Origin of the sequence: Thiocapsa bogorovii, from assembly GCF_021228795.1 — a bacterium.
Lineage (GTDB): Bacteria > Pseudomonadota > Gammaproteobacteria > Chromatiales > Chromatiaceae > Thiocapsa > Thiocapsa bogorovii.
In genome coordinates, this window is the sequence record NZ_CP089309.1 from 1383576 (window position 1) to 1441246 (window position 57671).

The 57671-nt window shown below is 65.3% G+C and carries 47 protein-coding genes and 1 pseudogene (2 of these 48 cut by a window edge); 24 read left to right on the forward strand and 24 right to left on the reverse strand.

Annotation, left to right across the window (positions count from 1 at the left end; genetic code table 11):
- Together LT988_RS06225 and LT988_RS06230 are read left to right on the forward strand one after the other, a co-directional pair.
- A protein-coding gene (locus LT988_RS06225) for an MBL fold metallo-hydrolase (RefSeq protein ID WP_232409346.1) crosses the window boundary here: on the forward strand, window positions 1-186 show its 3' end. Its footprint begins 798 nt before the window's first position; only the last 186 of its 984 coding nucleotides appear in the window; its start codon lies off the left edge, out of view; its stop codon occupies window positions 184-186.
- 55 nt (window positions 187-241) lie between these two features.
- Window positions 242-2605: an ABC transporter permease gene (locus LT988_RS06230; RefSeq protein WP_232409347.1), complete on the forward strand. Its 2364-nt coding sequence runs from the start codon at window positions 242-244 to the stop codon at window positions 2603-2605.
- 216 nt (window positions 2606-2821) lie between these two features.
- On the opposite strand, the gene LT988_RS06235 is transcribed toward LT988_RS06230, so the two are convergent.
- Window positions 2822-3187, reverse strand: a complete 366-nt coding sequence (locus LT988_RS06235; RefSeq protein ID WP_232409348.1) for an HVO_A0114 family putative DNA-binding protein — start codon at window positions 3185-3187, stop codon at window positions 2822-2824.
- Window positions 3169-3441 carry a toxin-antitoxin system TumE family protein gene (locus tag LT988_RS06240; protein WP_232409349.1) on the reverse strand — a complete coding sequence of 91 codons (273 nt, stop codon included), beginning with the start codon at window positions 3439-3441 and terminating at the stop codon, window positions 3169-3171. The genes LT988_RS06235 and LT988_RS06240 overlap by 19 nt, the downstream gene beginning before the upstream one ends.
- Window positions 3442-3579: 138 nt before the next feature.
- Here LT988_RS06240 and LT988_RS06245 point away from each other — a divergent pair, with 138 nt between their 5' ends.
- From LT988_RS06245 to LT988_RS06255, 3 genes are all read left to right on the forward strand, one after another.
- A complete protein-coding gene (locus LT988_RS06245) occupies window positions 3580-4788 on the forward strand; it encodes an efflux RND transporter periplasmic adaptor subunit (protein WP_232409350.1) in 1209 nt (402 codons plus the stop codon).
- A 44-nt stretch (window positions 4789-4832) separates the two neighbouring features.
- Window positions 4833-5066 carry a phospholipase D-like domain-containing protein gene (locus LT988_RS06250; protein WP_232409351.1) on the forward strand — a complete coding sequence of 78 codons (234 nt, stop codon included), beginning with the start codon at window positions 4833-4835 and terminating at the stop codon, window positions 5064-5066.
- A 174-nt stretch (window positions 5067-5240) separates the two neighbouring features.
- Window positions 5241-5381 carry a hypothetical protein gene (locus tag LT988_RS06255; RefSeq protein ID WP_232409352.1) on the forward strand — a complete coding sequence of 47 codons (141 nt, stop codon included), beginning with the start codon at window positions 5241-5243 and terminating at the stop codon, window positions 5379-5381.
- Between the two features lie 63 nt (window positions 5382-5444).
- On the opposite strand, the gene LT988_RS06260 is transcribed toward LT988_RS06255, so the two are convergent.
- The 5 genes from LT988_RS06260 to LT988_RS06280 form a co-directional block, all read right to left on the reverse strand.
- Window positions 5445-5768 (reverse strand): type II toxin-antitoxin system RelE/ParE family toxin, encoded by a 324-nt coding sequence (locus tag LT988_RS06260; RefSeq protein ID WP_232409353.1) that lies wholly within the window; start codon window positions 5766-5768, stop codon window positions 5445-5447.
- Window positions 5765-6058: a type II toxin-antitoxin system Phd/YefM family antitoxin gene (locus LT988_RS06265; RefSeq protein WP_232409354.1), complete on the reverse strand. Its 294-nt coding sequence runs from the start codon at window positions 6056-6058 to the stop codon at window positions 5765-5767. The genes LT988_RS06260 and LT988_RS06265 overlap by 4 nt, the downstream gene beginning before the upstream one ends.
- Window positions 6059-6127: 69 nt before the next feature.
- Complete coding sequence (locus LT988_RS06270) at window positions 6128-7075, reverse strand: phosphate acetyltransferase (protein ID WP_269752107.1); 948 nt, start codon at window positions 7073-7075, stop codon at window positions 6128-6130.
- Window positions 7076-7175: 100 nt separating this feature from the next.
- On the reverse strand, window positions 7176-7901 hold the full coding sequence (locus LT988_RS06275) for an FAD-dependent oxidoreductase (RefSeq protein ID WP_232409355.1): 726 nt from the start codon (window positions 7899-7901) through the stop codon (window positions 7176-7178).
- The gene (locus tag LT988_RS06280) at window positions 7870-8202 is read right to left on the reverse strand and encodes an FAD-dependent oxidoreductase (RefSeq protein WP_232409356.1); all 333 of its coding nucleotides are present in this window, start codon (window positions 8200-8202) and stop codon (window positions 7870-7872) included. The genes LT988_RS06275 and LT988_RS06280 overlap by 32 nt, the downstream gene beginning before the upstream one ends.
- Window positions 8203-8482: 280 nt before the next feature.
- Between LT988_RS06280 and LT988_RS06285 the strand changes: the two genes are divergently transcribed.
- A complete protein-coding gene (locus LT988_RS06285; RefSeq protein WP_232409357.1) occupies window positions 8483-10225 on the forward strand; it encodes an FAD-dependent oxidoreductase in 1743 nt (580 codons plus the stop codon).
- Between the two features lie 202 nt (window positions 10226-10427).
- Here the strand turns inward: LT988_RS06285 and LT988_RS06290 are convergent, their stop codons facing one another.
- Window positions 10428-10865: a universal stress protein gene (locus LT988_RS06290; protein WP_232409358.1), complete on the reverse strand. Its 438-nt coding sequence runs from the start codon at window positions 10863-10865 to the stop codon at window positions 10428-10430.
- A 201-nt stretch (window positions 10866-11066) separates the two neighbouring features.
- On the opposite strand from LT988_RS06290, the gene LT988_RS06295 reads away from it, so the two are divergent.
- Window positions 11067-11648 carry an HdeD family acid-resistance protein gene (locus tag LT988_RS06295; RefSeq protein ID WP_232409359.1) on the forward strand — a complete coding sequence of 194 codons (582 nt, stop codon included), beginning with the start codon at window positions 11067-11069 and terminating at the stop codon, window positions 11646-11648.
- Window positions 11649-11767: 119 nt separating this feature from the next.
- Here the strand turns inward: LT988_RS06295 and LT988_RS06300 are convergent, their stop codons facing one another.
- From LT988_RS06300 to LT988_RS06315, 4 genes are all read right to left on the reverse strand, one after another.
- Window positions 11768-13993: an FUSC family protein gene (locus LT988_RS06300; protein ID WP_232409360.1), complete on the reverse strand. Its 2226-nt coding sequence runs from the start codon at window positions 13991-13993 to the stop codon at window positions 11768-11770.
- Window positions 13994-14037: 44 nt separating this feature from the next.
- On the reverse strand, window positions 14038-14958 hold the full coding sequence (locus LT988_RS06305) for an efflux RND transporter periplasmic adaptor subunit (protein ID WP_232409361.1): 921 nt from the start codon (window positions 14956-14958) through the stop codon (window positions 14038-14040).
- Window positions 14959-14983: 25 nt separating this feature from the next.
- The gene (locus LT988_RS06310) at window positions 14984-15205 is read right to left on the reverse strand and encodes a DUF1656 domain-containing protein (RefSeq protein WP_232409362.1); all 222 of its coding nucleotides are present in this window, start codon (window positions 15203-15205) and stop codon (window positions 14984-14986) included.
- 108 nt (window positions 15206-15313) lie between these two features.
- Window positions 15314-16102 carry a hypothetical protein gene (locus LT988_RS06315; RefSeq protein WP_232409363.1) on the reverse strand — a complete coding sequence of 263 codons (789 nt, stop codon included), beginning with the start codon at window positions 16100-16102 and terminating at the stop codon, window positions 15314-15316.
- A gap of 174 nt (window positions 16103-16276) precedes the next feature.
- On the opposite strand from LT988_RS06315, the gene ilvB reads away from it, so the two are divergent.
- The gene (gene ilvB, locus LT988_RS06320; RefSeq protein ID WP_232409364.1) at window positions 16277-18022 is read left to right on the forward strand and encodes a biosynthetic-type acetolactate synthase large subunit; all 1746 of its coding nucleotides are present in this window, start codon (window positions 16277-16279) and stop codon (window positions 18020-18022) included.
- 234 nt (window positions 18023-18256) lie between these two features.
- Complete coding sequence (locus LT988_RS06325; protein WP_232409365.1) at window positions 18257-19309, forward strand: WD40 repeat domain-containing protein; 1053 nt, start codon at window positions 18257-18259, stop codon at window positions 19307-19309.
- Window positions 19310-19399: 90 nt separating this feature from the next.
- Here the strand turns inward: LT988_RS06325 and LT988_RS06330 are convergent, their stop codons facing one another.
- The 4 genes from LT988_RS06330 to LT988_RS06345 all read right to left on the reverse strand — a co-directional run bounded on the left by LT988_RS06330 (window position 19400) and on the right by LT988_RS06345 (window position 25185).
- Window positions 19400-19627 (reverse strand): EAL domain-containing protein, encoded by a 228-nt coding sequence (locus LT988_RS06330; protein WP_232409366.1) that lies wholly within the window; start codon window positions 19625-19627, stop codon window positions 19400-19402.
- 611 nt (window positions 19628-20238) lie between these two features.
- On the reverse strand, window positions 20239-21474 hold the full coding sequence (locus LT988_RS06335) for a DNA cytosine methyltransferase (protein ID WP_232409367.1): 1236 nt from the start codon (window positions 21472-21474) through the stop codon (window positions 20239-20241).
- A 4-nt stretch (window positions 21475-21478) separates the two neighbouring features.
- Window positions 21479-22027, reverse strand: a complete 549-nt coding sequence (locus tag LT988_RS06340; RefSeq protein WP_232409368.1) for a very short patch repair endonuclease — start codon at window positions 22025-22027, stop codon at window positions 21479-21481.
- A gap of 14 nt (window positions 22028-22041) precedes the next feature.
- Window positions 22042-25185, reverse strand: coding sequence for a putative bifunctional diguanylate cyclase/phosphodiesterase (locus LT988_RS06345; RefSeq protein ID WP_232409369.1), 3144 nt, complete (start codon window positions 25183-25185; stop codon window positions 22042-22044).
- Window positions 25186-25717: 532 nt separating this feature from the next.
- Here LT988_RS06345 and LT988_RS06350 point away from each other — a divergent pair.
- The 5 genes from LT988_RS06350 to LT988_RS06370 all read left to right on the forward strand — a co-directional run bounded on the left by LT988_RS06350 (window position 25718) and on the right by LT988_RS06370 (window position 30785).
- On the forward strand, window positions 25718-27901 hold the full coding sequence (locus LT988_RS06350) for a malate synthase G (protein ID WP_232409370.1): 2184 nt from the start codon (window positions 25718-25720) through the stop codon (window positions 27899-27901).
- A 192-nt stretch (window positions 27902-28093) separates the two neighbouring features.
- A complete protein-coding gene (locus LT988_RS06355) occupies window positions 28094-28399 on the forward strand; it encodes a hypothetical protein (protein WP_232409371.1) in 306 nt (101 codons plus the stop codon).
- 91 nt (window positions 28400-28490) lie between these two features.
- On the forward strand, window positions 28491-28739 hold the full coding sequence (locus LT988_RS06360; RefSeq protein ID WP_232409372.1) for a hypothetical protein: 249 nt from the start codon (window positions 28491-28493) through the stop codon (window positions 28737-28739).
- A gap of 10 nt (window positions 28740-28749) precedes the next feature.
- The gene (locus LT988_RS06365) at window positions 28750-29448 is read left to right on the forward strand and encodes a response regulator transcription factor (protein ID WP_232409373.1); all 699 of its coding nucleotides are present in this window, start codon (window positions 28750-28752) and stop codon (window positions 29446-29448) included.
- Window positions 29448-30785 (forward strand): ATP-binding protein, encoded by a 1338-nt coding sequence (locus LT988_RS06370; protein ID WP_232409374.1) that lies wholly within the window; start codon window positions 29448-29450, stop codon window positions 30783-30785. The genes LT988_RS06365 and LT988_RS06370 overlap by 1 nt, the downstream gene beginning before the upstream one ends.
- A gap of 100 nt (window positions 30786-30885) precedes the next feature.
- Here the strand turns inward: LT988_RS06370 and galE are convergent, their stop codons facing one another.
- Window positions 30886-31899 (reverse strand): UDP-glucose 4-epimerase GalE, encoded by a 1014-nt coding sequence (galE, locus tag LT988_RS06375; RefSeq protein WP_232409375.1) that lies wholly within the window; start codon window positions 31897-31899, stop codon window positions 30886-30888.
- 776 nt (window positions 31900-32675) lie between these two features.
- On the opposite strand from galE, the gene LT988_RS06380 reads away from it, so the two are divergent.
- On the forward strand, window positions 32676-36203 hold the full coding sequence (locus LT988_RS06380) for a hypothetical protein (RefSeq protein WP_232409376.1): 3528 nt from the start codon (window positions 32676-32678) through the stop codon (window positions 36201-36203).
- A 980-nt stretch (window positions 36204-37183) separates the two neighbouring features.
- Window positions 37184-38017, forward strand: a complete 834-nt coding sequence (locus LT988_RS06385) for an SHOCT domain-containing protein (RefSeq protein WP_232409377.1) — start codon at window positions 37184-37186, stop codon at window positions 38015-38017.
- Between the two features lie 66 nt (window positions 38018-38083).
- Here LT988_RS06385 and cls read toward each other — a convergent pair whose 3' ends face one another.
- A complete protein-coding gene (cls, locus tag LT988_RS06390; RefSeq protein WP_232409378.1) occupies window positions 38084-39523 on the reverse strand; it encodes a cardiolipin synthase in 1440 nt (479 codons plus the stop codon).
- Between the two features lie 161 nt (window positions 39524-39684).
- Window positions 39685-40458: a retropepsin-like aspartic protease family protein gene (locus LT988_RS06395; RefSeq protein WP_232409379.1), complete on the reverse strand. Its 774-nt coding sequence runs from the start codon at window positions 40456-40458 to the stop codon at window positions 39685-39687.
- Window positions 40459-40838: 380 nt separating this feature from the next.
- Between LT988_RS06395 and LT988_RS06400 the strand changes: the two genes are divergently transcribed.
- From LT988_RS06400 to LT988_RS06415, 4 genes and pseudogenes are all read left to right on the forward strand, one after another.
- Window positions 40839-42800, forward strand: a complete 1962-nt coding sequence (locus tag LT988_RS06400) for an SLC13 family permease (protein WP_232409380.1) — start codon at window positions 40839-40841, stop codon at window positions 42798-42800.
- 195 nt (window positions 42801-42995) lie between these two features.
- The gene (locus LT988_RS06405) at window positions 42996-44228 is read left to right on the forward strand and encodes an ATP-binding protein (protein ID WP_232409381.1); all 1233 of its coding nucleotides are present in this window, start codon (window positions 42996-42998) and stop codon (window positions 44226-44228) included.
- Window positions 44229-44861: 633 nt separating this feature from the next.
- Window positions 44862-45990: pseudogene (locus LT988_RS06410) on the forward strand (urea ABC transporter substrate-binding protein).
- Window positions 45991-46281: 291 nt separating this feature from the next.
- Window positions 46282-47682, forward strand: coding sequence for a putative bifunctional diguanylate cyclase/phosphodiesterase (locus LT988_RS06415; RefSeq protein ID WP_232409382.1), 1401 nt, complete (start codon window positions 46282-46284; stop codon window positions 47680-47682).
- Here the strand turns inward: LT988_RS06415 and LT988_RS06420 are convergent.
- Together LT988_RS06420 and LT988_RS06425 are read right to left on the reverse strand one after the other, a co-directional pair.
- Window positions 47589-50780, reverse strand: coding sequence for an efflux RND transporter permease subunit (locus LT988_RS06420; RefSeq protein WP_232409383.1), 3192 nt, complete (start codon window positions 50778-50780; stop codon window positions 47589-47591). The two genes, LT988_RS06415 and LT988_RS06420, sit on opposite strands and share 94 nt — an antisense overlap.
- Entirely contained in the window at window positions 50777-51892 is a 1116-nt protein-coding gene (locus tag LT988_RS06425; RefSeq protein ID WP_232409384.1) for an efflux RND transporter periplasmic adaptor subunit, read from the reverse strand. The genes LT988_RS06420 and LT988_RS06425 overlap by 4 nt, the downstream gene beginning before the upstream one ends.
- Window positions 51893-52135: 243 nt before the next feature.
- On the opposite strand from LT988_RS06425, the gene LT988_RS06430 reads away from it, so the two are divergent.
- The 4 genes from LT988_RS06430 (at window position 52136) to LT988_RS06445 (ending at window position 55576) form a co-directional block, all read left to right on the forward strand.
- Window positions 52136-52825: a TetR/AcrR family transcriptional regulator C-terminal domain-containing protein gene (locus LT988_RS06430; RefSeq protein WP_232409385.1), complete on the forward strand. Its 690-nt coding sequence runs from the start codon at window positions 52136-52138 to the stop codon at window positions 52823-52825.
- 281 nt (window positions 52826-53106) lie between these two features.
- Entirely contained in the window at window positions 53107-54606 is a 1500-nt protein-coding gene (locus LT988_RS06435) for a PhoPQ-activated protein PqaA family protein (protein ID WP_232409386.1), read from the forward strand.
- A gap of 198 nt (window positions 54607-54804) precedes the next feature.
- The gene (locus LT988_RS06440; protein ID WP_232409387.1) at window positions 54805-55029 is read left to right on the forward strand and encodes a hypothetical protein; all 225 of its coding nucleotides are present in this window, start codon (window positions 54805-54807) and stop codon (window positions 55027-55029) included.
- Between the two features lie 223 nt (window positions 55030-55252).
- A complete protein-coding gene (locus LT988_RS06445) occupies window positions 55253-55576 on the forward strand; it encodes a hypothetical protein (RefSeq protein ID WP_232409388.1) in 324 nt (107 codons plus the stop codon).
- Window positions 55577-55604: 28 nt separating this feature from the next.
- Here LT988_RS06445 and LT988_RS06450 read toward each other — a convergent pair whose 3' ends face one another.
- The 3 genes from LT988_RS06450 to hrpA form a co-directional block, all read right to left on the reverse strand.
- Window positions 55605-56447 carry a lipase family protein gene (locus tag LT988_RS06450; RefSeq protein WP_232409389.1) on the reverse strand — a complete coding sequence of 281 codons (843 nt, stop codon included), beginning with the start codon at window positions 56445-56447 and terminating at the stop codon, window positions 55605-55607.
- 38 nt (window positions 56448-56485) lie between these two features.
- The gene (locus tag LT988_RS06455) at window positions 56486-57145 is read right to left on the reverse strand and encodes a leucine-rich repeat domain-containing protein (RefSeq protein ID WP_232409390.1); all 660 of its coding nucleotides are present in this window, start codon (window positions 57143-57145) and stop codon (window positions 56486-56488) included.
- Between the two features lie 175 nt (window positions 57146-57320).
- Window positions 57321-57671 carry the end of an ATP-dependent RNA helicase HrpA gene (hrpA, locus tag LT988_RS06460; protein WP_232409391.1) on the reverse strand. It continues 3693 nt past the right edge of the window, so the window shows 351 of its 4044 coding nt (coding positions 3694-4044); its start codon lies off the right edge, out of view — the gene reads right to left on this strand; the stop codon is at window positions 57321-57323.

The following is a 57671-nucleotide window of genomic DNA, read 5'->3' on the forward strand; positions in this document are numbered from 1 at the left end:
CGCGACTATCTGGCCGGCGTCTATGACGGGGTCGCCGCTTTGTACGAGAGCGGCGGCAGCGACTTCGAGATGCGTCCGATCATCGCGGAGCAGCTTGTTCGATTCAAGGACTGGCAAGGCTTCGAGGAGGAATTGGGCAAGCACGTCTCGCTCGCCTATCTGGAGGTTGAAGCGGACGCCTTCTGAGCGTTTCGGGGACCTTCCGACCGGGTCCCCGACGGCGTGCCGCCGAGGTCGACCGATGCGAGCACTGCACACCAAGCTACTGCGCGATCTCTTCGACCTCAAGGGACAGGTTGCGGCCATCGCCGTGGTGATCGCCGCGGGCGTGATGGTGCTGATCCTGTCCGTGACCACGCTCGACGCGCTGCGTCTGTCGCAATCGCGATTCTATGACGGTCATCATTTCGCACATGTCTTTGCCGACCTCAAACGCGCGCCTGAGGGTCTCGCGGCGCGTCTGCGCGAGATCCCCGGCGTCAACCAGGTCGAGACGCGGGTTCAGGCTCCGGTGCGCCTCGAGGTTGCGGGTTTCGACGAGCCGATCCGCGGTCTGCTGCTCTCGATTCCGGACGGCCGCCAGCCGGGGTTGAACCGGCTGTACCTGCGCGAGGGCGCACTCCCCGAGCCGGACCGTTCCGACCAGGTGGTGCTGAGCGAGCCTTTCGCCGAGGCGCAGGGCCTGCGGGCCGGCGATCGGTTGGAGGCGATCATCAACGGCCGGCTCCAAAGCCTGACCGTCAGCGGCGTGGCGCTGTCCCCCGAGTTCATCTATCAGGTGGGGCCGGCGGACATCTTGCCGGACTACAAGCGGTTTGCGGTCCTCTGGATGAACCGCCGAGCACTCGCCCACGCGATGGACATGGACGGGGCCTTCAACAGTGTCTTGCTCTCGCTCCAGGCCGGAGGCGACGAGGAGACCGTCATCGAGGCACTGGACCTGTACCTGGCCCGCTACGGCGGCATCGGGGCCATGGGCCGCGAGGATCAGATCTCGCATCGCTTCCTGTCCGAAGAGATCGACCAGCTCCGCGTGATGGCCATCGTCCTTCCCGCCATCTTCCTCTCGGTCGCGGCCTTCCTGCTGAATCTGCTGATGGGGCGGATCATCCAAACCCAACGCCAGCAGATCGCGATCCTCAAGGCGTTCGGCTACCGCAACCGGGACATTGCCGCGCATTTCGGGTTGCTGACCGGAGCGATCGTGGTCTTGGGATCGGCGCTGGGCATCGCGCTCGGGGCCTGGGCTGCCGAGGGGATGGCCGGCCTCTACGCCGAATACTACCGTTTCCCGGAGACGAGCTTCCGACTCGAGCCGCGCATCGTTGCTCTGGCTCTGCTGGTGTCTGCGGGTGCCGCCGCATTGGGCACGGTCCGCGCCGTGAGCCGCGCGGTCGCGATGCCGCCCGCCGAGGCGATGCGTCCGCCCGCGCCCCGGCGCTTTCACGCCTCCTGGCTCGAGCGCTCCGCACTCGGTCGGCGACTGGACCAGCCGACCCGGATCATCCTGCGCAACCTCCTGCGCCACCGCGCCAAGGCGCTGCTCTCGATGATGGGAATCGGGCTGTCCGGTGGACTCCTGCTGCTCGGGAGCTATCAGTTCGGTGCGGTCGACCACCTGCTCGATATCCAATATCGGCTGGTGATGAACATGGATCTCCATCTGAGCTTCACCGACCCGACACCCGAACGATCGCTGGCCGAGCTGCGGACCCTGCCCGGCGTGGCCTATGTGGAGGGCTATCGCAGCGTGCCCGTGCGTTTGATCAACGGGACCCGAGACTACCGCACCAGTATTCAAGGCCTGGAGCGCGAGCCGCATCTGCGGGGCTTACTCGACGCCGAAGGGCGCCCGTTCCGACTCCCCCCCGAGGGTCTCCTGATGACCCGCTTCCTGGCGGAAGACCTCGGTCTCGCGCCCGGCGACGCGCTGCAGGTCGAGATCATGGAGGGCCACCGTCGGACCGTCCGGGTCCCGCTCGCCGGAATCGTCGACGAGCCGATCGGCGTCAGTGCCTACATGGAGCGGCGCGCCTTGAACCGTCTGATGGGCGAAGGCCCCGCCCTCTCCGGTGCCTGGCTGATCACCGACGCCGCGCTGCACGACCGGCTCTTCGAGCGACTTTGGGAAGTGCCCCGCGTGGCCGGGATCGGCGTGATTGCGGATGCGGAGCGACAGTTCCGCGACTATATCGACGACACTGTGCTGGTGACGATGAGCATCCTGCTTGTGATGGCCGGCTCCATCACCTTCGCCGTGGTCTACAGCAACGCGCGTATCGCCTTCTCGGAGCGCTCGCGCGAGCTGGCCACGCTCCGGGTCCTCGGCTTCAGCCGAGCGGAGGTGAGCTGGATCCTCATCGGCGAGATCGCAGTCCTGACCCTATTGGCGATCCCGCTCGGCTGGCTAATCGGCACCGGGTTCGCCGCGCTGCTCAGCTCGGCCATGGAGATGGACATGTTCCGGGTGCCCTTCATCATCAGCCCGCAGACCTATGCCTTCTCCGCCTCCGGGGTGCTGCTGGCCTCGCTGTTGTCGGTGCTCGCGATCACCCGACTGTTGGGACGGCTGGATATGATCGCGGCGTTGAAGACCATCGAGTAAAGCTAAACCGCGTCCGGAGTGACCTTGGTCGGTTTGTGACGTGGTCAACCTCGGTGCCGCTCAAGAGGCTGGCGGTGACGCGGTTTAGGATAAAACATTCGGGTCAATGGCTACGCACGCTTTGGCGTTTGGATTGTGCTGACGGTAGGAGGCGCAACCTGCGCCGATGGGTGGTTGTGCCTCGCACGGCTTGGTACAACGGCTTCCGGAATTCACCTAGGCCGCATCTGCCGGCGTCTCCAGGAGCACATCGAGATGGATGGCGGCGAATGGACAAAGGACCTTACCGTCGCGGGTCTGCTCCACCAGACCCAGCTCGGCTAGCTTGGCCAAGTCTTCGTGGAGGGGTTCAAGGTCGCTCCCGGTCCGCCTCGCCAGTTCCTGCTCCGCGAGGGTTCCGGCACCCAGCAACGCTTGCAGCAGCGCCCAACGCCGCGCGGTCAGCCACTCGAAGAAGCCCTCAAACGATTCGAAATTGAGCCGCTCGCCTTGGTAGTCAACCGCCTGTGCGGCCCGCCCCGCGGCGCGCAGAGCGGAGCGCCAATCCGGTGAAACCGTGATCGTCAGAGTGCGTTTCGCCATCGCTCGACCTCCGCAATGAAATCCGTGATCAACCGATCCACGTCGGTGAAGGTATATGGCCGCTCGATTCCCGAAAGGTGAAAATGATCGCCCTTGCCGCGCTCGTTGTCGAAACCGACGATGCGCTGACCCTTAACAACGAACACCAGTCGATACTTGTAAGGATGGAGGCACGGCGGCACGGGCCGCGGCAATCGCCAAACCACTAACTCGATGATCCCGCCTTCCGATGTAACATCTTTGAAGCGAGTCATCAGCTCGGCGTGCATATCAGTTCGGTGGCTTGCCGGAGTCAAGAGGATCAAGGGTCCAATCGACGTGACGGGTCTGCCCGTCGATCGAACAAGTGTAGACCGAGCCGGAGTGATTGGACATCGCGCAATGAGATCTCCATGTCCTTGAGTAAGCGACTGATCACCGGATTCATCGCCCTAACCATCTTGGGCTTGCTGGCGCTCGCCCTGATGCCGTCTCCCGTGCCGGTCAGCGCGACCTTGGTTCGGCAGGACGTCTTCGTCGAGTCGGTTGAGGACGAGGGCCGCACACGCCTGCGCGATGTCTATACCGTCTCTGCACCGATCAGCGGCTATCTGCGCCGTGTGGAGCTCGAGCCCGGGGACCAGGTTGCCGCCGATCAGGTGCTGTTCGAGTTGGAGCCCCTGCCCGCGCCGGCACTGGACCCGCGCTCGCGCGGTCAGGCCCGGGAAGCGCTCGCCGCAGCACAAGCCCATCTGGAGGAGGCCGAGGCAAACCTGGCAGCCAGACGGACCGAATCCGAGCTGGCGCGCACCGAATACGACCGCAGCGAGACACTGCACCGGCGCCAGCTCATCTCGTCCGAGGAGCGGGGCCGACGGCTCGCGCAGCGCGACGCAGCCGCAGCGGCCGAGCAGGCAGCGCGACATGCCGTCGAAGTCGCTCAGTTCGAGCTCGAATCCGCCCGCGCCCTCGTGGAGATCGCCGACGGCAAGCGCTCGCCCGGCGACTACCCGGTCCTGGGTGTCCGCTCCCCGATCGACGGGGTCGTGACCCGACGGCATCGCTGCTGCGAGGGGCCGATCGAATCCGGCGAGGCGGTCCTGGAGCTCGGCGACCTGGATGCACTGGAGGTCCAGGTCGACCTGCTGTCGGTGGACGCCGTGCGCGTGCGCCCGGGAATGCGTGTGATCCTGGAACGCTGGGGCGGGGAGGATGCACTCGAGGGACGGGTGCGGCTCGTGGAGCCCGCCGGGTTCGAGAAGATCTCCGCCTTGGGCGTGGAAGAGCAACGGGTGCCGGTCTGGGTCGAGATCGTCACACCGCGCGATCGATGGCGGCATCTCGGGGACGGCTATCGGGTCGAGGCACGCTTCATCCTCTGGGAGGGCGACGACGTGGTTCAAATCCCGACGAGCGCGCTGTTTCGGTACCGGGACCGCTGGGCGGTCTTCGTTGCCGATCAGGGTCGGGCGCGCCTGCGATTGGTCGAGGTCGGGCGGCGCAGCGGTCTTTGGACCCAGATCACCATGGGGCTTGAGCCGGACGACATCGTCGTCACCCATCCGGGCGATCGGGTGCACGATGGAGCACACATCGCGGCCGAGATCCGGCCATACGCGTAACGGCCACGCGCGCGAGGTCCTCTTTCATCGCACCAGCCGGTAGGGTGGACGAGGGCTTTGCCGCGGTCGGCACCAAGAATTTCGACAACCGCTCCTTCAGGCTGAACTTCGAGATCACCCTCGCCGTCGCGGACGGGCGCTTCGCGGCCGAGGTCGCAACCATGTTCGAGCGCGATTTCGCACAGTCGCAAGAAGTCGGCCCGCGGGCCTATGACGCCCTGCCGTTCCACCAAAAAGTCGGAGCAAAAGCCGCACGCCTGCTCGCGCCGATCTTGTAGGTCGTGCCGGCGAAGGGACGCATCACTTGCGCCGAGAAAAGTGCCGAAGATGTTCGCCGGAAGCGAGCGCGAGGGGCCGCCGGGCTCTTCGCAACAGGCCGACGACGCAGACCTCAACGCCGGGTAAGTTTTCTGAAATAAACCGAACGGCGCCTGATCCATGCCGGGGGGCGCGTGAACCTTGATGTGGTCCTGGTGCTGGCCCTGTTGGTCGGCGCGATCCTGATGTTCGGCCTCGGTCGCCCTCGGGCCGATAACGTGGGTCTCCTGGTGATGATCGCGGTGCCCTTCACCGGGGGTTCGTCGTCGTTGTGACGACGATGTCGGTTGCACTGGTGCCTTGGCTGTTTCCGTTTTACTGAGCGGCGCCCCCGTGCCTCAGTTGGAGTTGGGAAGTGGTCTATCGTCCAAGGCCAGTTCGTCGAGCGGCAGTCGTCGATGGCCTTCAACCACGGTAAGAACGGCAACGTCGTCGCCTTGCACGCGATAGACGATTCTGTAATTTCCCTCGACCAGTTCCCTGAAATCACTGCCGGGGAGCTCGGGCGGGGTGCGCCCCAAGCCGGGGTGATCCGCAAGGGCTTGGGACCGATCGATCAATCTGTCGATAAACCGCTCAGCGGTAGCCGGATCATCCCTCGCGATGTACTCCTCGATCTCTGCGAGCCGCTCAAATGCCTGATCGGTCCAGAGGACCTTCAAGCGACGGAGCGTCCTGCACGCCGCTCCGCGAGGCGCTCGCGAAGGGTTGCAGTGTCCATGACCCGCCCGGCATCGGCGTCTCCGGCCCCGGCAAGCAGGGATTCGAAAAACCGCTCCTGATCACACATTCGATCGTATTCCGCCGGCGACAGGACGACGCCCGCGGCCCGACCGTTCTGCGTAATGACGAGTGGACCGGCGCCGTCGACAAGTCGCTTCAGATGACGCGATATCTGAGTCTTGAACTCGCCGACAGGCACAATGCTTTCGGAAACCGAGATTGGTTGCATGACCATCATTCCGTCTTGGATTAAGGCCTGAATTTAGGGCGGCACATCCTTTCTGTCAAAGGGCTCCTTCTAGACCACTCCCTCGATTGCCGCAGCCTCCTTACGCCGGTGGGCCACCAACGCGGCGACGGCGCAGGAGGCGAGGCGGCTCTGGACCGAGTCGGCACGACTGGTGAGCGTGATGGGTACGCGTGCGCCGAGGACGATGCCGGCGGAGTCGGCGTTCATCAGGAAGGCGAGGCTCTTGGCGAGCAGATTGCCGGCTTCCAGATCGGGTACGACCAGGATATCGGCTTGTCCGGCAACGGGACCTCCGATCCCTTTGATCCTTGCCGCCTCCGGGCTGATGGCGTTGTCGAGCGCGAGCGGTCCGTCGAGGACGCCGCCGGTAATCTGACCGCGGTCGGCCATCTTACACAGTGCCGCCGCCTCTACGGTCGACTGAAGTTTGGGGTTGACCTTCTCCATCGCCGACAGGATCGCCACCCTCGGGGTCTCGATCCCCAAGGCGAGCGCGAGATCGATCGCGTTCTGCACGATGTCGACCTTCTCCTCCAGGGTCGGGAAGATGTTGATCGCCGCGTCCGTGATGAAGAGGACGTTCGTGTGACCGGGCACGTCCATGATGAAGCAATGACTCAGACGCCGCGCGGTGCGTAGACCCGTATCGCGTTTCACCACCGGGCCGAGCAGCTCGTCCGTACTGAGCGAGCCCTTCATCAGCATCTCGGCGCGGCCCTCGCGTACCAAGGTGACGGCCTTCTCGGCGGATGCGTGACTGTGCTCTGCGTCGACGATCTCGTAGGGCGAGAGGTCGATCCCAGCGTCCAACGCGGCGGCGAGGATCTTCTTGCGAGGTCCGACCAAGATCGGCGTGATGATGCCGGCCTTCGCGGCATCGACGGCCCCGCCCAAAGCCGCGGCGTTGCATGGATGGACGACCGCGGTCGGGGCCGCTGGAATGGTTGCGACGGCGGCAATCAGACGCTGAAAGTTGGTGTGCGTTGCGGTGTTCATGAAGCCGAGCCCCTTGGACTTGAATCAGCAGGCGGAGGTTGGGCGATGCAAGCAAGCCCGATGCAGGCAATCTCGGAGCCGACCGACGCTGGTCGCCTGTTCAGTCGAGCGCCTTGCTCAACTGCGAAGCGGCAATCAACAAGGGCGACCAGGAGGGACCAAACGGCGGCGCGTAGGCCAGGTCCAGGTCATAGATCTGCTCGGCCTTCATGCCGGCGTGGATCGCCGCCGCGGCCGTGTCGATCTTGTGCGCCGCCGCCTCGGGGCCGACCATGCAGCACCCGAGCAGCTTGCGGGTCTTGCGATCGCCGAGCAGCCGGACCGAGAGCTTGCCGCCGCCGGGATAGTAACCGGCACGGGTCGAGCCGACGATCTCGGCGGTCACTGTATCGAACCCGGCCGCGTCGGCCTCCTCGCGCGACAGCCCGGTGCGTGCGACCTCGAGCCCGAAGAACTTGAACACGGCCGTACCGAGCACCGGAGGCGCCGGACGTTGGTAACCGAAGACGTTGTCGCCCGCGAGCTTGCCTGCGCGATTGGCGCGCAGCGCGAGCGGAAACCAGACCGACTCCCCGGTGATGGCGTGGATCGCGTCGGCGCAGTCGCCGGCCGCGTAGATGTGCTCATCGGAGGTTCGCAGGTACGCGTCCACGGCGATCGCCCCGGCGGCCCCGAGCGCCAACCCAGCCGCAGCGGCCAACTCGGACTCGGGTCGAACGCCTGTCGCGACCAGCAACAGATCGGCCTCGAGCCTCGCCTCGGAGGTCTCGACGGCGATGCCCGAGCCCGTTCGCTCAATTGCCTCGACCCGCGTGCCCGGCAGCATCTCGACCCCGTGCGCCCTCGGCGTTGCGTCCGCCGACCTCGCGGCGGCCCGGATCGATCTTCAGGATCTCATGGCCGAGACGCTCGTCGATATTGCGCTCCTCGCGGAAACGCTGCGCGGAGATGACGAGCAGATCGTCCATGTCCGTGTCCGGGGGAAGCTTGTAGGGCAGACCGCAAGCACCGTAGGAGACGTCCTGCGTCTTCTCCGGAACCACGATTTCGGCGTCGGGACGTGTCCTTCTGGCTTGACTCGCCGCGCTCATCCCCGCGGCCACGCCGCCGATGATCACCACTCTCATACTCGCTCCTCGCGCTGGATTCCTTCTGGTTGGTTGCCGCGTCGATGGTAGCCACGGGGTGGGCGACCGACAAGGTCACGGGGTCTCCGTGAAGATCGGGATCGGTCGCCGGCCGACGCGAAGCCACGCTCGCAAGGGGCAGGACACCGCACGCGGACGCGCGGCCGCCGAGACACGGCGCTGGGAAGGGGTTTCCGGTAAGATCCCGCCATCGACATCGACATGATGTCCCCTTGAATAAATGGGCTTTTCGCCTGAATCGCGATAGGAGAACGCAGCAGTGCCGACCACGAGACAGGCCCACGACTCACCGAAAATCCTGATCGTCGGAGGTGTGGCGGGCGGCGCATCGGCGGCCGCGCGGGCTCGCCGCGTCAACGAGCATGCCCGGATCATCATGTTCGAGCGCGACCCCTATGTGTCCTTCGCCAACTGTGGCCTCCCCTATTTCATCGGCGGCGAGATCAGCGATCGCGCCCAGCTCTTGGTCGCGACGCCGGAGCTGTTTCGCGATCGCTTTCTGATCGACGCGCGCATCCGGCATGAGGTGATCGCCATCCATCGCGCGACCAAGAGGGTGCTGGTGAAGAATCTCGACACCGGCGAGCAATACGGGGAGGACTACAACAAACTCATCCTCTCTCCCGGTGCCGCGCCGATCGTGCCGTCGATCCCGGGGGCAACTGCGCAAGGCGTCTTCAGCCTGCGCAATCTCGGGGACATGGATCGGATCATCGCGGGAATGACGCACGCGAAGGAGGCCGTCGTGGTCGGTGCAGGCTACATCGGTCTGGAAGTCGCGGAACAGTTCGTCCATCGGGGGCTGAAGGTCACGGTCGTCGAGCTGCAGGACCAGGTCATGCCGTTCTTCGATCGCGAGATCGCCGAGCCGCTCCACCGCGAGAGCGAACGCAACGGCGTCAGACTCGAGCTGGGCCGCGGTGTCGCCGCGATCGAGGACACCGATGGGGCCGTGACCGGTGTCACCCTCGTCGACGGGACACGCTTGCCGGCGGACCTGGTCCTGATGAGTATCGGCGTACGACCCAACGTAGGGCTCGCGGCAGATGCCGGCCTGAGCATCGGGGCCGGCGGCGGCATAGCGACGGACGCCTACATGCGCACCTCCGACCCGGACATCTACGCCGTCGGGGATGCCGCCGAATATGCCTTCGGTCCGACCGGGGAGCGCATGCGTGTCCCGCTGGCCGGCATCGCGAATCGCACCGGTCGGCTGGCCGGAGAGCATGCCGCGACGGGTGCCTCACGCCCGGCTCCCGCGGCTTGGGGCACCTCGGTCGTGCGCGTCTTTGGCTACGCCGCCGGGATCGCGGGTCTGTCGCTGCGGGCCGCAGGGCAGGCGGGATTCGACGCACGCGCGGTACACATCGTCTCCTACCATCACGCGAGCTACTATCCGGGCGCGGCACCGATCGGGATCAAGCTGGTCTACGAGACGGGCACGGGACGCGTGCTCGGTGCGCAGGTCGTCGGTGCCGCGGGCGTGGACAAGCGGCTCGACGTGGTCGCGACCCTGATCCATTTTAAAGGCACGATCGACGATCTCGGGGCGCTTGATCTCGCCTACGCACCGCCCTTCGGCGCGGCCAAGGACCCGCTGCACATGGCGGCCTTCGTCGCGCAGAACGATCTCGACGGGCTCGCTCCGCTGATCCAGCCGGACGCGGATCTCTCCGCTTTCCAGGTCGTGGATGTCCGCGAGGCGGCGGAGCTCGAGGAGCTTCCGCTCTGCGATGTGCCCCACGCCAAACACATCCGACTCGACGATCTGCGCGACCGCCTCGGCGAGCTCGACGCTGCCCGACCTACGGTGGTCTCCTGCCGCGGCGGACAGCGCGCCTACGCGGCAGTACGCATCCTGGCGCAGCACGGTTTCGCGGAGGTCTACAACCTCTCGGGCGCGGCGGCCATGCGGGACTTTGCGCTGAACCGCCGCTCCGGTGCCGAGCCCGCAACGCATGTCGACCTGCCGCGTCCCGAGCACTTGGTCGACCAGGTCTGACCGGCCGAGCTTGCTGGACAGCCAGGCGCCGACGGCGACACTGCGTTGCGCGGTCCGGGAGCGACGGCATGAACGGGGGGCGCCTGGAGCGATCGCGGGAGCGCTCGGGATCCGGCCTCCGGCAGCCCGCCTCCAGCGGCGTCGATCTCAAGCCGGTGGCCGAGGGCAGGCGACCGCAAGCGCGGCACATCCCGAGCGGCCCTCAGCTCACCACCGTCACCGGCCGCTGTGCAGTGCGGATCACCGCATCCGAAACGCTGCCGATAATCAGTTTCTGCATCTTGCCGAGCCCTCGACGGCCCATCACGATCAAGGCATCGGTGGCCTCCGCCGCCGCGACGATCGCCTCGCGCGGCTCGCCCCAGACACTCTTCTCCTCGATCGTCAGATCATCGGCATTGCCGATCGCTGCCCGCGCCTTCGCAAAGGCGATGTTGGCCGCTTCGTGACTGATCGTGTCGATCTCCGTGCGCGGGAGATGCGCCATGCCCATCAGCTCGTTGCTGGTCGGGGAGAACACGTGCAGAAGCTGAATCGGGGAGTCCGTGGCACGTGCCAGGTCGGCGGCGAACACGGCAGCGCGCGCGGCACCCTCCGAACCATCCACCGGGACGATGATGATGTTGTAGTGTGAAACCATGCAGTTTGATCTCCGTTGAGCATCCGAACCGAGGGGTCCGAACGCATCGCACTCGGACAAGACCTCATCACGTCGTCATAGGCTATCCGCCCAGGTCGGCGTATCCTGTCGCGGCGGCTCCGCGCCCACGGTCATGGACCGGAGACCGTTTGCGAATCCGACACTGCCCAAAAGGCTAAGTGCCATTATAGGAGAACAAGCATGGCGAACGACCAGAATACGCCCGTCTCGCAGCACCCCGTGTTCGGCGATCTGAGCCGCAATTGGGGCTGGCTTCTCGCATTCGGTGTCCTCTCCATCATCCTCGGCACCGTGGGGATGGGGATGACCTTCGGACTCACCCTCGTCAGCGTCGTCTTCTTCGGGGCACTGTTGATCGTTGGGGGGACCTTTCAGCTCATCGACGCCTTCAAGTGTCAAGGCTGGAAAGGTGCACTCTGGCACATTTTGATCGCACTTCTCTACATCGCCGGCGGGTTGCTGATCGTCGTCGACCCCGTGCTCGCCTCCGAAACCCTCACCCTTGCGCTCGCCGCCGTGCTGATCGCCGTCGGCCTGTCCCGCGTCATCATGGCCTTTCAGCATCGGGGACAGAGTGGCTGGGGCTGGCTGGTACTGGCGGGCCTCATCTCGATTGCCCTCGGCGCCATGATCATCGCCAAGTGGCCGATGTCCGGCATGTGGGTCATCGGCCTCTTCGTCGCCATCGAGCTGATTTTCAACGGCTGGGCCTATCTCTTCGTCGCGCTCGCCGCGCGTCGTGCAGGCAAGCTCTCGGCCTAGTGCCCTAGGTTGGGCCGAGCGATAGCGAGGCCCAACCTGCGCCAATCACAACCATCCGCAGAACAAGGGACCGAAGCGATTCGAGTCGGATCTCCGTCAGCGGCATCGCGCGCCGCCGATTAAAAGCGGGGCACCCGCCAGGCCTCCCAGTCGATCGCATCCAGCGCCCCGGCCAACGTCCGCAATCCTCGTGCAACCCCGATATAGTGACCCGCGATCCCGAGGATATAGACGGCGCCCGGCGGCGGATCGCCGCCCCGGCGCAGGGCGTCGACCCGCGCGACCTCCGACAAGGCGACGTCCCGATTGGCATCGAGCGCGTCGAGACTGACGGGCTTACGCGGTTGGCCGAGTTTGCGCAGGAGCTCGCGCAGGGTGACCTGGAACGCCTCCCGCCAGTGCCGACCGAAGTCCGTCCGGGGGCAGTTGTGTTCTCGGTCGGCACCGCATTCCTCGTGCCACCGGGCACGCGCCCGCTGGAGCGCACCCAGGCGGATCAACAGCGTCTCCAAGGCCTCCAAGAGCGCATCGATCCGCTCCCGGTCGTTGGTCGGCGCATGGGCCGCGTAGGCCATCGGGACAATCTCCGCCAGTGACTGAAGCTCGGCGCGCAGGCGCTGCTCGTAGCGCGCCAGTGTCTCGGCGAAGTCGGGGCGATTGCGATCGGCCAGGTCGCCGAGGGCGCGGTCGAGCGTCGCGAGCAGATCCTTCAGCGTCCGGCGCAGATGCTCTTGAGGCGACCTGCCCCCGAAGACGCCGAGCAGCGCGATGCCGACGATGAAGCCGGTCAGGATACTGAGCGCCAGTCCAACATAGCCGGCGGCGCTGTAGGTTTGAGTCGGCTCGAGCTGGACCATCAGGATCGCCATCAGAGCGACGCCCAAGAAGAAGAGATTGTGCGGCTGCGGCAAGGCGTGGAAGAAATAGAGGATCGGGTAGTAGAAGACGAAGAGCACGAGCGAGAGGGCGAGAAAGCCGTCCAACTGCGGAATGACCGCAAAATAGACGGGCGCCGTCAGGAGGGCTCCCGCCACCCCGCCGATCGCGAGGCGGCGCGCCCGCCGGTGAACGGGGACATTCGCCAAGGTCTCGACGCCGATGACCACGACCACCATGGTCACCCCGATGACGCCGAACGGCGGCCATTGCAGCTCGATCCACAGCAAGGCCATCAACCAGAAACCGGCGGCGGCGATCAAGGCGTTGGGCAGGGCGCGAGCCATCCGCTCCCCGAGCGGCGGGCGGATCTCCACGGCCAGCGCGGAGGCCGGCAGCGAGCGCCCGGCGCTCAGGGCGACGCCCGCATCCGCAAGGCCTTCGACACGCATGATCAATCCCTTCAAGGCAAAGGCGGTCGCGTGCAGCACGGCACTCTCGGCGACGGCCTGCGCCTCATGACCGGGATCCGCGGTCAGACGACCGAGGCACTGCCGAGCAGCGTCAAGGGCATGTGCCGGAGGCGGCCCGGCGAAGGTGCCGGTATCCCTCTCGATCCCCTCGACGGCGGCCGCAAGATCGAGAAGCGCGCGACCCAAGACCATCCGGTGCGGTGCACTCAGAAAGGCCCGCTCCCCCTCGGCGGCCAAGCGCAGGTTCTCGCCGAAGGCCATCAGCGAGCCCAGCACGGCGGCGAGCCCGTCGATCTGCGCCTCGTAGGTGCGTCGCAAGCGCCGGAAGCCGCCGCTGTCGAGCGCCGCGGCGGCGAGGATCTCGCGCAGCTGCACGGGCGCACCGCGCAGCGTCTTCGGCGGCTGCGGCAGGCGCCCGTCCGCGCCGGCGGACACCGCCTCGCCGAGCCGACGCATCTGCTCGACGAGCCCTGCGAGCGCATCGCGATAGGCACGGTCATAGATGGCACCGCCGGTACGCGGCCAGAGCAGTCCGTTGATCACCAGCACGACCAAGATGCCGACCAGCGCCTCGGTGCTGCGCGAGACCGCCTTGGCAAACGCCATGCTCGGCTCCAGCGACGCTTCCCCGGCGATGATCACTGCGGTGACGGCAAGCATGAACCAGGCATAACCGTAGCGGCTGTTGCGGATCATGTAGATCGACACCGCCACCACCAGGGACAGCGCGCCGATCAAGGCCCAGCGGTCCTGGATCAGGAACGCCAGGAGCATCAGCACGAGCAGCGCTCCGGCCAAGGTACCGAGCACGCGCATCAGCCCTTTTTGCAGGGATGCGCCGAGATACGGTGTCTGCAGGAACAAGACGGCGATCGGCGCGAGGAAGGGATCCGGCAGTTGCTGCCAGAGCACGATACCCCAGGCGAGGATGACGCCGAGTGTGGTCTTCAGCGCATTGAGCGCAGCGGCGGGGTTCCAGGTGCGCGCGATCGGCATGGTGGGCGACGTCCTCCGTGGACAGGCGTGCGCCGCTCGCCCCGTCAGTCGGCGTCGAGGACGGCGCCGGGCGCGTCCCCGATCGCGTCGCTCGGATTGACGGCGACGCTCGCGGTCAAACCCGCGCGCAGCACGATGCCGTCCGGAGGCGCGTCGAGACGAATCCGAACCGGAATCCGCTGAGCAAGACGGATCCATTCGAACATGGGCTCGACCTGTGCCAGATCGCCCGGACCGGGCGCCGAGTAACGGCGCTCGATCCCGAACGCGATGCCCTCGACACGACCGTCCAGCGGTCGGTCCGGATAGCCCATCAGCGTTACCGCGGCCGGGTCACCGATGTGGATGTTGGGCAGATCCGTCTCCTTGAAATAGGCTTCGACGCGGAAGGAGTCCGCGACGACGAGCGCCACTTGGGGCACACCGGCGTCCGCGTAGGTGCCTTCCCCGAGTTGCAGATTCGTGACATAGCCGTCGACAGGCGTCGTCACGCGCGTGTCGTCGAGGTGCATCCGCGCAGTCGTCAAGGCGATCTCGGCCGCCAGGACCGCGGCGTCCTTTGCCGCCGCATGTGCCTGCCCGGTACCCTCGTCCTGTGCGGAGGGAGCGCCGCCCGACAGCGACTCCGCACCTTGCCCGGTCTCCGCCGCCTCGGCGCGGCGCAAGGCGAGGTCGGCCTCGGCCTGCGCCAACGCCTGTCGATAGGGCAGCGGATCAAGCTCGAATAGTAGCTCACCCGTTGCAACCCGCTGATTATCGACGACATGAAGGACGGTCACCTGACCGCCCACCCAGGGCGCCACATGCACCACGTCCGCCAAAACCTGCCCGTCGCGGGTCCAGGGATGCGCCTTGCCCTGCTGCCAGGCCCAGAAGGCCGCACCTCCGGCGATGCCGACCATCGATAGGGTCACCAGCACGCGCACGCTGTCCAGGAGCCATTGCTTGGCGTTCGCGTTGCTCATCTGCCTCTGCCCGGATGGATGTCAGTCAGCCGAAAAACGACGGCACCACGATCGTGCCGACCAGAACGGTGCAGGCGACGACCAGGGCGGCGAAAAACAGCGGCGGATGCCACACGAAGCGACTCAGCCCGGTGCGGTTGGCGAGCTCGGCCAGGGCGATCGCCAGAACCAGACCGAGCAGCGCCGCCAGCAGCCAAGGCGGATAATAGACGCCATTCAGACTCAGCTCGACGGGAGCGGCGCTCACGAGACCCTCGAGCGGTCAACCTGCGGTGCTCGACGGCCGGTCTCGGGGAAACCATCAGGGGCGACGGATCCGCACCCCGTGACGATCCCGAACCCGGCACGCGACACCTTAGCGCGCCCAGCCCTGCGGCGGCGGATAACCGGTCGCCGGCGCCACGGAGCGTTCGTAGAGGGTCGGCGGATAGGCCCTGTAGGGACCGGGACCGTAGCCTGAAGGCACGCCGGGAGCCTGCCGACCCGCCGCGGGAGGCGCCTGGTATGGCGGATAGCCCGGCGCATATCCGGGAGCCGGCATGGGCATGTAGCCGGGCGGAACCGGCGGATAGCCCTGCGCCGGACCCGGCAGCTCCGCGACTGCTGCGGCGTCGGTCATCGGCTCATCCGCGGACGGGACCGACGGCTCGGGCGCAGCCGGGGCCGCGCCGTCCGCCTCGGTCGATGCATCTTCTGCCTCGAGCGGGTTCGCCGAGACGGCAACCCCTGCGGCGATCGGATCCAACGTCGGCTCCGTCGGCGACTCCGAGGTCGCCACGGCTTCGGTCGATCCCGCATCGGTTGCGGACACGTCGGTGACGACATCCTCGGCAGGCGACTCGGTCGGTGCGCTCGCTGGCGGGCCCCCTGCTGCATTGGCCGCGGCTTCGTCGGGCTCGACAGCCGGAGCTGCAACGACGGGCTCGGCGAGGGTCAAACGCCCGATCGGCGCGAGCCGGTCCGCCACCAGCGGATCGACGGCCTGCGCCTGGTCCGGCGCAGGCGCGAAGTAAATGTCCACGAGGTAGACATAGAGTGATCCCGCCAGTGTCGCCACCACAACCGAGACGACGAAAAGCCGCTCGTAGTTCAGAGACTTCAGTGTTTCGAGCAGCCCTTTGAGCCATTCAACGATCGCTTGCATGTACGGCATCCTCATCGCGATTCTTCATGTCCCGATACCCTGACCCACAGGGTGACCGGCCAGGCCCGGAGGATAACCGAAAGCCCCGCCCGGTTGGCGATCCATCCTGCCCTTTACGCCATGTGAGGGTATGATTACCGGCTTCTTAGACCCTGAGCCCTGGTCATTCGCCCTATGAGCCATGCCGCCCGAACCGGAGCCGCCATCTTCTTCGATGTTCTGACCGACCTCGGGGTCGAGTATCTGTTCGGCCACACGGGCGGCGCGGTCATCCCCCTGCACGTCGAGTTGAATCGACGGATGCGCCGCCGCGACCCGGCACCCAAGTTCATCCTCTGCCGTCAGGAAGGCGGCGCCGGACATGCCGCGGAGGGCTATGCGCGGACGAGCGGACGGGTCGGCGTGGCGATCGCCACCTCGGGACCGGGCGCGACCAACCTGGCCACGCCCATCGCGGATGCGCACAAGGACTCGATCCCGACGCTCTTCATCACCGGCCAGGTGCCGAGTGCGGCGATCGGCACCGATGCCTTCCAGGAGGTCGATACCGTCGGCTTCACGCGGCCGATCTCCAAGCACAACTATCTGGTCAAGGATGTCCGCGACCTGGAGTGGGTGCTGCGCGAGGCCTATGCGCTGGCAACCCGTGGCCGACCCGGACCGGTCGTGGTCGACATCTGCAAGGACGTGCAGCTGGCCGAAACGAGCCGAGATCCGAGCGGACAGAATGCGCCCCGGATCCGTCATCGCGAGCCGATCGCATTCGACCCGGTGAAGGCCGACGCCATCCTAGCCGCACTCGCCGCCGCCGAACGCCCGGTCGTGAAGGCCGGCGGGGGGGTCATCCATGCCAACGCGGCAGCGGCGCTGCGCTCGTTCGCCGAGCGTTTCGCCGTCCCGGTCACAACCACCTTCAACGCCCTCGGTGCCCTCCCCTTCGAGCTGCCGCACAACCTCGGCATGCCGGGCATGCACGGGACCATCCCGGCCAACTATGCCCTGCGCGATGCCGACCTGATCCTCTCGCTCGGCGGACGGTTCGACGACCGGGTCGCGGTGAAGGGTTTCGCCACCGGCAAGCGCATTGCGCATGTCGACATCGACCCCTCCGAGATCGACAAGACCATCGCGACCGATCTGCACCTGGTCGCGGAGCTCGGTGACTTCCTCGAGCACGCCTTGAGCACCGGACAGGCCGCCGACCATGCCGACTGGCTCGCCCGAATCGCGCAGTGGCGCGAGCAGATGCCCAAACCCTATGGCCGGTCCGACTACATCAAGCCGCAGGCCGTCGTCGAGATCATCTCCGAGCTGACGGCGGGCGACGCGACCCTGGTCACGGGTGTCGGCCAGCATCAGATGTGGTCGGCGCAGTATTATCGCTTCCGCCGGCCGCGCCAGTGGGTCAGCTCGGGCGGGCTCGGGACCATGGGCTTCGGCCTGCCGGCAGCGATCGGCGCCTGGTTCGCCGACCCAGCCCACCCGCTCGTCCTGATCGACGGCGACGGCAGTTTTCAGATGAACATCCAGGAGCTCGGCACCCTGGTCGCCAACCGGATCCCGCTGAAGATCTTCGTCCTGAACAACAGCTTTCTCGGGATGGTCCGCCAGTGGGAGGACATGATGGACGAGGGTCATCACTACGAGACCTGTCTCGCCCGCGACGCGAGCTGTGATCCGGACTGCATGGACCTGGATCAGACCTGTCGGCGTCAGATCCCGAACCTGACCGGCCTCAAATACGTCTATCCGCGCCTTAAGACCCAGCGCATCAAGCATCCGAAGGATCTGCGCGAGGGCGTCGCCCAAGCGCTGGCCGAGCCCGGCCCGGTCCTGGTCGATGTCTGGGTCGACAAGGCCGAGAACGTCATCCCCATGGTACGCCCGGGTCATCGCCTCGACCAGATGATCGAGTCCTGAGCCCGTAAACCGCGTCTAGAGTGAAATGCAGCATCGTTCACGTTGTGTCGAGATCAAGGATTTTTCCGACCTTTTCGGAGACGCGGTTTAGAATTTAATTCTTTTGAATATTTTAAACCGTGCCGTCTCCAACAACCGTCGGAGCCGGCGCGGCCAAGCCCGTGCAAGCAACAACCCATACCGCATCGGGCGCGGTTTAGAATCCATTCGCATCAGTCAATTAAGGAGAACCCGATGCCTACCCCACACTGGCGCTCCGTGCCGCGCACGGCCGCAACGGACACCATCTACGGACTCGCCCTCAGCCCCGACGGCCAGCGCCTGGCCACCGCAAGCTGGGACAGCCTGGTCAAGATCTGGGACGTCGCCGCGGGACGCGTCGAGCACGTGCTGCAGGGTCACGACGGGCGGGTCTACACCGTGCGCTTCCACCCGGACGGCCGCCGGGTCGCCTCGGGCGGGACGGACACGACGGTGCGTCTCTGGGACGCCGCCAGCGGTGCCGAGCTCTGGAACCAAAGCGGCCACAGCAGTCTGGTCTACAGCGTCGACTTCCAGCCCGGCGGCGCGCTGCTGGCCTCCGGGAGCGAAGACGGCACCATCTGCATCTGGAAATGCGCCGACGGTACCCTGGTGCGCACCATCGAGGGACATCCCCAATACGTGCAGGGCGTGGTCTTCTCGATCGACGGCACGCGCCTGGTTTCGGGCAGCCGCGACTGCACCATGGCGGTCTGGGACGTCGACTCGGGCGAGGAGCTGCTGCGCCTGGACGTCGTCAACAACGGTATCAACAGCACGCAGTTCAGCCCCGACGGCACCCGGCTCCTGCTGAGCAACGTCGACGGCTCGATCGGTCTGTGGGACCTCGAGAAGGGCGGGCTCATCATGGAGATGGAAGAGCACACCTATCCGGTCTGGAGCGCGGTCTTCAGCCCGGACGGCAAGATGATCGCCTCGGGCAGCGCGGACAAGACGATCGTTCTCTGGGACGCCGCCACCGGCGCGGAGATGACGCGCCTGACCGGACACGAGAAGGACGTCTACTGCGTCGCCTTCAGCCCCGACGGCAAGTGGCTCTACTCCGGCAGCGTCGACAAGCACATCCGGGCTTGGAGCCTGGACAGCGCCGACCCGCGGTGGGAAAAGCTCAGCACCGCCTGGCAGACCGCGGAGGCTGAGGATGCGAAAGCCGCCGCCGAGGCAGCGCAAGCGCTGGCCGACCAAACACCCGCGAAGGCACCCGCAACGGGTCTCTTCGGACGACTGTTCGGCGGCAAGCGCTGACGATGAGTGCCGCCTGTGCGATGCCGTGCAGATGATCCCTTCGGCGGCGTTGGGCGAGCGGGCCGTTCCAAGGCATCATTGCCCTTTCGCTCAGCCGCGGTTTAGCGATGGAAAGCGGTCGTGCAGGTTCAGGCGGGACCGACGCAGATAGGCAAAAAAATAGCCGGTTCCGAAATCGTCGACCGCCAGGAGAATGCCATGCTCGCGCAGACGCTCGAAGACGCCTGCCGCATCGCCCTCGCGCTCTATCGGAGCGCTCTCGATGACCTCGATCTTGAGCGCGAGCTGATCGGCCGGGAGACCGTTCTCCCGAAGCACGCGCGGCAAACTCCGAAAACCAGGAACAGACCACGGTTTCGGGCCTATATCGGTCATCCGAGTTGGCATGAAAGCAGAAAACCGTGGTCTGTCCCCAGGCCCCCACTCGACGGCAGACGCGACCTGGTCTCGCTGATGTTGGAACGGCTGGTTCGTGACTAGCGACCGCGTCCGCCGCGCGTCAATTTGCCGGATCGCGATGTCCGAGCGCCGCTCCGGGGGACCGATGATCAGGAAGCCCGTATCGCCGGCAACCCGGAAGCAGCGGTCATCCGGAACGCCCGTCGCTGGACTCATCACGGACGCCGGATGCCCGATCAGGTGCTCCGCAACGTTCGCCCCAACCAACTGCAAACGCCACCGTCGAGTGTGCAAGGAATAGTCGGCCGACGCCATGGCTGGCATGAAGCGGCCGAACCGCTACCGCTTGGTTGACAAGCCCAGCGCAGTCCACCGGCGCCGGCGTGGGACTGGGTGGACTTCGCTCTCGCTCGTCCACCCTCCGGGGCCGCAATGTGAAAAACGCGCCCGCGTCGAGTCGCGTCAGTGAGATCCCGGCGAGGTCGAATTAACCTGGCCCATCGATCAACTCCTTGATGAGGATACAGCCTTCAGAAGCCGCTCGCGGAAGCGATGCCGTACGTAGGATCCACTTGAATCGACGGACCCTCTCGGGTCACATCCTCGCGGGTCAAGTGCGCACCCGGCAAAAGCGTCTCCACAAGCGTCGGCCGCCGGCCTGTTAAGATCCATTCACAGAGATGCGCGATCTGATGGGAGATCAGCGGCGGTACGGCGTCGCCGATATGCCGATAGAGGTTCGAGAGGGCCGCGTCGGCGAAGACGAAATCGTTCGGGAAGCCTTGCAGCATGGCCATCTCTCGAACGGAGCACAGGCGGTCTGCCTCCGGATGGGCATAGCGACCGTTGCCGACGTGTGCGCATTCCCGTTTGATGGTCTGCGCGGGCTTACCCCAGGCCATCCTGCCGTAGACGTCGGGATAGGAGCCGAACCGACGCTCCCGCGCGATCCGCTGCATGGCGGGTGTCAGAAGCTGCTCGCGGTCCGGTCGCGACAGCAGGTCCATCCATGAGCCGCCGTCGCGTGGCGTCGCCCTTAGACGGCGGATCACCTCCGGGGAGGCGAAGCCGGGATAGGTCTCGACCCCGCTCGACCGGGGATCGATCGCCGCGAAGGCCCGCCGGACCGTCAACGCGTCGGCGCGCACGCGCCAGCCTTCCCAGAGATCATCGAGCGTCCGCATGGCGAGCGGGCGCTTGACCGCGATGACGATGGCGCGCTCTCTGATCTGCGGCAGACCAAAACGGCTGAGCAGATGGGTTGCACCGGACACCGCGTAGCCAAGCTCGGTCAGATCCCGGCAAAGACCCTGATAGTGGTGCGAGAAGTTGCCCCGAATCAGCTCGCGGGCGTTCTCCATCACCAGGATGTCCACGTCGAGGACGGCGGCGAACTGTGCACAGCGGCGGACCAGGCTATTGCGCAGGTCGTCGCTCAGATGGTTGCTGGGATTGGCGCGGCTGAAGCCGGTGCAGGGCGGACAGGCCGACAGGACATTGACGCGGGTCGATGCATTCAGCCCCAGGCGCTCGGGAAGCTCGTCCGCGGTGACGCTCGAGAGGTCGATGGCGACAGGCGTAACGCCGATGTTCCGCGCGTAGGTGGCGTTGCACTGAAGTGCTCCTCCCCCACTGCTGGGTTTCCCCACCTCGGCGTCTGCCGCCGCGATGACCTGAAAGACCGGGTGGCGGTGGAAGCCGAAGCTCATTCCGCCGGCTCCGGAAAAGAGATCGACCAGGGTAAAGCAGGTCGTCGCTTGACTCATGCAGTCACCCGTCTTGATCCACATCGCCTTTAAGTGTTTTTGGGCCGATCCGGTAGCGTCGCTTCTCTTCGGCGACTTGCAGTAACCGCCGAGGATCGAGTGTCCCGATATCGCATCCGCCATCCTCCGGCACGGCGGCTCCGTCGGTCAATGCCGAAACCACGCGAAAGGCGACCGCAACAGGATCGCGGTACAGCTCGCACTCCCAGACCACGATGACCTTCCAACCCGAGGCCTCGAGCACGGCGACGGCCTCGGCGTCGCGCGCGACGTTGCGCTCGAGCTTCTCTTTCCAGAAGGCCGCGTTGGTGCGCGGCAAGGTCGCGCGCTTGCAGTCGGCATGGTGGTGCCAGAAGCAGCCGTGAACGAAGACGACGGCGCGATACTTGGGCAGGATCAGGTCCGGACGACCCGGAAGTCCGCCCCCGCCGAGGCGATACCGAAATCCGAGCCGGTGCAGTGCGGAGCGCAGGATCCATTCGGGCTTGGTGTCCTTGCCGACGACCCTGGCCATCAGCCGCGAACGCTGGTCAGGGGTGAGCTGATCCGTCATTGGACGCGCCGGTCTTAGGTTGCAACCCGAAGGACCAACGATCGCCCCTCGTCGCCGTGCAGCAACGCGGTGATGGCATCCGGCTCCAAGGGGCGACTCTTCAGATAGCCTTGGAAGAGATCGCACCCTTGGGTGCGCAAGATGTCGAGCTGGGCTTGGGTTTCGACCCCCTCGGCCAGGACCTTCAATCCGAGTGCGTGCCCCATAGCGATGATGGCATCGACAATGGTGCGGGCGTCCGGCTGTTGGTCGATCTCGTCGATGAAACGCTTGTCGATCTTGAGCAGGTCCAGATGGAACCGACGCAGATACGCAAAAGATGAATAGCCGGTTCCGAAGTCGTCGACCGCCATGCGGATGCCCTGCTCGCGCAGCCGGTCGAGGACACCTGCGGTGTCGTTCTCGCGTTCCATCAGCGCGCTTTCCGTGAGCTCCAGCTCGAGCTGCTCGGCCGGGAAACCTGTCTGCGTCAATACGCGAGCAACGGCCTCGGCGATGTCGCCTTGGCGCAATTGATGTGCGGAGAGGTTGACCGCGACGACCAAGGGGTCGATGCCGGCCCGCATCCACCTGACGCCTTGACGACAAGCCTCGTGCAACACCCACTCGCCGAGCGCTCCGATCAGGCCCGTCTCTTCGGCGAGCGGGATGAACTCGCCCGGCGGGATCAAACCGCGCTCGGGATCGCGCCAGCGCACCAGGGCCTCGACACCGACGATGCGTCCCGTGGCGATCTCGACCTGCGGTTGATAATGCGCGACCAGTTGGCCCTCGGCCAATGCGCCGCGCAGTCGCCGTTCGGTCTCCACGCGCAGCCGCGCGCTGCGCGTCAGATCCTCGGTGTAGAAATCGAAACGATTGCGACCGCCCGCCTTCGCCCGATAGAGGGCGGCATCGGCTTGGCGCAGCATCTCCCCGGCATCCTCAGTTTGTCCGTCGAAGACGCTGATCCCGATGCTGGCGCCGATACGCACCTCGCTGCCTACGGACAGACTGGCGGTCTCGTTCAACGCCGCGATCAGGCGTTCGGCGACACGGGCGGCATCCTGCGGATCGACGATATCTTCGAGGAGGACCGCAAACTCGTCCCCGCCGAGGCGGGCCAAGGTGTCGGCGGAAACCAGACACCCGCCGAGGCGCCGCGCCGTCTGTCGGAGCAGGTCATCCCCGGCAGGATGACCGAAGCTGTCGTTGATGTCCTTGAAGCGATCGAGATCCAGCAGCAACAACGCCAGGAGCTGGCCTTCCCGGGCCGCGACCTCGATTGCGTGGCCGAGGCGTGAGACGAGCAGGAGACGATTGGGCAGCTCGGTCAGAGGATCGTGATGGACCAGAAACTCCAACCGCGACTCCGACTCCTTGATCCGCGACAGGTCCGAGAAGGCGCCGACATAGTGGACGACCTGCCCCGCGTCGTCCCGGACCGCGCTGATGTTGAGCAACACCGGGTAGAACTCGCCGCTCTTGCGCCGATTCCACAGCTCGCCCTGCCAGTGGCCGGTTGTATCGATCTGTCGCCACAGGGCGTCGAAGAAGGCGGCGTCGTGGCGGTCCGATCGAAGGAAACCCGGTGTCTGTCCGACCGCCTCGTCTTCGCGATAGCCGGTCAGCTCGACGAACGCCTGGTTGACCTGAAGGATGCGCCTTTCGCGATCCGTCACTACGACACCCTCGCGCGTGTTCTCGAACAGCGCCGCGGCGAGCCGGAGTCGCTCTTCCTGGCGCTTGCGCTCGCTGATGTCGTCGACGGTCGCGACGAAATAGTCGATGGCCCCGTCCTCGTGCCGCACGGCGCGGACATCGATCTCGGCCTGGACCATCCGCCCGTCTTTGCGCACGAAGCGCTTTTCCATTGCGTAACCGTCCGACTGCCCGGCCACCACCCGCTCGAACGCCGCCAGATCTTTCTCCAGATCCGGCGGATAGGTCAACGCGACCCATGTCATCTCGGCCAACTCCTCGCGCGAGTAACCGAGGATCTCGCACAGCCGGTCATTGAAGCGAGTCCATTGCTTGGTCTTCGGGGAAGTAATCGCCATGCCCACAAAGGGGAGCTCGTAGAACTTCATCAACAGCCGGTCCTTCTCGGCGGCCTGAGCCGCCATCTCAAGGAGATGGGCGCGCTGCTGCAGACGCCTGGATAGCCCCCCGACGATACCGACGACCACAAGCGCGAAGAAGGCAATCAGGCTGACCCAAAAGACCAAGACCTTCAGAGGCGCCATCACCTCCGCACGGTCGACCTTGGCGATCAGACGCCAATCGGTCCCGACGATCTGACGGTACACGGCCAGCACGGGTACACCTCGATAATCGACGCCCGGGACCCGTCCGGAGATTGCAGTCCGGGCAAGTGCGTCGGTCGCCGGAAGCAGCGTCGAGAGCGATTCCCGATGACTCAGCGGCATCCAGTCCGCATGTCTGGCGGTGGTCAGAAACACGGCCGAATCGCCGACGCGCTCGACCAATAGGGTCTCGCCGCTCGGACTGGACGTCGGCCAGAGTCGGAAGAGCGGGAAGAAAAAGCCGGCGGGATCCGTATGCATCACGACGGTCGCGACCGTTCGTCGTATTCCGCCCTCGGTGACGGAGAGCGGCACTGCCCAATCCAGGTGGTAGGCGCCGTCTTCGCCACGGTGGAGACTGCCGTGCACCGTCCTTCCCTCGGCGTGGGCACGAGCGATCAGGGCCGGGAGCGCATCATGAGGGGCATAGTTCTCGCCGACGGTCAGAACTTGTCGTAAATCCGGATCGAAAACCAGGACCCCCTCGTAGCCGCGCGCAGCCGCCAGCGCGCCGAGTCGGCCCGAGATGTCCCGGGCCAGTACCGGATCCGCATCGGGCTCGCGCAGCAGGGTGTCGAGACGCCGCACGAAGGCGGCGTCGGCCGCAAGCAGTCTCCCGTCGGCCTCGCGAACGGCCGTCCATTGTTCCAGTTGATCGGCCTTGAGCGCGGCGATCGCGGCCAGGTTCTCGTAAGCATCATGCTCGAGTTGCGGACCGTGGATCAGGACAATGCCGAAGCTGAGCAAGGGGACGAGGCAGGTCAGGCCCAGAAAAACCAGCAGTAGGCGGCCGGGCTTGACCGGCTCTTCGGCCGCTTCCGGCAACCGGTCGATGAGGCGATGCAGGAGCATGTAGAGAAGGCCGGCCGTCACGGGCCACGAACAGCCAACCCTTGAACATGCTCAGCCACAGCAGCGCAGCGGAGTTGCCCGCACCCCGCGACAACAGCCAATCCGAGACGGCGATCCAGACCAGTGAAAAGCCGAGATAAAGAAGGGTGATGCGAAGGGCGGGCGACCCTCGAAAAAGGTGCTTCATCGGTTTCCTCGGTTCACGGCCGCCCTGTTGCGGGCCGTCGTGTGCATCGCGTCCTGCTCCGACGGGCCGAGCGTTCTGCGCAAAGAGCCCCGAAGCAAGCATTGCAGAGACGAATGCTGTCACTTGACAAAATTCATCAGGTTAAGCTTGCCGCGTTGAAGCAAGAACACCATCTTATCGTAACTACAGGAGGTCCGCGGGGTACACCGGGGACCCTACTGCCAACCCCCTCAGATCGAGGCGTCCCGGTCGACGCCCGGCGCTTGAATCGTACCGATGGCGAGCGCGGAAGAATGGCCGCTTAGGTTCGCAGAATCCCCAACACCACTGAGACGGCCCTCTCGAAACGAGGGATGGAGACCGACAATGCATGAGAATAGGCTGGAACGCGTGAACGTGGGCGGCCTGAAGGTCGCTCAAGCCCTCTACGACCTGGTCGAGCGAGACGTGCTCGCGGGTACCGGGATCAACCCAAATCACCTCTGGGGCGCCTTCGGCTCGATGGTGCGTGAGCTTGCACCGCGTCACCGTGAACTGTTGAATCGACGCGACGCCTTACAGGCGCGCATCGATGCCTGGCATCTGGAGCATCGTGGCCAGACGTTGGACCCAGGCGCGTATCGCGCCTTCTTGTCGGACATCGGCTACCTCGTCCCGGAAGGCCCGGACTTCGGCGTCACGACGGCGAACGTCGATCCGGAGATCGCCGAGATCGCGGGTCCTCAGCTCGTGGTGCCCGTGAACAACGCACGTTACGCCCTCAACGCTGCGAACGCGCGCTGGGGCAGCCTTTACGATGCGCTCTACGGAACGGATGTGATCCCGGACACCGACGGGCTGGAGCGCGGCCCGAGCTACAACCCCAAACGCGGCGCCGAGGTCATCGCCCGCGCCGCCGCATTCCTTGACGAGGCCGCACCGTTGAACCGCGGCTCACACGGGGAGTCCTGCGGCTACCGGATCGAGGACGGCAAGCTGGTCGTCTGCCTGCCGGACAACAGCCAGACGATGCTGGCGGAACCCGGCCAGTTCGTCGGATACCGCGGCACCCCGGAGAAGCCGGATGCCGTCCTGCTGGTCAACCATGGCCTACATGTCGAGATCCGGATCGATCGCGAGCACCAGGTCGGTCGCGACAGCCCCGCGGGCGTGGCCGACCTGTTGCTGGAGTCCGCCATGACCAGCATCCAGGATTGTGAGGACTCGGTCGCCGCGGTCGACACCGAGGACAAGGTCGAGGTCTACCGCAACTGGCTCGGGCTGATGAAGGGCACCCTCACCGCGCGCTTCCAGAAGGGCGGCAAACCCGTCGATCGCGCCTTGGACGAAGATCGGGTCTACCGCAACCCGGTCGGCGGCACCCTCGTGCTCCCCGGTCGTGCGCTCATGCTGGTCCGCAACGTCGGCCATCTGATGACCACCGATGCCGTGCTCGATGCCGACGGAAACGAGACCCCGGAGGGCATGCTCGACGCCCTGGTCACGGTGGCCTGCGCCCTGCACGACATCCATCCGAGCTTCGGCGCGCGTCGCAACTCGCGCACCGGCAGCGTCTACATCGTCAAGCCCAAGATGCACGGACCCGAGGAGGTTCAGCTTGCGGTCGACATCTTTGCGGGGGTCGAGGATGCGCTCGGGCTCGCCCGCAATACGATCAAGATCGGCATCATGGACGAGGAGCGCCGCACGACCCTTAACCTGAAGGAGTGCATTCGGGTCGCATCCGAGCGGGTCATCTTCATCAACACCGGCTTCTTGGACCGCACCGGCGACGAGATCCACACCGACATGGAGGCCGGCGCGGTGCTGCGCAAAGGCGACATGAAAACCGCGCCTTGGCTGCTCGCCTACGAAAACTGGAACGTCGATGTCGGTCTCGCTTGCGGTCTGCGCGGCCACGCCCAGATCGGCAAGGGCATGTGGACCATGCCCGACGAGATGCGCGCCATGGTCGAGACCAAGTCCGGTCATCCCAAGGCAGGTGCCAATTGCGCCTGGGTACCCTCCCCGACCGCCGCGACCCTGCATTCGATGCACTACCACCAGGTCGATGTGGCCGCCGTCCAAGTCGAGTTGGCCGCGGGTGGACCACGGGCCAGTCTGGACACCATCCTGCAGATCCCGCTCGACCCGGCGTGCGCCTGGAGTGCGGAGGAGATCCAGCAAGAGCTCGACAACAACTGTCAGGGCATCCTCGGCTACGTGGTGCGCTGGGTCGATCAGGGTGTCGGCTGCTCGAAGGTACCGGACATCAACAACATCGGCCTGATGGAGGACCGCGCGACACTGCGGATCTCAAGCCAGCATGTCGCCAATTGGCTGCATCACGGGATCGTATCGCGCGAGCAAGTGATGGAGACGCTCAAGCGAATGGCGGCGGTGGTCGACGCACAGAACGCCGATGATCCTGTCTATCGCCCGATGGCCCCCGGGTTCGACGGCATCGCCTTCGAGGCCGCGGCGGACTTGATCTTCAAAGGCCGCGAGGCGCCGAACGGCTATACAGAGCCGACCCTGCACGCGATGCGCAGACGCCTAAAAGGGCATTGAACCGCGCCTCGGGGCGACATGCGCTGTCTCCCCGGGATCAGTGTCCCGCGCTGCCGCAGGCTTCTCGGCTCGCGCGGCTCAAGTGGCGAGGGATTTCGACCGCCTTGCGGTTCAGGTGCGGTTCAGCATGGATGCTCTACTCTTGCGGCCATGACGGGTGTTCGTTGCCCGTCGTTTCGCTGGAGATCCTTTATGAACATCAAACCCCTGGCGCTCTTGATCCTCTCCGCTGTCGGTATCGCGATCCTCGCCCTCGCGCCGGCGACCTCCCAGGCGCGGGAGTATTCCGAATGGGGAGGACGCGACGGTCGGGAATGGCGCTGCGATCGCGGCCGGCCATGTCAGCCCTACTCTCGCCGTTATCGCCACGAACGCGGCACCACGACCATCACGGCCCCGGAATACGGCGGCCATGCCATTCGCGGTTACGTTCCTCCTCGCTCTGTCATACTAAACCCGCCGGAGCGCGGGTACAGGAACGACCGAAACCCCAGATAGTGCGCCGTGGCGCCGCGGATGCCTTCGGCCCCACTGGCCGTCTGTGCTAGATTGGCTCGCACCTGGAACGGATCCCCGAACCGAAAACACCATGCGCCAGACCAGCCTCGTCCTCGCCGTCGTGCTCATCGTCGCCAGCGTCGCGGCGACCGGAACGGCTTGGGGCCGCAGCGATAAGTCGAGCCAAGGACACATGACCCCTTCCCAAGCGGAACAGGCGGCGCGGCGCCAGACCGGCGGTGGGCGCGTGCTCTCCGTAAAGGCGGCGGACGGCGGCTATCAGGTCAAGGTCCTGACCCCGTCCGGGGAGGTCAAATACGTCTTCGTATCCGGCCGCTGAGGGGGAGCACATGCATGTCCTGGTGATCGAGGACGAAGCGCAGCTGCGTCGCCAAATCATCGAGCGTCTCGGTCGCGAGGGCGCCATCGCAGAGGGCACAGGCGAGGGTCGCGAAGGCTTGTACCTGGCGACCGAATACCCCTTCGATGCGGCCGTGATCGATCTCGGCCTTCCCGGGATGAACGGGTTGGAGATCATCCGCAACCTGCGCAACGCCGGCAGTCTCCTCCCGATCCTGATCCTGACCGCACGCGATCGCTGGCAGGACAAGGTCGAAGGTCTCGAGGCGGGGGCCGATGACTACCTCGCCAAGCCCTTTCAGACCGAGGAACTGTTGGCCCGACTGCGCGCCCTGATCCGCCGCGCCAACGGGGCGGCCTCTCGGGAGCTGCGCATCGGCCCGTTGCGCATGGATCTCGTCGCCCAGTCAGTCTGGATCCACGAGCGCCCGACCGAGCTGACCGCCTACGAATACCGCCTCTTGGAGCAACTGGCGAGCGCCCGCGGCGGTGTCCTGTCCAAGCAAGCCTTGGCGGATCGGCTCTATCCGCACGACGAGGATCGCGACAGCAACGTCATCGAGGTCCTCTTGGGCCGTCTGCGGCGCAAGCTCGACCCCGACGGCTCGCTCGCCCCGATCGAGACCTTGCGCGGTCGCGGTTACCGCTTGGCACTCGCAAGCGAGGACAGGCGCCCGGGTTCTGCCTGATGTCGCTGCGTGCACGCGTCGTCGCCTCCGCCGCCGCGGTGCTTGCGCTCTTCATCCTGCTCACCAGCATCGCCCTGGAACAGGCCTTCCGGGACACTGCCGAATCCTCGCGCGAGGAGCGTCTCCTCGCCCAGATCTTCCTGCTCATGGCCGCAGCCGAGGCGGGGAACGAGGGCCTAGTCTTTCCCGAGGCGCTCGCCGAGGCCCGGTTCAGCCTGCCGGGATCCGGTCTGTACGCCCGTGTCTTCGATGCCGACGACCGTCTGATTTGGGAGTCGGACTCCGCGATGGGCATCCCCGAACCCGGCCCGATGGCGCTCGTGCCCGGCGAGCGCCGTCTTGAATTCCGAACCGACAGCGACGGACGGGGCTACCTAGTGGAAGGCTTCGGCGTGTCCTGGGCTACCGGGGCGGTACCGCGCAACTATGTCTTCCTGGTCGCGGAAGACACGGTCGCCTTCGACGAAGAGGTCGGGCGTTTTCGTGCAAGCCTGGCGGTCTGGCTGGGGGCCATGGCCCTGCTCATGTTGGCGGCCCTGGTCTTGATCCTCGCTTGGGGACTCGCGCCGCTGCGACGGGTGAGCATGGAGGTGGCGGCCATCGAGTCCGGCGGTCAAGCCAAGATCCTGGGCACCTATCCGAGCGAGATCTGCGCCCTGACCGACAATCTGAACGGCTTGCTGGCCCATGAGCAGGCACGCCAGATGCGGCTCGACAACGCGCTCGGCGACCTCGCACACAGTCTGAAAACCCCGCTCGCCGTGATCAGAGGCGCCATCGGCGATCTCGAGACGGGGAACGAGACGACCCTACTCATGGAGCAGCAACTGGCGCGGATGGACACCATCATCGCCCATCAACTGCAACGCGCCCGCACCGGCGGGGGGCAGACCGCCATCCTGTCGCCGCCGCTGCAGATCGCGCGTGTCGCGGAGCGTCTGATCGGCTCGCTGAGCAAGGTCTACCGCGATAAAGGCGTCGCGGTCACGGTGGCAGTCCCGGAAGAGATCCAGATCAACGGCGCCGAGGGGGATCTCATGGAGATGCTCGGCAACCTCCTCGACAACGCCTTCAAGTGGTGCCGAAGCCAGGTGATCGTGCGAGCCGGCACGGAGAAGGGGACGCTGGTCATTGCGATCGAGGACGACGGGCCGGGCATCCCGCCGCGGGATGCAGAGCGCCTGCTCGCACGCGGGACGCGTGCGGACGAGGCGGTGCCGGGACACGGCATTGGTCTTGCCATGGCCCGCGAGATCTGCGAGGCGTATGGCGGTCGCCTCGGCGTCGAGGTGTCGGCACTCGGGGGTGCACGGGTCTGTCTGCTGATTCCGACGTGAACGGATGTCTTGGAATCCTAAACCGCCTCAACTCAGGCACGCGTGGCTTCGGCCGCAGCCGATCCGTTCCAAAAAAGACACCGACCGCTCCGGACGCGGTTTAGCCGCCGAACCCCTCCGGGTTCTCCGATTGCCAGCGCCAGGTATCGCGCACCATGTCGTCGATCCCGAGCTCGGCCTCCCAACCGAGCTCCGACTTCGCGAGTGCGGGATCGGCATAACAGGCGGCGATATCGCCCGGACGGCGCGCGACGATCTCGTAGGGCACGGGCCGACCGCTCGCGCGCTCGAAGGCCGCGACCATATCCAACACGCTGTAGCCGTGTCCGGTACCCAGGTTGTAGACCACGACGCCGGGCCCCTGCGCGAGTCGATGCAGGGCCGCAAGATGTCCGCGGGCCAAATCGACGACGTGGATGTAATCCCGCACGCCGGTGCCGTCCGGGGTGGGATAGTCGTCGCCGAAGACGCGCAGTCGCCGCAGCTTGCCGACCGCAACCTGCGCGACATAGGGCATCAGGTTGTTCGGAATGCCGTTGGGGTCCTCGCCGATGCGCCCGCTCGGGTGCGCGCCGACCGGATTGAAATAGCGCAGCAGCGCGATGTTCCAGGTTCCGTCCGAGACGTGAAGATCGCGCAGGATCTCCTCGATAAAGAGCTTGGAGCGGCCGTAGGGATTGGTCGCCGACAGCGGAAACCCCTCCCGGATCGGCACCGTCGCCGGATCCCCGTAAACCGTGGCCGAGGAGCTGAAGACGATGTTCTTCACCCCGGCCGCCGCCATCGCCTCACAGAGCGTAATGGTCCCGCCGACGTTGTTGTCGTAGTAGGCAAGCGGGATCTCGACCGACTCCCCGACCGCCTTGAGTCCGGCAAAATGGACAACCGCATCGAAGGCGCCGTCCCGAAAGATCGCGTCGAGTGCCGCACGATCACGCAGGTCCGCCTTGAAGAAGATCGGCGTCCTGCCCGTGATCTCGCCGACCCGCCGCAGTGATTCCTCCTTGCTGTTGCAGAGGTTGTCGACCACCACGACGTCCATTCCCGTGGCCAGCATCTCGAGGCAGGTATGGCTGCCGATGTACCCCGCCCCGCCAGTCACTAGCACGCGCATCGTTTCACTCCGGTGTCTGTTGCTTCTCGTTCACTCCACTCGTCGGCCGGTCTCGGATACCGAAAGACGCGCCGACCCGCGGCGATCGAGTCGCGTCTCGCCGATCGTAGGTCGACACTCACATGGTTGTCCGGCGAAGGTCAAGCGCTGGGAGCAAAACGTCGTGAGCCCTCTTGCGCGAACCCCCCACATGCGGATCACCGATTCCCCCATGCCCTCATCAGACGATGTTCACACCTCCGACCGCCCGCCTTTCAGGACCTCTCCCCCATCTTGCCGACCTCAGGAAACGCCCGAAAACGGAGGGATGCACGATCTCGGCCGCACCACGAAGGTGCGCGAATGACCGATCCTTGTCCCGGATCAATGCGGCGGGCGTTCGGTTTGCGGTCGTGACCCCGGCTTGCCGCTCGTTGCCGATCGTCACTCCGGCCCTAAGCTTCGCCGGAACTCATCGCCGAGCGGGGCCCCCGGGGGACGTTGACCTGCAGTCGACATCTTCCCACTGCCTGATAGTAGGCGGGTCGATTCCAACTCGAAGATGCCTCAGCCCGCGCGCGGCGGTTGTTTGATAAAGTCAGACCCCATCGTTTCGGCATCGACGGGGACGGCCCTGAAATCCCATACATCAAACATGGAGATGCCATCAAACGATGAGCGCCCCACGTGGCGCCCTTTGTGCTTAACTCTCCCGCAGAACGTCGCCTTGCACGCGTCAAGCAACCGCGAGCGCCGTGCCCCGCGGCAAGCCCCGCCCAACATCGCAGGTCACCGACATGATCGATCCTATTCGCGAGCTTGGTCTCCACACAGGCGCGTCCGCCGACCTTCCCGACGGCCCCTGCGCACCGCTCTCCGCCGACGACCGTCAGAAGCTGCATCTCTACATCAACTTCAAGCTGATCTCCTCCGGTCAGCCCTCCTGCGGCACGGCGGCAACGGAGGGCTTCATCGAGATCGCGCACGATCTGCTGTTGAGCTATCGAGAGAAAAACCGCCTCCTGTCGACGTACCACTGCCCGGTGGATCGGCGGATCCAGGATTTCCTGGGGCGCTATTTCGAGGATCTGGAGCTGGACCGAATCCCGACCCTGCCCTTTCAATCCTTCATCCTGGACCGTCATGGACTGGCCCGCGAGCTGTCCGTCCCCGTCGACAGCGAGATCTTCACCTCGGACATCATCTCGAGCTATCGCGTGGCGCAAGGCGTCCTGCACAACCCGGCGAGCGACCGGCGCACCACCGAGGGGTCTTTCCACGTCGCCGAGGGCGGGCTGCCCATCCCTGGCGACAAGAAGGCCGTGCCCAAGGCGGTCTTCGCGAAGATGCTCGAGGCCGCGCTCGATCCGCCCGACGACCTGCTGACCATCCCCTTTACGGCGAACCACGCCGAACCGGCACGGATGTTCGTCTCGCTCCTGCTGCGCCCATTGGTCTGCCCCGAGGTCCCCGGATTCCAGCCCGAGAAGAACATGGAGATCCGCTTCTTCGCGCCGGGCAACCTGGTCTCCAACCTGGATTTCGTCGAGAGCATCTTCGGCAACGGCGGCAATCCCTATCTTGCGGATTTCGATGCCGCCTTGGACGTCGATCACTGGACCGGCCACACCGGCTGCGTGCTGCTTGCCCCGCACCTGACGCAACTCACCAAGCAGGCACTGGGACTGCCGCACCGTGACCACGCAACCGACCGCCAGCGCGCCGAGGGCATGTGCTGGAGCGATCCGGACGAACGCTACAACGACGGCAATGCCTTCAAGATCACCGCGCGGGACGACTCCGGGGTCATCGTCACCATCCTGGCGGACAACTATTTCGGCTACTGCAAAAAGGAGGTGAAGACTCAGATCAGCTTCGCCGCCAACCTCTTCGGCCTGGCCGAGGAGGAGCACTCGGGCGGCGCGCTCGCATTCCCGCGATTCAACCACGGCGAGGAATTCGGCGTGGATCAGACCACGCGCGAGCCCGGCTATTCCTTTACCGATGTCGCCGAGCGCTATGGCGAGATCATGGACCTGCAGCCGGAGGGCTACGGGATCGACAAACGCTTCCCGCAAGTCGTCTACGTCCCGCAAAAACTGCGCATGGACCTTCTCGCCCAACGGATCACGTGGGATTACGACGGCGCGACACGGACCATCCGCCTGCAGCCGGGCAAGATCTACGTCCAGCCCAACGGCTACAAGATCGAGATGTACAAACACCCAGGCGCACCGTCCTGGCGTCTCATCGGCACCAAGGCGGAAGGAACCTTCTGTCACAAACCCTGCACCGTCTCGGGCGGCGGCAAGTCCGAGATCTCCAAATCGTTGGAGGACGCCGTCCTGTACGGCCCCATCTTCGTCGATGATCTGAATCAGGATCTGGACCGGGTGCAGGAGATCTTCGACCGCGATTACCGAGACCGCTTCCGTCCCGGCTTCGAACATGAGGACCACGACGCGGGGCGCAAGCCATTGTCGCCGGAGCGTAGCCTGGGTTCGGTGATCAAGCTGCTGACCCCCTCGCCCAGTCATACGCACGAGTACAACACCTGGCTCACGATGATCCCGCCGCGGTTGTTGGCCCTCACCTTCATGATCAAGCGCCTCTACCGTCCGAGCTGGGGCGAGGCGTGGCGCGACCGCTTCTCGGTCGACGAGGTCGACGGCGCACCGGGGCACGAGCTCAAGGCCTTCGGGCGGCGCATCGTGGCGACCTACCTGCGCGTCGGGTTCGATCCGGACAGCAAGTGGCGGACCTTCAAGCTGCGTCAAGACTTCATCGCGGCCGAGAAGATCCAGATGGAAGACGACATTACCGCCTCGGTCGTGATACCGCCGGGTGCGGTCAGCGGCTGTCGAGCCGCGGCTCGCGAGGGCGAACACAGCCTCAAGCTCGCCCGCAACTGCGAGTACCGTCTGTTCCAGCGTCCGGACGACGCCATCATTCCGGGCTTCGACAAGCAGACCGAGCTCGAGATGGCGCAGGACGGCAACTTCATGGCCAATTTCGAGCCTCTGCATGGACCGACGCTGGACGCGGTCATCGGCGACGTTTTGACCCTCTCGACCTTCACCGCACCCATGCGCAAGCGTCTCGAGCAGGCGGCACGCGACGGCCTTGCCGTGGTCTCCTCGGCCCACCCGCGGCTGGTCGACGGCAAGCCGTCGAAGAATCCGCGCTATCTTCAGGTTCGCCCGGACTTGGTCAACCCGGTGCGCAGCTATGTCGCCGAGATGGGCGCGCGTCTGCATCGTAAGCTGCCCCTGGACATCCCGGTCTGTCACCCGGTCGACGCGGTCCTGACCGGACGGCGCAACAACCCGCCGGAGCCCGGCATCCGAGCGCTCGCAGTCTACAACCCGATCCACTACCAAGAGCTGCCCGAGCTCTTTATGGACTTCATCTGCTCGCTCACCGGAAAGTCACCCTCCACGACCGGCGCCGGCAGCGAAGGTGCACTGACCAAGGCGCCCTTTAATGCCGTGCGCCAGACCGTGGACCTCAACAACGCCTTGGTGTCCTTCATCCTCACCGGCTATGCCGGGTTCTCGAGTTCCGCCGGACATATCGGCCCGGACGTGAAGGTCTCGCACGACGTCTCACTGTTGATCCCGGAGATCTGGGCCCGTCTCACCGAGCAGGAGCGCGATCCGCAATACCTGATCGCAAACGACTATCTGGAGCCCCTTGAGGATTTCGAGTACCAGGGCCGCACCGTGCTGGCCAGCCGGCTCGGCTACCGCATCACCGAGCGATTTGTCGCCCACTTTTTGGGCAAGATCTTCGACAACCCGCGCGCCGTCTTCACCTCGGCCATCCTGCGCCCGGAATCGCAGAGCCTGGAGGTCTTCGTCGACGGCATCGAGAATATCTGCGAGGCCCAAGAACGTGTCGCCCGGCGCTATTTCGAGGACGGCAGCATCGCAGACGCCTGTCCGCCGCTCGCGGCCCTACTCCACATCATGGCAGAGGGCCACTATCAGGGGCGGAAGGTCCATGACCCGGTGATCCGCAAACTCTTTACCCGCGAGTCCCTGTTGAGCTCCGATTGGTATCGCGAACGTCTGCAGATCAAGCAACAGCGCGACATTCAACTCGCTCGGAGGATGGTGCTGACTGTGCAGCAGTTTATCGATCTGCGCCACTATGCCGACGAAGCGGACCGTCTGGATGCCGCGGCGCGCTTAGAGCGCGCCAAGGCCGATCTGGCTCGGGTGCAGGCGCCCGCCTACCTGGATGCCTTGGTCGGCACCATCGGTGCGGATCCACTTGGACCGGCTCGGGAGACCATGGTCGAGGCCGAGCGACAGGCCGCTTAGTGAGCGGGCATGCCTTCGGTTGCCGGGGACCGGACATCCCGAGCGGCGGGGTTCGAAGGCAGCCCGCGTCCGGAGCGCGTCGGAGCAAGACGCGCCGTTGAGGCTTGGAGGCCGCTATGGCGAACAGGCGTCAAACGGTCCTCCGGGGCAGGGCATTCAATCCGGCGAAATGCCCGCTTGTGCTTGGTGGACCCTTACGGGGACGCGCAGACCGGCCGGATATCCGCGCAAGGAAGGCTTGAAGAAATTGGCAGAACAACGCGCCGAGAGAAGAGTGTTGCCACGATTGTCGTAACCCGTGTCGCTGTCGATTACGATGACGACAACGGTTGGGTGCGGTGCTTGTTTCCGGCACGGTGCTCCGGGGTTATCTGGGGGAGCGCCCAAAGGACAGTAGACGCGACCACCACCGGGCGCGGACCGGGCTTCTCGGCGACCGCAAGACCCGGAGGGAGGCCGGACCCGTCGGAGGACTCGCGGCGCGCCGGCGTGGCGCATCGACGGACGTGCTGCACTCCAACGCACGCCTGACAACTCCATCGAAATCGAACGCATAGGTCGTTGCAGGTGTCGCCGGGGAATCCATCTCCGGCGTGCGGATCTCGGAGCGCTCCGGATCCGGCTTCGGCGCATGATGGCGGCCTTCGGGTATCACCACGGGCATCATCGTTAACGGCTCCCTCTCGGAATCGTCTATCGGGGTATTGTCTGTGGGCTCCGAACCCGACACGAGCTGACTCATGGGTTTGGACTCCGGTTCCTTCGCGACCGACGGCGTGGAGAATTGGGCTTCGACGGTCATACAAGTGTACGGCCGTTAGATGACCAAGATAGGTCATCATGGCCGATGAATCTGTGACATATGCACACCTGCTCGGAAGCCGCGCTCGACGACCCGACCGAAGAGCAGCCGAACCGACACCCCGGACCGCCTTGTGTTAGCGTGCCGGGCATCAAATCACCATCCTGGAACCTTAAAGATGCAACACCTGACACCACAAGGCCAACAGATCGTCGACGATATCGCCCGGCGGCACGGATTCAGCCAAGATGCCGTAACGCACATGCTGGTCGCCGTGCTCAATGGCAATGGCGGCATGGCCCAATTCAGTCACCCGGAATTCGGCGGCGCGGGCCAGTGGATGCAAGGCGGCATGCTGATGCTCGGCGACATGTTCAACTCTTCCCTTAAGGGTCGGGTCGATGCACTCTGCTACGAGCTCGCCAACCTGCTCGCGAGCCAGCCCGGTCTGCTTCAGAGCGGGAGCTTCCAGTCACAGAGCCAAGGCGGAGGATCCTTTCAGAACCAAACCAGCGGCGGCTCGCGCGGTCAATCCGATCTTTTCGTGCCGGACCCGGCCGATCACTGGTGGCCGCAAGCGCTCGGCGTACCGAGCGCGACCGGGAGCCAGAACAACGTCAAGTACGCCTATTTCGCCAACGCACGGCGTCTGGCCGTCAACACCGGCGGTGATGTCTGGGTGTACGATACACTGGACCATCAGATCGGCGGCTTCTCCCAGCAACAAGGCACGGGCGGCTCCATCAGCTTCGGCAGCCAATACGGCACCATCGATCTCGGACGCCTTCCCGTCGTCTCGCGCAACGGCCAACCCGTGGAGACGCCCCTGCCGGCCTCGGCGTCGGATCATTCCGGGCAATATCGGCCCGCGCCAAGCCCGGCAGCGAGGGACGGGGCGAACGAGGGTGACATCTTCGCCGCCATCGAGCGTCTCGGCGATCTCAGGTCAAAGGGCATCCTCACGGACGATGAGTTCAATGCCAAGAAGGCCGAGCTGCTCGCACGCCTTTAACTGAAGGCCGCAGGCTGGAGGCTGGGGGCTCAGCCTTCACCGACCCGGCCAACACCGCTCCGCCGATCAAAGGTACGGCGAAAACAACCGCGCGAATCCGTCGCGCAGTTTTACCGGAATCGAGCGGCCGGCAAGGTCACCGAGCGTCAACTCCCGGCTCGCCGCGATCTTGGCGTCCACTAGCTCATGGAGCCGGCGCGACAGATCGCGATCATAGCATTCGAGGTTGTACTCGAAATTGAGCCGCAGGCTGCGTGCATCCCAATTCGCCGAGCCGAGAAACGACCAGATGTCGTCGATCAACATCAATTTGGTGTGATCGAAGGGCGGCGGGGAGAGCAGGATGCGGCACCGCCCCTCCAGCAGCTGGTCGACTTGGGCTTGTGCGGCCCACTGCACGAGCTTCAGATTGTTCTGCTCGGGCATCAGGATCTCGACCTCGACACCGCGCAAGGCCGTCACGTTGAGCGCGGCGATGAGGGTCTGATCGGGCAGGAAATAGGGCGTGACGATCCGAACCCGCTCGCAGGCCGCGGTCAGCGCACCCAGGATCATGCGTCGGATCACGTCGAAATCCTCGTCGGGGCCGTCCGGCACCCCCCGCGCCAGGGTCGAACCGACGTGATCAGGCACCGGATACCAGGCATCCCCGCCCAGCCGCTCGCCAGTCGTGAAGGTCCAGTCCAGCGCGAAGGCCTCCACCAGAAAACGCACCACCGGGCCTCGAACACGCAAATGTACGTCCTGGATCGGATGGCGCGGACAGGCTGCCGTCATGCATCCGACGCGAATATTCAGTCCGCCGGTGAAGCCGACGCGCCCGTCGGCCACCAGAATCTTGCGGTGGTTGCGCAAATTCAGGTATTGACTCTTTACCGGAAGCACGGAGGCCAGAAAGACCGCGCTCGGGATCCCGCGGCGACGCAAGACGCGCGGCATCGGCGGACGACTGTAACGCTGGCCGACACCATCGACCAAAACACGCACGGAAACCCCGCGGCGGTGCGCCCGCTCGAGCGCATCGGCAAAGAGTCCGCCGACGCTGTCGTTGTCGAAGATGTAGGTCGAGAATCCGATGGTCTCCTCGGCCTGATCGATCGCCTCCAGCATTTGCGGATAGGCTTGGTCACCATCGATCAAAACATCGACCCGGTTACCGGCCTCCAGGGGCAAACGGGTCAGGGCGTCGCCCAGATGTCCGAGCCGGACCAGGCGCGGATATTGGGCCTCCAAAACGCGATTCGCGCAACGCTGCCCGGCCAGCTCCGCGCGATCGCTGGCTTCCGAGGTTTGCGGACGGAGCCGATGGGCCTTGCGGGTGATGCGGTTGATCCCGAAGAGCCAGTAGAGCACGAGGCCGACCACGGGCGCCAACATGACAAGCCCCGCCCAACCGACCGTTGAAGGCACATCGCGACGGCCGAGCAGCAGATGCGCCACGGTGGCGATCCGAGCAGCGAGCTCCAACCCCAAAAGTGCACCCATCCAGAGGGTCGGGTCATTCATCCGTAGGCATCAAGCAAGAGCCAGCTCCTTTCGGAGCCGCCGAAAGCGCCGAGGGATCGGCGCCGGTTCCCCGGGACAGCTTTCGATCTGCAAAAGCCGGATTCCTGATTGACGTCCGTCACACCTGGTCCAAGCCGGCCGGTCACCGACCGCGCTCTCGCCTACCGGGCCGCCAAGGTCAGCTGATTCTGCTCGTCGTCGATGGTGACACGGAATCGGCCGAGCAGGCTCATCCCCAAGAGCGCATTTCCCCCGAGACGCGTGTCGTCGATAAAGGCTGCGGAGACCCCTTCGACCCGCGTCCCCCCGAGCCACACGCCGCTCAAGGTGCCCAGCCGCGCATCCACGGTCCCGTTGGCGGTTTGCACGCTCTGCATCCGCAGATCGTTCGGGGAGATCCCGAGCGGGCCGATCAAGGAGGCCGGCAGGACCACATGATCCGAACCCGTGTCGATCAGCAACACCCGCTGGACGCGCTGGCCGTTCGGCCCCTCGATGCTTAGGTTCACGGTGTGCGAGGTTCCCTGCCGCTGTGTCGGCAAGACGATCGAGTCCCCGGGTTGGTCATCCTCGCCATCGGGCGAGGCGTCGGATGGAAAACCCGATCCTTGGTTTTCAATGATCAGCGGCGGTGCGACCACGGCAACCTTCTCGCCGAGAATGATGATTCGATCGACCCCGCCGTTCTCGGTCTGAACGAGCACGTGGTCGAAACCATCCAGCAACAACCGAAGACGCGGCACCAGCTCGGCACCCTCGGCGCGACCCTCCATTTCCGCCGTTTGCTCGATGCCGCGCACCTCGAACCCGTGCTGGGCCATCAGCCGTTCCAGCTCCTCCTGGATATTCACCAGCGGCGCCGTGTCTGCGGTTCGAACCAGAGTGCCGCAGATCCAGCAGAGGCTGACCAGGACCCGACGAACAAGGTGCTTCATGACTCCGGACTCCGGACGCGAACGGTGCGAGAGATGAACCTAAAGACTAGCAGTGCGCCGGGTCCAGAGCTACAGGCCGGATCCTCCCGACACCGAGGTCGGAGACACGGAAACGCACCCTCACAGGTCGTGCGCCACGGCAAGACCTCGAAGAAAACCGGGAAAAACCGGATCCGTTTCATTATGATGACCGGTCTTTCGGTGGTCCTTGACGGGGCGGAGACAACAGCCCCTCACGCGTCGAGCCCGGACCGCATCATTATGAACGAGACGTCGTCCCGCGACACGGCACGCCGAAACAACAGGTCCGATCGGCACTGCGTCAAAGGCTCGGCACCGAATCCGCTGCAAGGACCCGAACACACAGAGGACACTCAAGCATGCTCGCCGCTTTTCGCGCCCTGACCAAGATCGATCTCGCCGCGGCCGTCTTCGCAGTCGTCGGGTTTTACCTCGCCGGAATCGTCCCGTCCGTGGAGATCGCTTGGGTCGTCGGATTTCTTCTCCTGACCATTTTTCTGTTCGCCTTCGAGGTGGTCACCGTCGATGTCGCCGCGATCAGCATCATGGTCCTGCTCGGTCTGACCGGACTCTTTGCGCCCTTGATGGGACTCGAGCAGGGTTTGGTACCGGTCGAGCATCTGTTCGACGGCTTTGCGAGCAACGCCGTGATCTCCATCATCGCGGTCATGATCATCGGCGCCGGGCTCGACAAGACCGGGATCATGTCGGAGGTGGCGGGTTTCATTATGCGCATCGGTGGAAAAACCGAGTCCCGCATTATCCCGCTGATCTCAGGAACGGTCGGAGGGATCTCGAGCTTCATGCAGAACGTCGGAGCCGCGGCACTCTTCCTGCCCGTGGTCAGCCGCATCTCGGCCCGCACGGGGTTGCCGATGTCGCGCCTTCTGATGCCGATGGGCTTCTGCGCCATCCTGGGCGGCACCATCACCATGGTCGGCTCCAGCCCGTTGATCCTGTTGAACGACCTGATCCTTACCTCGAACAAGGCGCTGCCGGCGGGCACCGCGCCGATGGAGACCTTCCAACTCTTCGACGTGACTCCGATCGGGATCGCATTGCTCGTCGCCGGTATCCTCTATTTCGTTCTCGCCGGGCGTTTCGTCCTGCCCTCGCGCGCAAACGAGATGATCAAGGGCAGCGATACCAGTACGTACCTCGCCGAGACCTACGGGCTGTCTTCCTTCGAGATCCGCGAAGTCAGACTCCGCCCGGGCAGCGCGCTGGTCGGCCTGAGTGTCGACGAGCTCGAGCAGACCTGGCGCGTGCGAGTCATCGCGGTCGAAAAGGGCGATGGCCTGCGCCTCGGGGCCGACGGGGTGGACCGCTCTCTCGGTATCGAGCCCGGCACCACGCTCGGCCTGCTCGGCACGGAGGAGAAGCTCGCGCGCTTTGCCGAGGATAACGCCGTTGACGTCAAAGCCGACCTCGAATTGTTCTCCGAGGCGATGTCGAACACCAAAGCGGGCATCGCAGAGATCGTCATTCCGCCCGGCTCCAGCCTGATCGGCAAGACCGCGCGCGACGTCTGGTTGCGCAAGACCTATGGCTTGTCGCTGCTCGCCATCAATCGCGGCGGCACGCAGATCACCTTCAACACCGGCGGCGTGCGCAATACGCCGCTCCTCGCCGGCGATGCACTGGTCGTCCACACGACCTGGGCGGATCTCACACGCCTGACCAAGGACCGCAATTTCGTCGTGGTCACGACCGAGTATCCGCATGAGGAACTGCGTCCGCACAAGGTTCGCGCTGCTCTTGTCTTCTTCGTGATCACACTGGCCCTGGTGCTCTTCACCGATCTGCGCCTCTCGGTCGCATTGCTGACCGGGGCCATGGGTATGATCCTGGCGGGCGTGCTCTCGATCGACGAGGCTTACGAAGCGGTCAGTTGGAAGACGGTCTTTCTGTTGGCCTCGCTCATTCCGCTCGGGCTCGCCGTAGAGGCCAGCGGCACCGCTGCATGGATCGCGCAGCAGACGCTCGCCGGGCTCGGGGACGTGCCCGTGTGGGTCATCCAGGCCGCGCTTGCGGTACTCGCCACCTTCTTCACGCTGGTGATGTCCAACGTCGGCGCGACAGTCTTGTTGGTGCCCCTGGCGGTCAACATGGCACTCGGTGTCGGCGCCAACCCTGCCGTGTTCGCCTTGACGGTCGCCATCGCCACGTCGAACTCCTTCTTGATTCCGACCCACCAGGTGAACGCGCTGCTGATGGGACCCGGGAATTACCATGTTGTCGATTTCATGCGCGCCGGCGGGATCATGACGATCCTCTTTTTGGTGGTGGCGCTGACCATGCTTAATCTGGTCTTTGGCTGAACCGCGTCCTCGGTGACATGCATTGTCGACGTCAAACGGGGCCTCGACCCAAACAACGAGGCCGGCGAGACGCGGTTCAGGATTTTTTTTATTCTTTCTTTCTAAAACAGCGTCGGCTGGGACGGGCTTGGAATCACGCGAGGGCGAGACCCGAATGAAGACAGTGCATGTCGTGCGAGACGCGGTTCTATAGGGATGTCGCTGCTGCGCAAGACGCCGACCTGTCCGGTTCATGGCTGCGAGCTGGTGCTCTCCCACCACGGCAAGAAGAGCAATCTCGGGCATTACTTCATCGAGGTGATCGGGGCACCGCTCTTGTATTGCCCGCAGTGCTTGGAGAAGGGTCAAGACACATCCGTCGAGGTCGAGCCGGCGGCGTCCAACGCATTCTTGAAACGGCTGGTCCAGGCGCTCGAGGGCTCCGAATTTCCAGGGCTCCTGAACAAGCCCAAGATCCGGGTCGATTTCAACCCGTCGAAGACGACCTTGGAGCATCCCTACACCCAAGGCGTCATGACCCATGCCGCTGCGATGGCACAACCCAGGGCTGCCGCGCAGTCTTCCGACGAGCCCGAAGAGACGCGCTTGGAGGGCATCGAGCCGGTGGAGCCACGCCACACGCTCGATCAACTCATCCTCGATCAGGACACCTTGGAGCGCATCCGCGAGGCGACCAACGTGCTCGTCTCACAGGACCTGATCTACGTGACCTGGGGCCTGAGCTCGGTGGCCCGCACCGGGCGCAGGGTCGCGCTCAACTTCTACGGCCCGCCCGGGACCGGCAAGACCCTGGCCGCCGACGCCATCGCCGACCTGCTGGCGAAAAAGATCCTGCGCATCAGCTATGCCGAGCTCGAATCGAAATATGTCGGCGAGACACCCAAGAACATCAAGGCCGCCTTTGCAAAGGCGTCGGAGACGGGCGCCCTGCTCTTTTTCGACGAGGCCGACTCCATCCTCGGCAAGCGTCTAATCAACGTCTCCCAATCGGCCGACAACAGCATCAATGTCGCGCGCAGCACGACCCTGATCGAACTCGACAACTTCGACGGCGCGGTCATCTTCGCCTCGAATCTGGTCGGGAATTACGACACCGCCTTCCTGCGGCGCATGCTCGCCCACGTCGAGTTCAGGCTCCCCGCCAGCGAGCAGCGCGAGAAGATCTGGCGCTGCCACATCCCGCCCCAATTGCCGGTTGCGGAGGACGTCGATTTCGAGAGTTTGGCGCTCTACTCCGAGGGTGCGGCGGGCGGCGACATCCAAAACGCTGTCCTGCTAGCGGCCTCTTACGCCTCGATGCGACAGGGGGCCGAGCAGGTGGTCATGCTCGCCGACTTGAAACGCGCCATCGCCTTCCTCCTCGACGGCAAACGCAAGATCCTCGAGGGCGACGCCGGAACGGACACCGATCGGTTCGATTGGGGATAGTACCTCGTTCCACCTTATTTTGCGTGCTCAGCGAGGCGAGAAGTGTTCAGCGGCTAGGCGCGCGAGTGAAGGAAGAGTGACCCTCTTTCAAGCTCGCGCAACAACGGCGCTGAACGCTTCTCGCCTCGCCCCTTCGGGAGCCCCCCAAAGGCGCCAGGGCAGCGTTACAGCCCTTGGAAATAGCACCGACTATTCCCCGCGGTCTGTGCCTTGCCCTGGCGCCTTTGGGGGGGCTCTGAGCATGCAAAATAAGGTGGAACGAGGTACTAGGCCGCGTCCCATATGCCCTGCTCTCTTTTCTAAACACCGCCGCGTACAAATCGACGCGCATCACAATAGAGACACCCTGGATCGCCGATGCTTGTGATGGATGCCCAACCGATCAGAGTGCTCAGGAGACCGCGAGGAAGCCGACATGACCGAGGGAGTGCCTGGCCGCAGGCGTCGGCCAATTCCTCCGCCGTGGTTCGAAAAGTCGGCCCTGGCTGAGCCCTAATGCGCGCGCCGCGTTCGCTGCTGCCGGTCCTCGTGATCTCGGCGACCCTCGATGCGGCGGCACTCATTCCGGGCGCGTTTCGCACCTCGTCCAGGGAGCCGATCCGAGTCGGTGTCCTTTATGCCGCGTCCGGCCCGATGGGAGAGAGCGAGAAGGGGCTCGTCGACGGGGCGCGGCTCGCCGTGGAGGAGATCAATGCCGAGGGTGGACTGCTCGGGCGTCGCCTGGACATCGTCGTCGCCGAGAACCATTTGGGTTGGACGCAAGCAGCCACCGAGGTCGAGCGCCTATTCTCGAAGAGCGTGTCAGCGTCGTGCTCGCCTGTTGGACATCGGCCTGCGGCAAGGCCGTCAAGCCGGTTGTGGAAAAGCACCGGCACCTGATGATCTATGCGCTGCAGTACGAAGGCCTGGAGCAATCGCCCCATCTGGTCTACATGGGCTCCGCGCCCAACCAGCAGATCATCCCCGGAGCGCGTTGGACGATGGCCGATTCGGGAGCCGGATCTATCTCGTCGGCTCGGATTATGTTTTCCCGCGCACCGCCAACCGACTGATTCCGGACCTAGTCACGGCAGCCGGCGGCGAGATTCTGGCGGAGCGCTATGTGCCAATGGATGCAACCGATCTCGATGCGATCGCAGCCGAGATCAGGCATCTGCGCCCGGACGCAGTGCTCAATACGCTCAACAGCGATGCCAATCAGCACTTTTTCGCATCCCTGAGGACCGCGAGCCTCGATGCCATTCCGGTGGTGTCCTTCAGCGTTGCCGAACCCGAGCTTCGCTCTATGCTCCGCGGGCAACTCCACCCCGAGCACTACGCGGTGTGGGGTTACTTCCAAAGCCTGCCGGATGCGATCAATCGTCGCTTCGTCGCCGCATTCCGACAGCGCTTCGGCGCCGATCGCGTCGTCAGCGACCCGATCGTTTCGAGCTACAGCGGGATCAGACTGTGGGCCGAGGCGGTTCGCCAATCCGGAACCGTCGATCCGGAATAGGTGAATCGCTCGATCGGACGAGCGAGCCTGAACGGGCCGTCCGGGATCGTCGCCCTGGACGCGGCCACTCGACATCTGTGGCGCAGGGTCTACGTGGGACATGCCCGAGCGGACGGGCAATTCGATGCCGTCGAGATCTCCGAAACGCCAGTCCGCCCGACGCCGTTTCCCGCCTACCGCAGCCGAGCGCAGTGGCGTGCTTTGGTCGATCTGCTGTCGGACGAATCCAATCGGCACCCGCCGAAGGATTCACCTTGGGCACCTTAAAGCCACGCCGTCTCCGGCCGCGTTTAGCGATCGGATTCCTGATCAGCGCACTGCTGCCGCTGGCAGGTCTGGCCTGGTTCTATCTGCACACGTTCGAGCGTGCCCTCACCGCGACCGTTCTCCAGAACGTGGCCTCGATTGCCGACAAGAAAGCCGACCAGATCGACAACTACATCAACGAAAGGCTGGCCGACGCCCGCTCCTTTGCGGGCCAGGCCCAAGTTAGGGTACGGCGGCATCGACGTCGCAGCAGCCTGGCGTTATCTACCGGCGCTCGGCTGAGGCATGGTGGTGAAGATCGATGCCGACGAGGTCATGGCACCCCTACACGCGATGCAGAAGGCCACGGCATGGGCGTTCGCGTTCTTTCTTCTCCCCTCGGCCAGCGCGGCGCTTGTGCTCGGCCGCCGCTTGGTCAGGGACGAAACCACCATCGCCGCCCAACAGGCCCGCTACCGCGCGATGCTCGACAGCATGAACGACGGTGTTGCCCTCTACCGCCCGCGCCCGGACGGCAGCGAGTTTGTCTTGATCGACATCAATCCGGCCGCCCAGCGGATCGCCGGGGTGGCGAGACGCGAGGATGTGATCGGATTGCCGTCTCGCATCGCCTTCTCGGGTTTGGAGGCTGCGGGCATCTACGCCGCATTCGGCCGCGTTCATCGCCATGGCCGGCGCGAAACGGTTAGCCTTGCGGTCTACGACAAGGGCCCTAGCCGTCTCTGGCTCGAGAGCGACGTGATCCGCCTCGAGGGCGGCGAGATCCTTTCGGTGTTCAAAGACATCACCGCGCGCAGGGCCGCAGACGAACGCATCGAGCACCTCGCCCATCAAGACAGCCTGACCGGCCTCGTCAATCGCCGAAACCTCGAGATCCTGTTGCGGCAAGCGCTGCACTCGGCACACCGGGAAGGGCGCAGACTCGCGGTGCTCTTCATCGATCTTGACCGATTCAAGGTCATCAACGATACGCTCGGCCATCCCTACGGCATGGAGGCCATCGTCCGTTGGCACCATCCACGGCGCGGCTTGCTGACCGCGGGCTATTTCATTCCGATCGCGGAAGAATCCGGACTCATCCACGTGATCGGGGAGTGGGTGTTGAATGCGGCCTGTCGGCGTTTCGGAGAATGGAAGCAGCGGGGCTTGGGACCGCAGCGTATCGCCGTCAACCTCTCCGCCCACCAGCTGCGCGATCCCACCCTGATCGACACCGTCTCTGCAGTGCTGCGACGCTACGACATCAACGACAACGAGCTGGAGCTCGAGGTCACCGAAACGGTGGCGATGCGCGATCCCAGGCCCGCCGTGGACACCCTGCAAGCCCTGCGCGGCCTCGGAGTTGCCCTGGCGATCGACGATTTCGGTACCGGCCATTCCTCGCTGGCCTATCTCAAACACCTGCCGATCCAGACACTGAAGCTCGACCGCGAGTTCGTGCGCGATATCGAAAACGACGAGAACGACGCCGCGATCAGTGCCGCGACCCTCGCCCTCGCCCATGAGCTCGGCCTCAGGGTGGTGGCCGAGGGCATCGAGACGGAGGGTCAGAGCCGTTTCCTGCAAGCGCACGGCTGCGACCTCCTGCAGGGCTATTTCTACGGCAGACCAGAGCCGGCCGAGGTCTGGACGGCACGCTGGTCAGAGGGCGAGTCTGCCGAGCTCAGGCGCACCCGAAACCACAACGCGTAGAGCGCCGGCAGAAACAGCAGCGTAATCAGGGTACCGACCAACACCCCGCCGATCAGCACGAAGGCGAGCGGCCCCCAGAAGGTGTCGGTGGTGAGCGGGATGAAGGCGAGGACGGCCGCCGCCGCCGTCAGCACCACCGGGCGCGCGCGCTGCACCGTGGCCTCCACGACGGCGGCGGAGCGCTCCAGACCCTGGTGCAGGTTGTCCTCGATCTGCTTGGCCAGGATCAGGGTGTTGCGCATCAGGATACCGGCCAGCCCGATCAATCCGAGCAGGGCGACGAAACCGAAGGGACGATCGGCGATCAGCAAGGCCAGGGTCGCCCCGATCACCCCGAGCGGCGCCGTGGCCACGATCATGAGCGTGCCCGAGAAGCTGCGCATCTGCAGCATGATCACGATCAGCATCAGGACCAGCATGATCGGCTGCACGCGCTGGATCGAGGCGTCGGCCTTGCCCGATTGCTCCACCGCACCGCCGATGTCGATCCGATAGCCGGGCGGCAGCTCGACGATCAGCCCCTGCAGCTCGCTCCAAATGGCCTCGGTCACGTTCGGCGGCTGCGCGCCTTGAACCTCGGATTGGACGGCGATGAAGGGCTCGCGGTTGTAACGCTTGAGCACCGGATCCTCGAAGGCGATCATCAGCTCGCCGGCCTGCTCGAGCGGGATGGTCCGGCCGTCGAGCGTCTTGAGGTTGATGCCGGCGAGGCTGGTCGGCGTGATCGCTGCGCCGCCGAGGCCTGCTTCGGCTCCGGAACCTTCTGCGCTCGCCGGAACCTCCTCGGCAAGCCCGCGCAGGATCAGCTGCACGTTGCGGATATCCTCGCGGATCTCGGTCGCCGGCAGCCCGGAGAGCTGATACTCCAGCTGACCGGCAAGCTCGCGCGGGGTGAGCCCGATCAGACGCAGCCGCTCAGGATCGAGTGCAAACCGCACCACGGGGACGCGCTCGCCCCAGTCCAGATGCGGGTCCACCGTATTCGGATTGGCCGCGACCACATCCCGCACCTGGTCGGCGATCCGGCGCAGCACCAGCGGATCGGGCCCCACGACACGAAAGGTCACGGGCCAGATCACCGGAGGCCCATAGAGCAGCTTGTGCACCCGCACCCGCGCCTCGGGGAACGCGCCGGTCTCGACATGGGATTGGAGCCGGGCAATCAGCGCGTCGCGCTCAGCCGCGCCTTCGGCCACCACGATGAGCTTGGCGAAGGCCGGATTCGGAAACTCGGGGTTCAGGGCGAGGAAGAATCGCGGGGCCCCCGCGCCGAGATAGGCCGCACTCGAACGCACGCCGGGTGCCTCCGCCAGGATCGCCTCGACCCGTTCGACCACCGCCGCCGTCGCGCGGATCGCGCTGCCCTCGGGGAGCCGGATGTCGATCAGGACCTCCGGGCGATCGGAGGTCGGGAAGAACTGTTTCTGCACGCTGCCGGCCAGCCCGACGATCGATAGGACCAACAGCCCGAAGGTCGCGGCCACGACCCAGATCTTGTAGCGAACACAGCCTCGGATCAGCCCGCGCAGCCTCCGGTAAAGCGGCGTCGCGTAGGCGCTCTCCGAGGCATGCCCGCCCCTGCGCTGCGGCGCCTGAAGCAGCAAAGTCCCCAGATAGGGCGTGAAGGTCACCGCCACCACCCAGGAGGCGAGCAGCGCGAAGGCCAGCACCCAGAAGATGTTTCCCGCATACTCGCCCACACCCGAGCGCGCGAAGCCGATGGGCACGAAGCCGATGACGGTCACCAAGGTACCGCTCAGCATGGGTGCGGCGGTTACCGTCCAGGCATGCGCCGCGGCCCGCAGCCGATCCCAGCCGGCCTCCATCTTCACCAACATCATCTCGATCGCGATGATGGCATCGTCGACCAAAAGGCCCAGAGAGATGATGAGCGCGCCCAAGCTCACCCGGTCCAGGTTGATCCCACGGATCAGCATCAACAGGAAGGTGAGCCCGAGCGTCAGTGGAATGGCAATGCCGACAACCAGCCCCGCCCGCCAGCCGATGGCGACGAAGCTGACCAGCATCACCACCGCGACCGCAGCCAGGAATTTGATCTGAAAGAGGTCAACGGCATGCGTGATGGCATCGGCCTGATTGGTGAGCTGCGAAAAGCCGACACCCAACGGCAGACTGGCCTCCAGCTCGTCCTGCAGCGCGACCAAGCGCTCGCCGAGCGCCAGCCCGTTCTCGCCGCGCTGCATCACCACCCCGAGCAGGATCGCATCCTCCCCGCCCGCGCGGATCAGAAACTCGGGCGGATCCTCGTAGCCTCGACTGACCTCGGCGATCTCTCCCAGGGTGAGCAGATGCTCGCCGACACGCACCGGGACATGGCGGATGTCCTCGAGCTCAAGCAGCTCGGCGTCCGGGCGAAGATAGAGCCGCGGCCCGTCGGTCTCGACCAGACCCGCCGGTGCGAGCCGATTCTGCGCGTCCAGCGCCTCGCGCACGTCGGCGGGCGACACTCCGAGCGTCGCCAAGCGCGCCTGATCGAGCTCCACGAAGAAGCGCTGCGGGCGCTCGCCGAGGATACGTGCCTTCTGCACGCCCTCGACCCGGGCCAGGCGATCGCGGATTCGCTCGGCCTCGCGCACCAGCAGGCGGTTCGGCAAGTCCGGTGCCGTGAGTGCATAGAGCGCGAAATAGACGTCCGAGAAGTCGTCGTTCACGAAGGGCCCGAGCACCCCGGCCGGGAGGCTCGCGGCCGCGTCCGACATGCGTTTGCGCACCTGGTAGAAGAGATCCGGGATCTGCTCGGAGGGCGCGTAATCCTGAAACTCGACCAACATGTCCACCCGTCCGGGACGTGCCGTGGTCTCGAGCCGGTAGAAGAGCTCGACCTCGCCGATGCGCTTCTCAAGCGGGTCGGCAACCAGATCCTGCATCTGCTGCGCGCTCGCCCCCGGCCAGAGCGCCGAGACGACCATCACCCGCACGGTGAAGGCCGGGTCTTCCGCCCGCCCGAGCTGCAGGAAGGCCACTAGACCGGCGACGGCGGTCACTAGGATCAGAAAGAGCGTGACCGAGCGCTCGCGCACGGCGAGCGCGGAGAGGTTTAGTCGTGCTCCCGGCGGTCCGGCATCGGTCGGGCTCATCGCTCAAGCACCTGCACGGCCTGACCGGGCAGCAGCAGATGTGCCCCCAGCGCCACCACCGCCGTCCCCGGCGCCAGATCGGTCCGGATCTCGGCCTGCTCGCCGACGATGCCGATCAGCTCGATCGGCTCGGGCTCGACGCGTCCCTCCTCGATCCGCCAGATCAGCGGCCCTTCCCCGCGTTCCAGGACGGCGCCGAGCGGCACCCGAGCGAAGGGTCCGGACGCCTCGCGTGCCGTTTCGAAGGTCAGGGTCACCGTCGTGCCGAGCCCGGGCTCGGCGGGCAGGTCAGGCAGACGATAGCGCGCACGCCAGGTCCGGCTGAGCGGATCGGCACTGCCGGCGATCTCGCGCAGGGTGACCTGCACGGGCGCCGATCCGCCCGACGCGGCGCTCGCCGATCGGTCGACAGGGCCGTTCCCGAGCTGGGCCGTCGCCTCGGGCGGCAGACCGACACGCCGCGATTCGGGCACTTGCACCTCGATCTCCCGCGGCCCGTCCTCGGCCAGCCGCGCAACCGCCTGACTCGGCGAGACGACCTGTCCGACCTGCCCCTCCACATCCAGGATCACGCCCGTCGCGGGTGCAAGCAGATCGGCATAGCGCGTGGCGTTGCGGGCCTGCTCCAGGCTTGCCTCGGCCGCCAGCAAGCGTTGCTCGGCCGCGCGCGCGGCGGTCACGGCCCGATCATGGTCCTGCTCGCTGGCGAGACGCTTGGTCAGAAGATCGTCGAGACGCTCGCGCTCGCGCTCGGCGTTCTCGGACTCGGCCCGGGCACTCGCGACCGTCGCCTCGGCTGCCAGGCGTTGCTGTTTCACGTCGCGCGGATCGAGCCGGAACAGGACGTCTCCGGCCTCCACATGCGCCCCGGCATCGACCAAGCGCTCCTGGATCTCCCCGCCGATCCGGAAGGACAAAGGGATCTCATGACGAGCACGCACCGTCCCCGTGAGCGTCCAGACGCTGTTCGGCGCGGACTCCACCCGGGCGGACAGCACCCAAGGTACCGATTCGGGATCGGGCAGCGCCTCGAGCGCGCTCGACGCGTCCTGACTCGGCTCGCATCCCGAGCCCAAGAGCGCTGCGACGCAGATCGCTCCGATCCTACTCATCCTGGTCGACAAGGGTCACTCCTGCACCGCGAGTGCCGGCATTGATTGGGATACCGAGCGGAGGCGGACTTTTCGCCGCAGTGCATGCCTCGCGCACGCCGGGCCGGCGTTGCGTCGTCTTCGGACGCGCGTGACACGCACTGGTTTTCGAAAACCCAGGTGCGCTCGGTATGGTTGATCGGACCATTATTACTGTACGATTGCGTTTAGTAAATACTCAAAAACAGGAGAGAGGTTCCAAACATGCCGACATCCGACGCCGGCGAGTCCGACGTACGGGCGGCGCCACGGCCTGCCGGACGCGGTCGCCCGCCGGACCCCGCCAAGCACGCGGCGATCCTCGCGGCCGCTCGAAGGCTCGTCTTCTCGGGCTCGATCCAGGCGCTCAATATCGAGGCCGTCGCCCGCGCCTCCGGGGTTTCGAAGGTCACGGTCTACAGCCATTTCGGTGACTTACAGGGTCTGATCCGCGCGGTCGTGCTGCTTCAGCGCAGCGAGATGACCGCCGCACTCGACGATCTGCCGTCGGGCCAGCGCGGGCTGAGACAGGCCCTGATCGACCTCGGATGCGCGCTCATGGGCTTCCTGACCAGTGACGACTATGTCGCACTGCAACGGATGCTCGCCACCTTGGCCCGAGAGGAGACCTGGCTCGGGACGCTCGTCTACCGGGACGGCGCGGAGGCGACGCGTAATCGCCTCGCCGACCGCCTGGCCGAAGCAGCGACTCGCGGCGACCTGAGAGCACACGACAGCCGCCTGGCCGCCGAGCAGCTGCTCGGTATGTGGCAGGGCATACAGACCACGGGGCTTTTGAGCGGCGGCTGTCCGCGACCGAACGCCGAGGAGCTCCGCCGTCGGGTCGAGTGCGGGGTCGACGTGCTGCTGCGGGCATACGCCCCCGAGGCATCACGCGGCCGAGATCTGCCATGAAGGAAGGTGCCGGCATCCGCATGGGATATCGTCCCGCGGCGAGATCGAGGTGCCGACGCCGAGTGGGCGAAAGCGGAACGGCAGCGCGGCAGCCCCACCCCGATCCGCGCCGGATCCGGCTCGGGCGGGCACTAAGTCCGGAGTCTTTGTCTACAATGAGTATGTCGGGAAGGCGAGTCTGCACGGCAGCGTGCAATCAATACGCGCGCGAGTGAAACGCGATTCCGGCGTACGACGACCCAAGGCCCGCAGCAGGTCTGCTCATGAGCTTGACGGCGAAAATGGTACATCCAAGCGCTTTCCCGGCACTCGCCTTGTCGACGGCTTTGGTGATGGCGACGGGATTCCTTCCCGCGGTCGCCGTCGCAACCACCGCGCTGGACGACTATGTCGCCGCACCGGATCCCAGCTATCGCTATGTCTACGACACCACGCGGCACGGCAACGGCTATTCGATTTTCGTCCTCGCGATGACCTCCCAGAGTTGGCGCAGCGCCGATGAGGTCGACCGCACCTTGTGGGCGCACGAGCTTCTGATTGCCGTGCCGTGGATTACGCACTCGGGCAATCAAAATACCGCCTTCATGATCGTGAACGGCGGAAGCAACCAGAGCACACCGGGCACCTCGAACGACGACCTTCTCGGCTTGCTTTCCGTCACGACCGGCTCGGTCGTTGCGATGGTCGGGCAGATTCCGAATCAACCCCTGCGGTTCTTCGATGAAGACGATTCCCGATCCGAGGATGCCCTGCTGGCCTACGGAATGGACAAGTATCTCCTCACCGGGGATCCGCAATGGCTGGTCCATTTCCCGATGACCAAAGGCGTCGTGCGCGCCTTGGACACGGTGCAGGCATTCGCGGCCGATGTCGACTGGCGCTTTCCGCGAATCCCCCGGATCGACGACTTCATTGTGCTCGGAGGCTCGAAACGGGGCTGGGCGACCTGGCTGACTGCGGCCGTCGAAGCGGCCAAGGGCGACGCCTCCCGCGTGAAGGCGATCCTCCCGGCCTCGATCGATCTACTGAACGCGGACGAACAGTTCGGTCATCATTGGTCGGCCTACGGGTTCTACTCGGACGCCATCGGAGACTATGCGGAGTTCGATCTGCCCTGCCGGTCCGATTCGCCGTCGGGCCGGGCGATGCTGGCGTTGATCGATCCCTACGCCTATCGCAACCGACTGACCATGCCCAAGCTCCTGCTCAACTCGGCGGGCGATCAGTTCTTCCTCCCGGATTCGTCTCGGTTTTATTTCGCCGATCTGCCGGGTCCCAAGCAGTTGCGGTATACGCTCAACACGGATCACTCCCAAGCTCAGGATCTGCCGAGCATCATTTTGCCGACCCTGTCCTGGCTGAGCGATGTCCTCGACGACAAGCAAGGCCCTCGGTTTTCCTGGTCTTTCGAGCCGGACGGCGCCATTCGCGTGCAGACCGAGACACCACCGAAGCGGGTGCGCCTCTACCAAGCGACCAATCCGAACGCACGGGATTTCCGATTGGAGTCGATCGGTCCGGCCTGGACGAGCACCGAGCTTCAAGAAACCGGCACCGGCGTCTATGTCGGTCGCGTCGCGCCGCCGGTGCGGGGTTGGACGGCATTCACCGTCGAGCTGACGTTTTCCGGCTCCACGGCCATCCCCACCCCGCTGGAGAGCGATCAAGTCTTCACGACCGCTGTCCGTGTCACCCCGGACTCGTTGCCCTTCGAAGGAACCCATTGCTTCTGCTGGGCCTGCCTGCCGAGCTCAAGCGGTTGGCGCTCCCTCCTGAGGTAAGGGCAACGGATCCCTCGTCGAATCCTCGGAGGGGTAAATCCAATGCAGACGCGTCATAGATCCTTTTGTTCCGATGGAGTTTTTTTTGCATTAGTCCTCCTCGCAGCTGCCCCGGCGCCGGCGCCGGCGGGCTCCGGCAATGTCGTCGCCAACGTCAACCGTGTACTCGTCACCGTAGACGCCCGATGGGGGGGCTGTATGGCGTTGTTGTCGGTCAATCCGCAGACCGTCCTGCCGAGCTGTGGGTCATGGTGGGTCACCTTCAGTTGCACCGGCGACTTCACGGACCGGGTGCGTGCCTATCGCATGCTGGACGCATCGGAGCTTGCACTCGCAACCGGTAAACGCTTACAGGTCTGGTTCCGGGACGACAAGATGCACAACGGCTACTGCCTCGCCGATCGTATCGACGTCATCAGATAGCGCTATGCGGTCGCGTCCAGTCCGGCTCGCTTTCGCCGGTATTGCCGCACTGGCGTTGGCCTTCGGCGCATCGCGGTTGTTTCATGTGCCGCAAACCGGGGATGAACCGATCGTCGTCCCGCCCGACCTCGGCACGTCCGCACAGAAGCACACCGAGGCGCGCTCAAGAAGGGTCGTCGCCGCTCACCGGCCTAGGCATGAGAGTCCGGAATCGGAAGGACCTATGACGCTCGCGACCCCGAGCCCCTTGCGGCCAATGGCGCTCGAAACCCCGACCAACCTCCCGGCGACGGACCTCGGCGAACCATTGGATGCCGATCCCGACCAGGTATGGGCAGGGTTTCGGCAAGACGTCGATCCCGTCGACATCGGCCCCGCGCTCGATGCCGGCGATCCGCCTGCCGACAGGCCGGATAGGCCGGCCGAATCGCTTCTGCACATCGGCGAACCGCTCGATGCCGACGATCCGCCGGGCTCCACCCCGGACAGGTGGGCCACACCGCCCCTGCACATCGGGGAGCTGCTCGATGCCGATGCGCCGCCGTGAGGCACGCCGCCGCTTGCCCGTCGAAGGGTCAGCCGCGAAGACGTTCCTGGTAGTTGGGAATGAGATGGGCATCGATACCTCTGCGCACGAGCGTCCAGAGCTCATCCGCCAGGCTCGCCGTGAGCATGCCCGCCACGGCTCTGGAACCGAGCTCCCCGAGTGAGTGGACGAAGGCCCTGGGCTCCGGGCCTTGAAGTCTGACCTCCTTCAGGCAGTGCGCGTAGGCATTGGCCACCAGGCTGACCGTCGGCAGGAGCGGCACCGGATCCTCGATATCGACATAGCGCAGGATCCGACCGGGAAACGCCCGCTCGAACGCATGGGCCGCGACGGCGTTTCCGATCATCGGTGCGCCGAAGGTGACGACCTCGTTCACCGGAATGAAGGCTCGCTGGAACCGCCAGGCCGCCAGCAGCGCAATCGCCCCGCCAAGGCTATGACCTGTCACCCACAAGGGTCGCTCCGACGCGTCCATGTCCTCATGGACGGCCTGCACGAGCGGGGCCCAGATCTCGTCCAACGCCTGCATGAAGCCGCGATGAAATCGGGCTCCGACACCCGCGGCCGCGAAATCGGTGCCGATGCGTCCTTCGGGTACGACCAGCAGGTTGTTCGCGTTGGTCAGCAGCCAGTCCTTGAGACCGTCGAGGCTCGTCGGCGACTGCGAACCCCGGAAGGCGATCACCAGCGCGCCCGGGTCGCTCGCGACGTACACCTGCGTGTTGTCGACGCTGAACAGGCGCGCATCCAGACCGAGCCCGGCATGAAAGCCGGCTGCACCTTCGGGTTCGTCCAGGTAGGCCAGCTCGCACGCCTTGGCCAGAAACCGAACGTTGGGCAGATCCCCGCGGGTCGACGCGTCGAGTGTCATGGTCTCATCACCTCGCAGGACGGAACGCGGGCGCGGCCTCAGTGCAAGACCCGGCGCCCGGGCTTGGCCTTGCGCCATGCGGAGAGGGTCTCGCCGGAGACGGATGTGCCGCGCAGATCCAGCTCGAGCACACCCGGAAGAGGCATCAGGACCGCGCGAAAGCCGGCGTCGGTGATGCCCGTATTTGCGAGACGCAGACGCTCCAAACGCGTCAATCCGGCAAGCCGCGCGAGCCCCGCGTCGGTCACGCCGCTATCGTTCAGATCCAGCTCGCGAAGCCGGTCCATCCCGGCGAGCCGCTCCAACGTCTCGTCCGTCACATCCGGGTTGGCCATCTGAAGCACCACCACGTCCGTGGCCCCGTCCAGCACACGATAGTCGTGCCGGTCCCAGCCCGTCAGTGTGACATGGCGCTCTCCGTCGACCAGCACATCGCGCGGGCCAAGATCGACCGGCAACAGACGGTTCACAACCGGCGGACCGCCAACGAGCAGTGCCCCCGCCAATCCCATGACCAGAGGACCGCGCACGGCGTGAAAACGCGCCGCACCGAAGAGCAACCCGACCGGCGGAATGACCGCGACCGCAACACCCCAAGGACGGCTACGCCGCCAGGCGACCACGGCAACCCAGATCCAACTGACCACCAGCAAGGCGAAGCCTGCCGAGGTCAACATGAATAGATGGCTTTCATTCATTTCGTGTTACCCGGCCTGAGCGTCTCACTCATCGCGTGCATCCAATCTTTGGATCGTGCCGATCGGCGGATACAGCTTTAAGCCATACTCCGTCGATGGGATGAATCCGAAACGCCGGTAAAACGCCACGGCTTCCGGCTTGCTGTCAACGATGACGCACTGCACGCCTATCGTGCTACAACCCCAACTCCCGCCAACGCGCCTCGATGCGTTTGACCGACACCGGGCCGGCTGTGCCCAGCGACTGTGCAAAGAGCGAGACGCGCAGCTCTTCGAGCAGCCAGCGGATCTCATCCAGTCGGGCATCCTCGCGGCCGGCCTTTCGGGCGGCGGCGGTGCGCTCGCGCCAGCGCTCGAGCAGCCCGGCCATGACGGCCATCTGCTCGCGGTCGCGTCCGGGTGCATGGGCGAGCTTGTCGAGACGCTGCTCGGCGGCTTTGAGATAGCGCGGATACTGCTTGAGCCGGTCGAAGGGGATCTGCTGAAAGAACCCCCGGAAGACCAGCGCATCGAGCTGGTCGCGCAG

Excerpts from the sequence above, each read along its gene's own strand:
- LT988_RS06385 (WP_232409377.1), top strand. The coding sequence starts at position 37,184 with ATGCAACACCTGACACCACAAGGCCAACAGATCGTCGACGATATCGCC.
- LT988_RS06450 (WP_232409389.1), bottom strand. The coding sequence starts at position 56,447 with ATGACACTCGACGCGTCGACCCGCGGGGATCTGCCCAACGTTCGGTTT.
- LT988_RS06405 (WP_232409381.1), top strand. The coding sequence starts at position 42,996 with ATGTCGCTGCTGCGCAAGACGCCGACCTGTCCGGTTCATGGCTGCGAG.
- LT988_RS06400 (WP_232409380.1), top strand. The coding sequence starts at position 40,839 with ATGCTCGCCGCTTTTCGCGCCCTGACCAAGATCGATCTCGCCGCGGCC.
- LT988_RS06335 (WP_232409367.1), bottom strand. The coding sequence starts at position 21,474 with ATGAGTCAAGCGACGACCTGCTTTACCCTGGTCGATCTCTTTTCCGGA.
- LT988_RS06440 (WP_232409387.1), top strand. The coding sequence starts at position 54,805 with ATGGCGTTGTTGTCGGTCAATCCGCAGACCGTCCTGCCGAGCTGTGGG.
- LT988_RS06425 (WP_232409384.1), bottom strand. The coding sequence starts at position 51,892 with ATGAGTAGGATCGGAGCGATCTGCGTCGCAGCGCTCTTGGGCTCGGGA.
- LT988_RS06350 (WP_232409370.1), top strand. The coding sequence starts at position 25,718 with ATGCATGAGAATAGGCTGGAACGCGTGAACGTGGGCGGCCTGAAGGTC.
- LT988_RS06430 (WP_232409385.1), top strand. The coding sequence starts at position 52,136 with ATGCCGACATCCGACGCCGGCGAGTCCGACGTACGGGCGGCGCCACGG.
- LT988_RS06270 (WP_269752107.1), bottom strand. The coding sequence starts at position 7,075 with ATGAACACCGCAACGCACACCAACTTTCAGCGTCTGATTGCCGCCGTC.
- LT988_RS06380 (WP_232409376.1), top strand. The coding sequence starts at position 32,676 with ATGATCGATCCTATTCGCGAGCTTGGTCTCCACACAGGCGCGTCCGCC.
- cls (WP_232409378.1), bottom strand. The coding sequence starts at position 39,523 with ATGAATGACCCGACCCTCTGGATGGGTGCACTTTTGGGGTTGGAGCTC.
- LT988_RS06230 (WP_232409347.1), top strand. The coding sequence starts at position 242 with ATGCGAGCACTGCACACCAAGCTACTGCGCGATCTCTTCGACCTCAAG.
- LT988_RS06340 (WP_232409368.1), bottom strand. The coding sequence starts at position 22,027 with ATGACGGATCAGCTCACCCCTGACCAGCGTTCGCGGCTGATGGCCAGG.
- LT988_RS06365 (WP_232409373.1), top strand. The coding sequence starts at position 28,750 with ATGCATGTCCTGGTGATCGAGGACGAAGCGCAGCTGCGTCGCCAAATC.
- LT988_RS06420 (WP_232409383.1), bottom strand. The coding sequence starts at position 50,780 with ATGAGCCCGACCGATGCCGGACCGCCGGGAGCACGACTAAACCTCTCC.
- LT988_RS06455 (WP_232409390.1), bottom strand. The coding sequence starts at position 57,145 with ATGAATGAAAGCCATCTATTCATGTTGACCTCGGCAGGCTTCGCCTTG.
- LT988_RS06445 (WP_232409388.1), top strand. The coding sequence starts at position 55,253 with ATGACGCTCGCGACCCCGAGCCCCTTGCGGCCAATGGCGCTCGAAACC.
- LT988_RS06240 (WP_232409349.1), bottom strand. The coding sequence starts at position 3,441 with ATGACTCGCTTCAAAGATGTTACATCGGAAGGCGGGATCATCGAGTTA.
- ilvB (WP_232409364.1), top strand. The coding sequence starts at position 16,277 with ATGAGCCATGCCGCCCGAACCGGAGCCGCCATCTTCTTCGATGTTCTG.
- LT988_RS06290 (WP_232409358.1), bottom strand. The coding sequence starts at position 10,865 with ATGGTTTCACACTACAACATCATCATCGTCCCGGTGGATGGTTCGGAG.
- LT988_RS06305 (WP_232409361.1), bottom strand. The coding sequence starts at position 14,958 with ATGAGCAACGCGAACGCCAAGCAATGGCTCCTGGACAGCGTGCGCGTG.
- LT988_RS06235 (WP_232409348.1), bottom strand. The coding sequence starts at position 3,187 with ATGGCGAAACGCACTCTGACGATCACGGTTTCACCGGATTGGCGCTCC.
- LT988_RS06395 (WP_232409379.1), bottom strand. The coding sequence starts at position 40,458 with ATGAAGCACCTTGTTCGTCGGGTCCTGGTCAGCCTCTGCTGGATCTGC.
- LT988_RS06360 (WP_232409372.1), top strand. The coding sequence starts at position 28,491 with ATGCGCCAGACCAGCCTCGTCCTCGCCGTCGTGCTCATCGTCGCCAGC.
- LT988_RS06315 (WP_232409363.1), bottom strand. The coding sequence starts at position 16,102 with ATGCAAGCGATCGTTGAATGGCTCAAAGGGCTGCTCGAAACACTGAAG.
- LT988_RS06435 (WP_232409386.1), top strand. The coding sequence starts at position 53,107 with ATGGTACATCCAAGCGCTTTCCCGGCACTCGCCTTGTCGACGGCTTTG.
- LT988_RS06325 (WP_232409365.1), top strand. The coding sequence starts at position 18,257 with ATGCCTACCCCACACTGGCGCTCCGTGCCGCGCACGGCCGCAACGGAC.
- LT988_RS06295 (WP_232409359.1), top strand. The coding sequence starts at position 11,067 with ATGGCGAACGACCAGAATACGCCCGTCTCGCAGCACCCCGTGTTCGGC.
- LT988_RS06300 (WP_232409360.1), bottom strand. The coding sequence starts at position 13,993 with ATGCCGATCGCGCGCACCTGGAACCCCGCCGCTGCGCTCAATGCGCTG.
- LT988_RS06370 (WP_232409374.1), top strand. The coding sequence starts at position 29,448 with ATGTCGCTGCGTGCACGCGTCGTCGCCTCCGCCGCCGCGGTGCTTGCG.
- LT988_RS06265 (WP_232409354.1), bottom strand. The coding sequence starts at position 6,058 with ATGCAACCAATCTCGGTTTCCGAAAGCATTGTGCCTGTCGGCGAGTTC.
- LT988_RS06355 (WP_232409371.1), top strand. The coding sequence starts at position 28,094 with ATGAACATCAAACCCCTGGCGCTCTTGATCCTCTCCGCTGTCGGTATC.
- galE (WP_232409375.1), bottom strand. The coding sequence starts at position 31,899 with ATGCGCGTGCTAGTGACTGGCGGGGCGGGGTACATCGGCAGCCATACC.
- LT988_RS06280 (WP_232409356.1), bottom strand. The coding sequence starts at position 8,202 with ATGAGAGTGGTGATCATCGGCGGCGTGGCCGCGGGGATGAGCGCGGCG.
- LT988_RS06245 (WP_232409350.1), top strand. The coding sequence starts at position 3,580 with ATGTCCTTGAGTAAGCGACTGATCACCGGATTCATCGCCCTAACCATC.
- LT988_RS06275 (WP_232409355.1), bottom strand. The coding sequence starts at position 7,901 with ATGCTGCCGGGCACGCGGGTCGAGGCAATTGAGCGAACGGGCTCGGGC.